Source organism: Longimicrobium sp. (assembly GCF_036399255.1).
Classification (GTDB): Bacteria; Gemmatimonadota; Gemmatimonadetes; order Longimicrobiales; family Longimicrobiaceae; genus Longimicrobium.
The window spans coordinates 1-57,671 of the sequence record NZ_DASWNM010000024.1 but is presented as its reverse complement, the minus strand read 5'-3'; the positions used below and the strand labels follow the sequence as shown (position 1 = coordinate 57,671).

At 68.0% G+C, this 57,671-nt stretch carries 45 protein-coding genes and 1 pseudogene; 38 read left to right on the top strand and 8 right to left on the bottom strand.

What is annotated here, in order from left to right; all coding sequences use genetic code 11:
• Window positions 1-7: 7 nt before the first annotated feature.
• A complete protein-coding gene (locus tag VGC13_RS03825; protein WP_331123881.1) occupies window positions 8-607 on the bottom strand; it encodes a TetR/AcrR family transcriptional regulator in 600 nt (199 codons plus the stop codon).
• A gap of 324 nt (window positions 608-931) precedes the next feature.
• On the opposite strand from VGC13_RS03825, the gene VGC13_RS03820 reads away from it, so the two are divergent.
• The 8 genes from VGC13_RS03820 (at window position 932) to VGC13_RS03785 (ending at window position 12,625) form a co-directional block, all read left to right on the top strand.
• Window positions 932-4,492 carry a response regulator gene (locus VGC13_RS03820; protein ID WP_331123880.1) on the top strand — a complete coding sequence of 1,187 codons (3,561 nt, stop codon included), beginning with the start codon at window positions 932-934 and terminating at the stop codon, window positions 4,490-4,492.
• Window positions 4,489-4,884 (top strand): response regulator, encoded by a 396-nt coding sequence (locus VGC13_RS03815; RefSeq protein ID WP_331123879.1) that lies wholly within the window; start codon window positions 4,489-4,491, stop codon window positions 4,882-4,884. Before VGC13_RS03820 ends, VGC13_RS03815 begins: the two co-directional genes overlap by 4 nt.
• Window positions 4,881-6,497 carry an ATP-binding protein gene (locus VGC13_RS03810; protein ID WP_331123878.1) on the top strand — a complete coding sequence of 539 codons (1,617 nt, stop codon included), beginning with the start codon at window positions 4,881-4,883 and terminating at the stop codon, window positions 6,495-6,497. The genes VGC13_RS03815 and VGC13_RS03810 overlap by 4 nt, the downstream gene beginning before the upstream one ends.
• A gap of 64 nt (window positions 6,498-6,561) precedes the next feature.
• Window positions 6,562-7,449: a universal stress protein gene (locus tag VGC13_RS03805; RefSeq protein ID WP_331123877.1), complete on the top strand. Its 888-nt coding sequence runs from the start codon at window positions 6,562-6,564 to the stop codon at window positions 7,447-7,449.
• A gap of 720 nt (window positions 7,450-8,169) precedes the next feature.
• Window positions 8,170-8,571: a response regulator gene (locus VGC13_RS03800; protein WP_331123876.1), complete on the top strand. Its 402-nt coding sequence runs from the start codon at window positions 8,170-8,172 to the stop codon at window positions 8,569-8,571.
• Window positions 8,571-10,004, top strand: a complete 1,434-nt coding sequence (locus VGC13_RS03795) for an ATPase domain-containing protein (RefSeq protein WP_331123875.1) — start codon at window positions 8,571-8,573, stop codon at window positions 10,002-10,004. Before VGC13_RS03800 ends, VGC13_RS03795 begins: the two co-directional genes overlap by 1 nt.
• Complete coding sequence (locus VGC13_RS03790) at window positions 10,001-11,233, top strand: GAF domain-containing sensor histidine kinase (protein ID WP_331123874.1); 1,233 nt, start codon at window positions 10,001-10,003, stop codon at window positions 11,231-11,233. The genes VGC13_RS03795 and VGC13_RS03790 overlap by 4 nt, the downstream gene beginning before the upstream one ends.
• Window positions 11,234-11,545: 312 nt before the next feature.
• Window positions 11,546-12,625, top strand: a complete 1,080-nt coding sequence (locus VGC13_RS03785) for a serine/threonine-protein kinase (RefSeq protein ID WP_331123873.1) — start codon at window positions 11,546-11,548, stop codon at window positions 12,623-12,625.
• A gap of 506 nt (window positions 12,626-13,131) precedes the next feature.
• On the opposite strand, the gene VGC13_RS03780 is transcribed toward VGC13_RS03785, so the two are convergent.
• Window positions 13,132-15,792 (bottom strand): DUF5916 domain-containing protein, encoded by a 2,661-nt coding sequence (locus VGC13_RS03780; RefSeq protein ID WP_331123872.1) that lies wholly within the window; start codon window positions 15,790-15,792, stop codon window positions 13,132-13,134.
• An 883-nt stretch (window positions 15,793-16,675) separates the two neighbouring features.
• A complete protein-coding gene (locus tag VGC13_RS03775) occupies window positions 16,676-17,386 on the bottom strand; it encodes a hypothetical protein (RefSeq protein WP_331123871.1) in 711 nt (236 codons plus the stop codon).
• A gap of 397 nt (window positions 17,387-17,783) precedes the next feature.
• Between VGC13_RS03775 and VGC13_RS03770 the strand changes: the two genes are divergently transcribed.
• The 6 genes from VGC13_RS03770 (at window position 17,784) to VGC13_RS03745 (ending at window position 25,354) form a co-directional block, all read left to right on the top strand.
• Window positions 17,784-19,031, top strand: a complete 1,248-nt coding sequence (locus tag VGC13_RS03770; protein ID WP_331123870.1) for a glycosyltransferase family 1 protein — start codon at window positions 17,784-17,786, stop codon at window positions 19,029-19,031.
• Window positions 19,032-20,180, top strand: a complete 1,149-nt coding sequence (gene glf, locus VGC13_RS03765) for a UDP-galactopyranose mutase (RefSeq protein ID WP_331123869.1) — start codon at window positions 19,032-19,034, stop codon at window positions 20,178-20,180.
• Complete coding sequence (locus tag VGC13_RS03760; RefSeq protein WP_349264179.1) at window positions 20,125-22,377, top strand: sugar nucleotide-binding protein; 2,253 nt, start codon at window positions 20,125-20,127, stop codon at window positions 22,375-22,377. The genes glf and VGC13_RS03760 overlap by 56 nt, the downstream gene beginning before the upstream one ends.
• Window positions 22,378-22,453: 76 nt before the next feature.
• A complete protein-coding gene (locus tag VGC13_RS03755; protein ID WP_331123867.1) occupies window positions 22,454-22,861 on the top strand; it encodes a hypothetical protein in 408 nt (135 codons plus the stop codon).
• A 638-nt stretch (window positions 22,862-23,499) separates the two neighbouring features.
• Window positions 23,500-24,159 carry a glycoside hydrolase domain-containing protein gene (locus VGC13_RS03750; RefSeq protein ID WP_331123866.1) on the top strand — a complete coding sequence of 220 codons (660 nt, stop codon included), beginning with the start codon at window positions 23,500-23,502 and terminating at the stop codon, window positions 24,157-24,159.
• 85 nt (window positions 24,160-24,244) lie between these two features.
• Window positions 24,245-25,354 carry a DUF3667 domain-containing protein gene (locus VGC13_RS03745; RefSeq protein ID WP_331123865.1) on the top strand — a complete coding sequence of 370 codons (1,110 nt, stop codon included), beginning with the start codon at window positions 24,245-24,247 and terminating at the stop codon, window positions 25,352-25,354.
• Between the two features lie 19 nt (window positions 25,355-25,373).
• Here the strand turns inward: VGC13_RS03745 and VGC13_RS03740 are convergent, their stop codons facing one another.
• Entirely contained in the window at window positions 25,374-26,120 is a 747-nt protein-coding gene (locus VGC13_RS03740) for a metallophosphoesterase (RefSeq protein WP_331123864.1), read from the bottom strand.
• Between the two features lie 549 nt (window positions 26,121-26,669).
• Here VGC13_RS03740 and VGC13_RS03735 point away from each other — a divergent pair.
• Both VGC13_RS03735 and VGC13_RS03730 read left to right on the top strand, forming a co-directional pair.
• The gene (locus VGC13_RS03735; protein WP_331123863.1) at window positions 26,670-27,911 is read left to right on the top strand and encodes a multidrug effflux MFS transporter; all 1,242 of its coding nucleotides are present in this window, start codon (window positions 26,670-26,672) and stop codon (window positions 27,909-27,911) included.
• Between the two features lie 324 nt (window positions 27,912-28,235).
• Complete coding sequence (locus tag VGC13_RS03730) at window positions 28,236-29,615, top strand: IS4 family transposase (protein WP_331123862.1); 1,380 nt, start codon at window positions 28,236-28,238, stop codon at window positions 29,613-29,615.
• A 165-nt stretch (window positions 29,616-29,780) separates the two neighbouring features.
• Here VGC13_RS03730 and VGC13_RS03725 read toward each other — a convergent pair whose 3' ends face one another.
• Complete coding sequence (locus VGC13_RS03725; RefSeq protein ID WP_331123861.1) at window positions 29,781-29,999, bottom strand: hypothetical protein; 219 nt, start codon at window positions 29,997-29,999, stop codon at window positions 29,781-29,783.
• 413 nt (window positions 30,000-30,412) lie between these two features.
• Between VGC13_RS03725 and VGC13_RS03720 the strand changes: the two genes are divergently transcribed.
• The 22 genes and pseudogenes from VGC13_RS03720 (at window position 30,413) to VGC13_RS03615 (ending at window position 56,230) form a co-directional block, all read left to right on the top strand.
• Window positions 30,413-33,286: an FAD-binding and (Fe-S)-binding domain-containing protein gene (locus tag VGC13_RS03720; protein ID WP_331123860.1), complete on the top strand. Its 2,874-nt coding sequence runs from the start codon at window positions 30,413-30,415 to the stop codon at window positions 33,284-33,286.
• Window positions 33,287-33,356: 70 nt separating this feature from the next.
• Complete coding sequence (locus VGC13_RS03715) at window positions 33,357-34,565, top strand: hypothetical protein (protein ID WP_331123859.1); 1,209 nt, start codon at window positions 33,357-33,359, stop codon at window positions 34,563-34,565.
• Between the two features lie 140 nt (window positions 34,566-34,705).
• Complete coding sequence (locus VGC13_RS03710) at window positions 34,706-34,999, top strand: hypothetical protein (RefSeq protein WP_331123858.1); 294 nt, start codon at window positions 34,706-34,708, stop codon at window positions 34,997-34,999.
• 21 nt (window positions 35,000-35,020) lie between these two features.
• Window positions 35,021-35,887, top strand: coding sequence for a hypothetical protein (locus VGC13_RS03705; protein WP_331123857.1), 867 nt, complete (start codon window positions 35,021-35,023; stop codon window positions 35,885-35,887).
• 139 nt (window positions 35,888-36,026) lie between these two features.
• Complete coding sequence (locus VGC13_RS03700) at window positions 36,027-36,368, top strand: hypothetical protein (RefSeq protein WP_331123856.1); 342 nt, start codon at window positions 36,027-36,029, stop codon at window positions 36,366-36,368.
• A 542-nt stretch (window positions 36,369-36,910) separates the two neighbouring features.
• Window positions 36,911-37,450 carry a hypothetical protein gene (locus VGC13_RS03695; RefSeq protein ID WP_331123855.1) on the top strand — a complete coding sequence of 180 codons (540 nt, stop codon included), beginning with the start codon at window positions 36,911-36,913 and terminating at the stop codon, window positions 37,448-37,450.
• A gap of 120 nt (window positions 37,451-37,570) precedes the next feature.
• Window positions 37,571-37,948, top strand: a complete 378-nt coding sequence (locus tag VGC13_RS03690) for a hypothetical protein (protein ID WP_331123854.1) — start codon at window positions 37,571-37,573, stop codon at window positions 37,946-37,948.
• Between the two features lie 85 nt (window positions 37,949-38,033).
• A complete protein-coding gene (locus VGC13_RS03685; RefSeq protein WP_331123853.1) occupies window positions 38,034-39,170 on the top strand; it encodes a hypothetical protein in 1,137 nt (378 codons plus the stop codon).
• A 216-nt stretch (window positions 39,171-39,386) separates the two neighbouring features.
• Window positions 39,387-39,911, top strand: coding sequence for a GNAT family N-acetyltransferase (locus tag VGC13_RS03680; RefSeq protein WP_331123852.1), 525 nt, complete (start codon window positions 39,387-39,389; stop codon window positions 39,909-39,911).
• Between the two features lie 361 nt (window positions 39,912-40,272).
• Window positions 40,273-40,773 (top strand): hypothetical protein, encoded by a 501-nt coding sequence (locus VGC13_RS03675; RefSeq protein ID WP_331123851.1) that lies wholly within the window; start codon window positions 40,273-40,275, stop codon window positions 40,771-40,773.
• Entirely contained in the window at window positions 40,770-41,783 is a 1,014-nt protein-coding gene (locus tag VGC13_RS03670; RefSeq protein WP_331123850.1) for a nucleotidyl transferase AbiEii/AbiGii toxin family protein, read from the top strand. The genes VGC13_RS03675 and VGC13_RS03670 overlap by 4 nt, the downstream gene beginning before the upstream one ends.
• 54 nt (window positions 41,784-41,837) lie before the next feature.
• A complete protein-coding gene (locus VGC13_RS03665; protein WP_331123849.1) occupies window positions 41,838-42,617 on the top strand; it encodes a M90 family metallopeptidase in 780 nt (259 codons plus the stop codon).
• Window positions 42,618-42,889: 272 nt separating this feature from the next.
• Window positions 42,890-43,399, top strand: coding sequence for an SUKH-4 family immunity protein (locus tag VGC13_RS03660; RefSeq protein WP_331123848.1), 510 nt, complete (start codon window positions 42,890-42,892; stop codon window positions 43,397-43,399).
• A 139-nt stretch (window positions 43,400-43,538) separates the two neighbouring features.
• Complete coding sequence (locus VGC13_RS03655; protein WP_331123847.1) at window positions 43,539-44,282, top strand: hypothetical protein; 744 nt, start codon at window positions 43,539-43,541, stop codon at window positions 44,280-44,282.
• Window positions 44,283-44,462: 180 nt separating this feature from the next.
• Entirely contained in the window at window positions 44,463-46,412 is a 1,950-nt protein-coding gene (locus tag VGC13_RS03650) for a hypothetical protein (protein ID WP_331123846.1), read from the top strand.
• Between the two features lie 644 nt (window positions 46,413-47,056).
• Window positions 47,057-49,855, top strand: a complete 2,799-nt coding sequence (locus tag VGC13_RS03645) for a M14 metallopeptidase family protein (RefSeq protein ID WP_331123845.1) — start codon at window positions 47,057-47,059, stop codon at window positions 49,853-49,855.
• A 344-nt stretch (window positions 49,856-50,199) separates the two neighbouring features.
• Window positions 50,200-50,384 (top strand): annotated as a pseudogene (locus VGC13_RS03640) (type II toxin-antitoxin system HicA family toxin).
• A 5-nt stretch (window positions 50,385-50,389) separates the two neighbouring features.
• Entirely contained in the window at window positions 50,390-50,620 is a 231-nt protein-coding gene (locus VGC13_RS03635) for a type II toxin-antitoxin system HicB family antitoxin (RefSeq protein WP_331123843.1), read from the top strand.
• Between the two features lie 314 nt (window positions 50,621-50,934).
• Entirely contained in the window at window positions 50,935-51,180 is a 246-nt protein-coding gene (locus VGC13_RS03630) for a hypothetical protein (protein WP_331123842.1), read from the top strand.
• A gap of 1 nt (window position 51,181) precedes the next feature.
• Window positions 51,182-51,568 carry a DUF2442 domain-containing protein gene (locus VGC13_RS03625; protein ID WP_331123841.1) on the top strand — a complete coding sequence of 129 codons (387 nt, stop codon included), beginning with the start codon at window positions 51,182-51,184 and terminating at the stop codon, window positions 51,566-51,568.
• 752 nt (window positions 51,569-52,320) lie between these two features.
• Window positions 52,321-54,144: a D-arabinono-1,4-lactone oxidase gene (locus tag VGC13_RS03620; protein ID WP_331123840.1), complete on the top strand. Its 1,824-nt coding sequence runs from the start codon at window positions 52,321-52,323 to the stop codon at window positions 54,142-54,144.
• A 334-nt stretch (window positions 54,145-54,478) separates the two neighbouring features.
• The gene (locus VGC13_RS03615) at window positions 54,479-56,230 is read left to right on the top strand and encodes a lamin tail domain-containing protein (RefSeq protein ID WP_331123839.1); all 1,752 of its coding nucleotides are present in this window, start codon (window positions 54,479-54,481) and stop codon (window positions 56,228-56,230) included.
• Between the two features lie 95 nt (window positions 56,231-56,325).
• Here the strand turns inward: VGC13_RS03615 and VGC13_RS03610 are convergent, their stop codons facing one another.
• The 3 genes from VGC13_RS03610 to VGC13_RS03600 all read right to left on the bottom strand — a co-directional run bounded on the left by VGC13_RS03610 (window position 56,326) and on the right by VGC13_RS03600 (window position 57,182).
• Window positions 56,326-56,562, bottom strand: a complete 237-nt coding sequence (locus VGC13_RS03610; RefSeq protein WP_331123838.1) for a hypothetical protein — start codon at window positions 56,560-56,562, stop codon at window positions 56,326-56,328.
• Window positions 56,563-56,630: 68 nt separating this feature from the next.
• Window positions 56,631-56,873 carry a hypothetical protein gene (locus tag VGC13_RS03605; RefSeq protein WP_331123837.1) on the bottom strand — a complete coding sequence of 81 codons (243 nt, stop codon included), beginning with the start codon at window positions 56,871-56,873 and terminating at the stop codon, window positions 56,631-56,633.
• A gap of 69 nt (window positions 56,874-56,942) precedes the next feature.
• On the bottom strand, window positions 56,943-57,182 hold the full coding sequence (locus VGC13_RS03600) for a hypothetical protein (protein WP_331123836.1): 240 nt from the start codon (window positions 57,180-57,182) through the stop codon (window positions 56,943-56,945).
• Between the last annotated feature and the right edge of the window lie 489 nt (window positions 57,183-57,671).

The following is a 57,671-nucleotide window of genomic DNA, read 5'->3' as shown; positions in this document are numbered from 1 at the left end:
CGCCCCCTTACGCAAAGCGTCCTACCAGGCCGCGCACGGCCGCAAGGTACTGCCCGGTGTCGAAGTCCGCCGGGTCGATCATGGCCTGCACCGCGGACCCCTGGATCCAGCTGACGGCCACGGCGGCCAGCGCCTCGGCCGTCACGCCGTCGAACGCCGCCGGCTCCGCCGCCACCAGCTCTTCCATGATGGCGCGGAAGGCGGCGCGGTAGCGCGCCATCTCGGCGCTCATGCGCACGCGGATCTCCTCGTGGCGCGCGCCCAGCGCCCAGAAGTCGAAGAACAGGCGCGTGTGCCGCGGCTGGTGTGAAAGGCGCGCCATCTCCTGCCGCAGCAGCGCGTGCAGCCGGTCCATGGCGCGCGGCAGGCGGGCGATCTGTTCCGAGACGTGCAGCACCGAGGTGGTGTCGATCAGCCAGTCGAGGAGCGCGTGCACCAGCCGCTCCTTGCGCTGAAAGTGGAACAGCACGAGCGCGTGGCTCACCTTCGCCTCCGCCGCGACCGCGCGGATGGTAAGGCTTCCGATCCCGTCGCGCGACGCCACCTCGAACGCCCCCCGCAGGATCTGCTCGCGCCGTTCCTCTTCCGAAGCCCGCTTCCCTGGCATCCGCCTCGCTCCTCGTTCTCCTGACCCGGTATCCGCCGGAGGGCCCGTCCCGTCCCGGTGCCCGCGTCGTCGCTATTGACCATGTGTTCAATATAGAATAGCTTGCATTGACCATTTGGTCAACAATCATGGGATGCGCCACCCTCGCCCGCCTCCGGCGACCGGGCCCGCTCCCTGCCCCCACGGAAGAACGGCGAGCCGCCGGCGGTCCGCGTGCGGGCGGACGGGGGAGGAAGAGGACGGGGAGGAAAGAGGACGAGGGCAGGCCGCGGGAACCCTTCCGCGTGCGGCTGCCCGCGTACACGCGAGGGGAAGGCCGGTCCGATGCTGAAGCGCAAGCCCAAGAAGGTCCAGGACGTCGAGACGTACGCGCAGGACATCGTCGAGACGGTGCGCGAGCCCCTGCTGATCCTGGACCCCGACCTGCGCGTGCGCAGCGCCAACCGCGCCTTCTACCAGACCTTCCGCGTCTCGGCCGACGAGACGGAGAACCGGCTGATCTACGAGCTGGGCAACGGGCAGTGGGACATCCCCGCCCTGCGGACGCTGCTGGAAGACATCATCCCCGCCAGCAGCGTGTTCAACGACTTCGAGCTGGAGCACACCTTTCCCAGCATCGGGCGCCGGGTGATGCTGCTGAACGCCCGCCGGCTGCGCGGCGGCAGCCACGCCGAGCTGCTGGTGCTGGCCATGGAGGACGTGACCGAGCGGCGCGCGGCCGAGGCGGAGCTCAAGGCGGTCGAGACGTACGCGCAGGACATCGTGGAAACGGTGCGCGAGCCGCTGCTGATCCTGGACCCCGACCTGCGCGTGCACGACGCCAACCGCGCCTTCTACCAGACCTTCCGCGTCTCCGCCGGCGAGACCGAAGACCGGCTGATCTACGAGCTGGGCAACGGGCAGTGGGACATTCCCGCCCTGCGCCGGCTGCTGGACGAGGTGATGCGCACCAGCAGCGTCTTCAACGACTTCGAGCTCGAGCACACCTTTCCCATCATCGGGCGCCGGGTGATGCTGCTGAACGCCCGCAAGCTGCGCGCGGGGAGCCACGCCGAGCTGCTCGTCCTCGCGATGGAGGACGTCACCGAGCGGCGGCTGGCCGAGGCGGAGCTCAAGGCCATCGAGACGTACGCCCAGGACGTGGTCGACACGGTGCGCGAGCCGCTGCTGATCCTGGACCCCGACCTGCGCGTGCGCAGCGCCAACCGCGCCTTCTACCAGACCTTCCGCGTCTCCGCCGGCGAAACCGAGAACCGGCTCATCTACCAGCTGGGGAACGGCCAGTGGGACATTCCCGCCCTGCGCACCCTGCTGGAGGACATCATCCCCGCCAGCTCGGCGTTCAGCGACTTCGAGCTGGAGCACGACTTTCCCGCCATCGGGCGGCGGGTGATGCTGCTGAACGCGCGCAAGCTGCTGGCCGGAAGCCACGCCGAGCTGCTGGTGCTGGCGATGGAGGACGTCACCGAGCGCCGCCGCGCCGAGGCCGAGGTCAAGGAGATCGAGACCTATGCGCAGGACGTGGTCGACACGGTGCGCGAGCCGCTGCTGATCCTGGACCCCGACCTGCGCGTGCGCAGCGCCAACGGCGCCTTCTACGCCACCTTCGGGGTGACGTGCGAGGAGACGGAGAACCGGCTGATCTACCAGCTGGGGAACGGGCAGTGGGACATTCCCGCCCTGCGCACCCTGCTGGACGAGGTGATGCGCACCAGCAGCGTGTTCAACGACTTCGAGCTGGAGCACGACTTTCCCGTCCTGGGGCAGCGCATCATGCTGCTGAACGCCCGCAAGCTGCAGGCGGGGCACCACGGCGAGCTGCTGGTGCTGGCCATGGAGGACGTGACCGAGCGCCGCCGCGCCGAGGCCGAGGTCAAGGCCATCGAGACCTACGCCCAGGACATCGTCGACACGGTGCGCAAGCCGCTGCTGATCCTGGACCCCGACCTGCGCGTGCGCAGCGGCAACCGCGCCTTCTACCAGACCTTCCAGGTCAGCGCCGAAGAAACGGAAAACCGGCTCATCTACCGGCTGGGCAACGGGCAGTGGGACATTCCCGCCCTGCGCACGCTTCTGGAAGACATCATCCCCGCCGAATCGGTCTTCAACGACTTCGCGCTGGAGCACGACTTTCCCTCCATCGGCCGGCGGGTGATGCTGCTGAACGCCCGCAAGCTGCAGGCGGGGCACCACGGCGAGCTGCTGGTGCTGGGGCTGGAAGACGTGACGGAGCGCCGGCGGGCCGAGGAGGAGGTGGCCAAGGCGCGCGAGGCGGCCGAGAACGCCAACCGCACCAAGAGCCTGTTCCTGGCCAACATGAGCCACGAGCTGCGCACGCCGCTCAACGCCATCCTGGGCTACAGCGAGATGCTGCACGAGGAGGCCGACGAGCGGGGGCTGGACGAGTTCGGCGCCGACCTGGACAAGATCGGCTCGGCGGGCAAGCACCTGCTGGCGCTCATCAACGACATCCTGGACCTGTCCAAGATCGAGGCCGGCAAGATGGAGCTGTTCCTGGAAAGCTTCGACCTGGCGGGAATGATCGACGAGGTGGCCTCCACCATCCAGCCGCTGGTGCAGACCAACGCCAACACGCTGCGGGTGGTGGTGGCGCCGGACCTGGGCACCATGCACGCCGACCAGACCAAGGTGCGCCAGGGATTGTTCAACCTGCTTTCGAACGCGGCCAAGTTCACCCACGACGGCACCGTCACGGTGGACGCGGGGCGCGAGCGGATGGACGGGCGCGAGTGGATCGTCTTTCGCGTGGCCGACACGGGGATCGGGCTGAGCGCCGAGCAGCTGGTGAAGCTGTTCCAGGACTTTACCCAGGCCGACGCCAGCACCACGCGCAAGTTCGGCGGCACGGGGCTGGGGCTGGCGCTTACCCGCCGCTTCTGCCAGATGATGGGCGGCGACGTGACGGTGCACAGCACGCCGGGCGAGGGAAGCGTGTTCACCATCAAGCTTCCCGCCCGCGTCCACGAGATCCGCCCCGAGAGCACGGGGATGGACGGCGCGGGGATCCTTCCCACGGTCGAGTGCGGGGACGGGACGGGGCCGGTGGCGCCCGGCACCAGCTACGTGCTGGTGATCGACGACGACCCGGTGCAGCGCGACCTGATGCAGCGCTTCCTGGGGCGCGAGGGGTTCTACGTGCTGGCCGCCGCGGGGGGCGAAGAGGGGCTGTGCCTGGCCCGGCAGGTGCAGCCGGCCGCCATCACCCTGGACGTGATGATGCCGGGAATGGACGGCTGGACGGTGCTGGCGGCGCTGAAGGCGGATCCCGCGCTGCGCGACATCCCCGTCATCATGGTGACCATGGTGGACGACCCGGCCCGCGGCATTACCCTGGGCGCGGCCGAGTACGCCACCAAGCCGGTGAACCGCGGGCGCCTGTCGCGGATGCTGAAGAAGTACACCTGCGGCAGCCCCCCCTGCCCGGTGCTGGTGGTGGACGACGACGACGCGGCCCGCGCCCGCTCGCGCATCATCCTTGAAAAGGAAGGGTGGAAGGTCGCCGAGGCCGCCAACGGGCAGGAGGCGCTGGAGTGCCTGGAGCGCGAGCGCCCGGTCCTGATCCTGCTGGACCTGGTGATGCCCGTGATGGACGGCTACGAGTTCGCCGACCAGGTGCGCCGCCACCCCGAGTGGCGCTCCATCCCCATCGTGGTGGTGACGTCGCAGGAGCTGACCGGCGCCGAGCGCCGGCGGCTGAACGGCTACGTGGAGACCATCCTGCAGAAGGCCGGCGACTCGCCCGAGGCGCTGCTGAACCAGGTGCGCGACCTGCTGGGCGACTACGGCGCCCCCCGCACCATGACCGTGAGAAGGGAGGAACGGCGCGCGGACTTTCGCTCCGCGGCCGTTCCGGTGACGTCATGACCAAGATCCTGCTGGTAGAAGACAACGAGATGAACCGCGACATGCTGTCGCGGCGGCTGGAGCGCAAGGGCTACCGGGTGGTGCTGGCCGTGGACGGGCAGCAGGGGGTGGAGATGACCCTGTCCGAGGCGCCCGACGTGGTGCTGATGGACATGAGCCTTCCCGTGCTGGACGGCTGGGAGGCCACGCGCCGGCTGAAGGCGGCGGACGCAACGCGCCACGTGCCCGTCATCGCCCTTACGGCGCACGCCATGTCCAGCGACCGGGCCAAGGCGCTGGAAGCCGGCTGCGACGACTACGACACCAAGCCCATCGACCTGCCGCGGCTGCTGGGGAAGATCGAGGCGCTGCTGGCCGGGGCCGGCGGCGCCGCGGCGGAGTCGCCCCCATGACCGGCACGACGTCCGGCGACGCGCCCCGGCTTCCCGTTCCCGCGGGGCTGCTGCACGACCTGCGCACGCCGCTGGGGCAGATCATCGGCTACACCGAGATGCTGGTGGAGCAGGCCCAGGCGGCCGAGGGCCACGCCCTCGTCCCCGACCTGCAGAAGGTGAGCGCCGCGGGGTACCGCATCCTGTCGCTGCTGGAGGAAAACTTCACCGGCGTCCACGCCCCGCGCGCGGGCGCCGCCGAAGCGTCGCCGGAAGACTCCGCCGCCCCGTCCGGCGCCCCGTCCGACACGCCCGCATCGCCGCCGGACGCTTCCGCATCCTCGCCGTCCGACGATTCCGCCGCGTCGTCCGCCGCGTCGTCCGACGCGTCGGCCGCTTCGTCGGACGCGCCCGATGCGAAGCCGTCGGACACGCCGTCCGGCGACGACACTCCGGCGCCCGGCGCGTCCCCGGCGCCGTCCGGCACGGTCAAGGCGGTGCGGCTGGCGGAGTTCATCGTGCGGAACCGCGAGCCCATCCTGGCGGAGTGGGAGGCGTTCGCGCGCACCTGCACGCCGGCCAGCGCGCCCATGGACATCACGGCGCTGCGCGACCACGCCAACGAGATGCTGACGGTGATCGCCGCGGACCTCCGGACGGCCCAGGGCGGAAGCGCACAGGCGGAAAAGTCCAAGGGCCTCGCGCCCGCGGCCGACGCCTCCGCCGAGCCCACGGCGGCCGAGGAGCACGGCGCGGGGCGGGCCGAGAGCGGCTTTACCATGGAGCAGATGGTCTCGGAGTACCGTGCCCTGCGCGCCAGCGTGATTCGCCTGTGGACGCGGGCGCAGGGCGCGCTGACCCCCGGCGACGTGGAGGACCTGACGCGGTTCAACGAGGCCATCGACCAGTCGCTGGCCGAGTCCGTGTCGCGCTATACCGAGGAGCTGGACAACTCCAAGGAGATGTTCCTGGCCATCCTGGGGCACGACCTGCGCACCCCGCTGGGGGTGGTGTTCACCTCCGCGCGCTTCATGCTCGATACGGGCGAGCTGGCGGAGCCGCACCTAACGCTTACGCAGCGCATCGCCGGCAGCGCCACGCGCATGGTGCACATGGTGGGCGACCTGCTGGACTTTACCCGCAGCCGCCTGGGCGGGGGCATCCCCATCGTCCGCCAGGACATGAGCATGGGCAAGGTGGTGCACGACATGGTGGACGAGCTGATGGCGCTGCACCCCGAGCGCACCATCCGCATCGACGCGCGCGGCGACGAGCGGGGCGAGTGGGACGCGGCCCGCATTGCCCAGGCGCTCACCAACCTGGTGAGCAACGCGCTGGAGCACGGCGACGAGGGGGCCGAGGTCACCGTCACCGTGGGCGGCGGCGACGAAGAGATCACCATCGCCGTGCACAACCGCGGCCCCGCCATCCCCGGCGAGCGCTTGAACGGGATCTTCAACCCCATGAAGCCGCGCGAGCCGGGAAGCCCCACGGCGACCGGCCCCACGGGAAACCTGGGATTGGGATTGTACATCGCCGACCGCATCGTGCACGCGCACCAGGGCAGCATCGCGGTGGATTCGTCGCAGGAGCGCGGCACCACCTTCACCGTGCGCCTGCCGCGCTGCGAGTAGGGCCGCCGATCATCCTGCGCGGGGTCCCAGCGGCCGCGCGCGTCCCGTAACGCCGGATTTGTGAATGACCGTACACATACAGAAGCTGGTGGCGGGGGTCGGCTCGCTACGCGAGATGGACCCGCTGATCCCCCTGGCCGCCGCGCTGGCCGGGCGGGTGGGGCTTCCGCTGGAGCTGGTGCACGCGTTCGACCTGTCCGACCCCTTCGTGGACAACTACCTGCACACCTCCGTCCTTCCCGGCGACCCGCTGCGTCACTACGGCGAGGGGCTGCAGGCGCGGCTCGAGGGGCAGGTGGGGAGCCTGGCCGGGCACGGCGAGGTGCACTGCCGGGCCGCCGGGGGCACCGCGCCCACGGTGCTGGGCACCGCCGCCGGCGATCCCGGCTGCCTGCTGGTGGTGGGGCCCACGCGCCGCGGGCGCGCGGGGGCGGCGCTGCTGGGGACCACGGCGCAGCGGGTGCTGCACGGCACCCGCATTCCCGTCCTGGTGCTGCGCAGCCAGCTTCCGCCCGCGCCGCGGGTGCTGTTCTGCGTGGACCTGGCCTCGGAGCACGCGGCCGACACGGTGCGGCGGGGGCTGGGGGTGCTGGAGGCGCTGGCGCCCGGCCAGGCCGTGGACGCGCGCGTGCTGGTGGTGGTGGCGCTGGAGCTGGAGCTGCCCATTCCCGGCGTGCACGAACGGCTGGCCGGCGCGGCGCGCGAGCGGCTGGACGCCTTCGTCGCGGCGCTCCCGCCCGGCGCGCGGGTGGAGCCGCGGGTGCGCACCGGCGTTCCCGCCCGCGAGGCGGTGGCCGAGGCGGCCGAGTGGCCGGCGGACCTGGTGGTGGTGGGAACGCACGGCCGCGGCGGCGCGGCGCGGGCGCTGCTGGGAAGCGTGGCCGAAGCGGTGGTGCGCGACGCCGCCTGCAGCGTGCTGGTGATTCCACCGGAGGTGCCCGGCCCGGCGTAGCGGAGCCGGCCCCCGGCTCCGCCGGCGAGGTCCGCGATTCCGCGACAGCGTCCGTCGTGCGGGCAGGCCGCGGAGCGGCGCCTCAGAGTGTGTTTTAAAATTCCGACGCTGCACCTCCAGGCAAATCTCTACGGGCGCTGTCATTCCGAGGCCCGGCCACGCCGTAGCCTGCTTTCACACCAGCGGTTGCAGGGCCGAGGAATCTACTCTCGGATTGCTGGAGGGCAGACGCGGTAGCCCGTGCTTGATTCGCGGCTACGACAGGGGCGGACAGGGCCAGTGCCGGAGCGGTGCGACGGGGCACCAGCAGCAGACAGTAGATTTCTCAGTCGGCGCGCCGGATTTCGTGCGAGCCGATGGTACGGTGTGGCGCCTCCTTCGAAATGACAGACGGGGGCGAGCGCAGGGGATTCTTAAACACACTCTCAGGGGAATTCGATCGCGGGGGAGAGGGTGGGGCGGCACCCGCGGATGCCGCCCCCGCGCCCGGAGCGCCGCCGTGGCGCTCCACCGGGAGTGGCGCGTGCCGCCCGGCGCGCGTCCTTCGCCGGACCTTCGCCGCGGCGGGGCCGCCGTGCGCGGGCGGCCGCGACCCTCGTCGCGTGCCGGGGAGGGTTCGCATGTTGCATCGCGGGGGTCCCTGTACACCCGCGTTTCCCGTTCTGCGCTCTTCCGCTCGTCCGAGCCGACCGCGCACCGTTCACGCCCGGAGGAGGTGGGATGCAGGGCACGCATCCTGAAAACCGCGTGGTCCTGATCGCCGAGCGCGACCAGAACGTCCGCGCACTGCAGCAGTTCTTTCTGGACCGGGCCGGCTTTGCCGTGGAGTTCGCGGACGACGGCCAGGCCGCGCTGGAGCGCGCCCTCGAAGCGCCGCCCGCGCTGGTCGTCACCGAGATCCTGATTCCCAGGCTGGACGGGCTGGCGCTGTGCCGCCGGCTGCGCGAGGAGCCCGCCACGCGCGAGGTCCCCGTCATCGTCTTCAGCATCCTGTCCGCCGCGGCGCGCGCCGCCGAGGCGGGCGCAAGCGCGTTCCTGCGCAAACCCCTGGTTGAAACGGTCTTCGTGGGCGCGGTGCAGGACCTGCTCGCGCCGCCCCCCGCCGCCCGATTGGAGGAGTAATGCCGCTTGCCATCATCGTTCCCGACCGCCGCACGGAGCCCCGGGACCCGGAACCCGACGGGGTGGAGCGCATGTGCGCCGGGAACCCCGAGGCCGACTACATCCTGGGCGGCGGGTTTCCGGCCAACAGCATCAACATCATCATGGGCCACCCCGGCTCGGGAAAAACCATCTTCGCCGAGCAGCTGATCTTTCACAACGCGGCCGAAGACCGTCCCATCCTGTACTTCACCACCCTGTCCGAGCCGCTGGCCAAGGTCGTCCGCTACCTGCAGGGCTTCACCTTCTTCGACGAGGAGAAGCTGGGAACGCAGGTGATCTACGAGGACGTGGGGCCGCAGCTGGCCCAGGAGGGCGCCTCGGCGCTCATCCCCCTGCTGCGCGAGGCCATCCGCACGCTTTCGCCCAGGGTCATCGTCATCGACTCGTTCAAGGCGGTGCACGACCTGGCGCCCACCACGGCCGAGCGGCGCAGGATGGTGTACGAGATGACGGCGCTGCTCACCGCGTACGGCACCACGGCCTTTCTGCTGGGCGAGTACACCGAGGACGACATCCTGCTGTACCCCGAGTTCGCCGTGGCCGACGGCATCGTGGAGCTTTCGCGGCGCCGGCTGGGCAACCGCGACGAGCGCTACTTTCGCGTCTACAAGCTGCGCGGCAGCCGCTACCTCGAGGGGGCGCACGCCTTTCGCATCACCGACTCGGGGCTCGACATCTACCCCCGGCTGGTGAGCCCGCAGATGCCCGAGGGGTACGAGCCGGCCAGCGAGCGCATCTCCACCGGCGTAGCGGGGCTGGACGAGATGCTGGACGGCGGCCTGTGGCGCGGGACCACGACGCTGCTCGCCGGGCCCGCGGGCGCGGGAAAGACGACGATCGGGCTGCAGTTCGCGCTGGAGGGGGCGCGGCAGGGGGAGCCCAGCCTGTACATGAACTTCCAGGAAAACCCCACGCAGCTCATGCGCACCATCCGCGGGCTGGGGGTAAACCTGGAAGAGGCGCAGGCGCAGGGGCTGGACCTGGTCTACGCCTCGCCGGTGGAGCTGCAGATCGACAGCATCATCGTCGACATGTTTCGCCGCATTCAGCAGCGGGGGGTGCGGCGGCTGGTGATCGACGCGGTGGGCGACCTGGCCAGCGCCGCCACCGACCCGCAGCGGCTGCACGACTACCTGTACGCGCTGGTGCAGCACTTTGCGGTCAGCACCATCACCAGCATGCTGAACTTCGAGACCACGGGCAACGTGCTGGCCGGGGGCGGCATGCAGAACGCCATGAGCTACCTGTCCGACAACGTGCTGCTGCTGACGGTGGACGGCGAAGACCGGACGCGCCGCAAGCTGCGCGTGCTCAAGACGCGCGGCAGCGCCCACGACACCCGGGTGCGCGAGGTCGAGATCACCTCGGCCGGGCTGGGCATCCTGGAATGACGGCCGCGGCCGACGGGACGCCGTTCGACACCGGCCACCCCGCGCTGGCGCAGCTGCGCCGGCTTACGGAGATCAGCCGCGCGCTCACCTACACCACGTCGCTGGAGCAGGTGACGCGGCTGACGGTGGAGCGCGGCGCCGAGCTGCTGGGCGCCGCCGCCGCGGTGCTGATGCTGGCCGACGGCGAGGGGCTGCTGCACGTGCGCGCCGCCCACGGGGTGGACGACGCGCTGGTGGCCCGCTTTCGCGCGCCGCTGAGCGACGAGGTGTTCGGGCGGCTGCAGGGGCTGCTGGGGGTGCCGGACGACTGCTTCGTGGCGGTGCCGCTGGTGGTGGGGGGCGCGGTGACGGGGCTGGTGGCCGTGGCCACGCGGCGGGCCTCCACCGGCGCGGACGAGACGCTGCTCTCGGCGCTGGCCGACCAGGCGGCGGTGGCGCTCGAGAACGCGCGGCTGGGGGGCGAGGTGCGGCTGGAGATGGAGGACCGGCTGCGCGCCAGCGAGGGGGCCACCAGCGCCAAGGACCGCGCCCTGGCCACCCTGGCGCACGACATCCGCACGCCGCTGGGCGCCATCCAGGGCTACTGCGAGCTGCTCGAGGAAGAGATCTACGGCCCGGTGAACGACCGGCAGCGCGAAACGCTGGGGCGGGTGCGGATGAGCGGGCGGCACCTGCTGTCGCTGCTGGACAACGTGATGGACATGGCGCGGCTGAACGCGGGCGTGGTGCAGGTGAGCGCCGAGCCGGTGAGCCTGGAGGAGGTGGCGCGCGAGGCGGTGCACATGCTGATCCCCGCCGCCGACGCCAAGCTGCAGACGCTGCAGCTGGGCCGCATGGCCGACGCCACGGTGACGGCCGACCACGCGCGGGTGCGGCAGATCCTGGTGAACCTGATCGGCAACGCGGTCAAGTTCACGTCGCAGGACGGATCCGTGAGCGTCACCACGGCCGTCACCGAGCGCGGCGGCCGGCGCTGGGGCGAGATCCGCGTGGCCGACAGCGGCCCCGGGATCGCCGCGGACGAGCGGGCGGCGATCTTTCAGCCGTACTACCGCAGCGAGGGGACGGCGCACGCGCCGGGGGTGGGGCTGGGGCTGGCGATCTCGCGCGCGCTGGTGCAGGAGATGGGCGGCGAGCTGGACCTGGAGAGCGAGCCCGGCGCCGGCGCCACGTTCATCATCCGCCTGCCGCTGCTGTACCCGGCCGGCCCCGCGCCTTCCAGCGGCTGAACACAAAAAGATGGAGTACAGGGGAACAGAGTAGACAGAGGGAAACATCATCGTGGCTCCTCTGTCTGACTCTGTTCCTCTGTACGTTCATTCTTTTTCAGGACCTGGCCTCACGCACAAACGCGGAGGCGCAAGGAGAACGACTCCCCTGTTCCTCTACGCGTCTCCGCGCCTCATGCGTGAGGCCAATCTTTTTGCGGACGGCGGGAAAAATCGTCCGGGGTACGGGCGTTGCGTAGGCGGAACCGGGAAATTCCCCCAGCAGGCCGGCGGGACGCGATCCTGTTCCGCAACTCGTTACAAGACCTTCCAATGGCACCAGCGGCAGTCGCGCGGGCACGCTACCAGGGGCTGGCTGCGGCGCGCAGGTGGACGCACGATCCCGCGCGCCCGCGCGAAAAGTTCTCGCTCAAGGTGGGCGACCGCCTGGGCGAGCTCACCATCATCGGCCACCTGGCGTGCGGGCGCATGTCGGAGCTGTACCAGGTGTGGAGCAACCGCCACTGGTGCGCGCTCACCGGCAAGGTGCTGCTCCCCGAGCACTACACCAACGGCGTGGTGCCCGTGGCGTTTCGCCGCGAGGCCGAGGTCCTCGAGAAGCTGCGCCACCCCAACATCGTGCGCCTGTTCGGCAGCAAGGAAGAAGAGGGGCGGCCGTACATCCTGATGGAGTACCTGGCCGGCCCCTCGCTGTTCGACGTGCTGGAGGGGCTGCCCAAGCGCCGTCTGCACACGCCCGACGCCATCCGCGCCATCATGCACGTGGGCGCGGCCATCCACTACCTGCACCGCTGCGGCTACCTGTACCGCGACCTCAAGCCCGGCAACATCCACCTGCGCGAAGGGGTGCCGGTGCTGCTGGACTTCGACGTGGTGCGCGAGATCGAGCCCATCCGCCGCCCCGCCGACCGCCTGGGGACGGCGCCGTACATGGCCCCCGAGCAGGTGCTCAAGGAGCCGCTGACGGCCGCTACGGACGTGTACGGGCTGGGCGCGCTGCTGTACGAGCTGGTGACGGGGCGCTGGCCCAACGAGGAGCCGGTCGAGGAGGACGAGGACGAGTGGAACGACTGGGATGACGAGGACGACGACCTGCCGGCGGCGCGCGTGGTGGAGCGCACGGCCGCGGCGGACCGCGACCTGACGCTGGCGGAGCTGGAGAAGCGCTATCCCCAGATCAAGCACCCGCCGTTCTCGCCCCGGTCGCACGTGTCGGGGCTGCCGAAGGATCTGGAGTCGGTGATCATGCGCGCGCTGCACCCCGACCCGGGCGAGCGGTACCAGACGGTGTCGGGGATGCTGGCCGCGCTGGCCCCCATGCTCAAGGGCCGCCACCGCATGTGGCCCGAGAACGCCCCCGTCGAGCGCCGGGCCGACACGGAGTCGCGGTAGGGGGGGCGGGGGCGGATCCGGCCCCGTCAGCACGCGGGTTGAAACAGCACGCGGGGCGCGGGAGATCGAACCCCGCAGCACGGTGGCGTCGTCTTCGGAGACGGTGGAGCGCGCCCGCCATAGCACGCGGGTTGAAACCCGCGGCTAGAAAGGCCAGAAGCCCCGTCTCGGCTCGCTACGCTCGCCGAACGGGGCTTCGCCTGCTCGCACGGGAAGGTCCGAGGCGCCAGGCCGGCGGAGGCGAGCACCGAACCCGGCGACGTGGACGATCCTTCCGCCGCGCCACACCTTCCAGTCCGCGAAGGCGGCCTTCGTGTGGTTGTTGCAGCGAATTCATTCGCCCTTGCAGCCCCTCGGCAGCCTCTGCAGCCCCTGCAAAAGCAAACGCAAACGCGCACCGCGGCCTCGGCCACGGTGCGCGTTTCAGTCCATCCCCCCGGTGTGGATCATCCGGAAGCGCGCCGGATCAACTCACGCACTCACGCACTCACGCACTCCCGCACTCTTCAGGGGTTCAGCCAGTAGCTCACCTTCAGCACCAGCACGTTGTCGGGCTGGGCGGCGAACAGGGCGCGGCGGTCGCGGCCCATCTGGAAGTCGCCCACGTACGGCGCAAAGTCGCTGCGCTCCTGCTGCCAGGCCAGGTACAGCGTGCTTCCCGGCCGCCACTCCCAGCGCAGCACGGCGTTGCCCCGCAGGCTGCGCAGGTTGAAGTCCAGGTTGGGGACGAAGAAGCGCGGCTGCCCCTCGCCCGAGCCCTGCGGATAGACGAAGTAGCCGCCGTCCGCATCTTCCAGGTCGCCCACGTCCTGGCCGTACACGCCGAAGTCGTACGTGCGCGGCCGCGCCAGCTCGGACGGGGTGCCGTAGTCGGCGCTGGCCAGGAAGGGCTGCGCGTACACCTGCAGCGACAGGTCGGTGGTGAACGTCACGTTCAGGCGCGTCTCCAGCGCCAGCGTGGCCTGGTCCAGCTCCGACAGCACGTAGCGCCGCCCGAAGGTGTTCACCGCCGCCGCGTCGGCGCGCGACGTGATGTACTGCGCGGCGACGTGCGTGCGCTGGTAGATGGGGGTGAGCGACAGGTTCCAGCGGGGCGAGGGCTTCAGCTGCAGCTGCGCCACCATCACGAGGTCCGATCCCCCCTCGTCGTCGTTGGTGTACTGGGTCTGGAAGAAGCCCATCACCGCCTTGCGGTCGTCCGAGCCCACCGCGCCCATCACGCGCCAGGAGCCCGGCCGGCGCGCCAGGGGGCCGCCCCGGGTCAGCTTGTCGTCCACCGTGCCGGGAAGCGTGGTGCCCGCCGTGAACTCGGCGAACCAGAAGTTCAGGAACTGCCCGTAGCCGTGCAGCTGGTAGTTGTTGTAGATGTGCTCGCCGTCGTAGTTCCACTCGTTGCGGGCGTAGCCGTCCAGCTGGTAGTTGCGGAACGTCCTGCCCGGCCGGTTCTCGACGTACGCCAGGGTGCCCTGCAGGTCCGCGCGGTTGGCGCGGTACTGAAAGCCCATGTCGTTCACGTCGTACCCGGGGGTGGTGGTGCCCACCAGCAGCGCCGGGCGCCAGTTGCGGCCGGGACGGTACGAAAGCTGGACCTCGGTCGACGCGCCGGTGAGCGAGGTGCGCGTGCTGTCGAAGCGCACCTCGTCCTGGTCGGGGCGCTGGAAGTAGTGGTACGACTGCAGCAGCTGCGTGCGGGCGATGGCCCGCCGGTCGCCCTGGATGTGGCTCCCCGAGACGAAGCCGCGCAGCTGCCACAGGCGGTTCTTCCACTGGTGGCGAAAGTCCATGCCGCCGTTGTACGCGGAGCTGTGCAGCCGGCTGCGCAGCAGGTCGTCGTCCAGGTTGCGGTTCACGGCGGTGAACATCCCGCCCACCACCGTCTGCCCCTGGCGCAGGTCGCGCCGCACGCGGCCCACGAAGTAGTTGCTCAGCGGCTCCACCGTCTGCCGCCCGCGCAGCGAGTCGCCCTCGGTGCCCACGTCCAGGAAGCGCGCCTCCTCACGCCCGGTCACGGCGTTCAGCAGCCCCACCGACCAGCCGCTCCGGGTGCGCCCCGACACCTTGGCGGCGCCCAGGATGCGCGTCTCCACCGGCACGTCGGCGACCGAGTAGTTGGCCGGCACCTGCGGCGCGCGCCCGATGCGGCGCGAGTAGAAGGCGCTGTTGCCGCCCCCCGTGCCGAAGTTGAAGATGTCGGCGCCCTCCACGAAGAAGGGGCGGCGCTCCTGGAACCGGGTCTCGATGGTGCTCAGGTTCACCTCGGCCGGGTCCACCTCCACCTGCCCGAAGTCGGGGTTGATGGTGGCGTCCAGCGTAAGGTCCGACGTGAGCCGGTACTTGAGGTCGGCGCCAAAGTCGGGGGTGTACTCGCGGTCGTCGCGGAAGGGGTTGTCGCCCCGCTCCACGTGCTCGGCCTTCATCAGCGTGTACGGCAGCACCTCGAGCCGCTTGCCCGTGCGCACGTCCGTGAGCCCCGTCAGGTGGCCAAAGCGGGGAATGCCGCCCGGCTGGCTGCGCGGGGTAAAGGCGAACACCGAGAACTCGCCCTTGCGGGCGATCTGGCGCTCCACCTGGATCCCCCACGTCTGCTGCGCGGCCGTGTTGAAGCGGATCTGGCTGAAGGGAATGCGCATCTCGGCCGTCCACCCGCCGCTGTCGACGCTGGTCTCGCCCGTCCACACCGGGTCCCACGAGTCGTCCTCGCCCGTTTCTTCGGAGCGGGTCTGGTCGCGCCGCACGCCCGAGGGGTTGAGCTCGAACCCGAAGGCGGTGCGGTGGTCGTGGTAGCTGTCCAGGATGACGGTGAGCCAGTCCGAGGCCTCCATGCTCATGTCGCGGCGGCCCAGGCGCGTGGTCACCGCGCCGGTGTCGTGCAGCCGCACGCCCACGTACAGCGCCTCGTCGTCGTACAGCACGCGCACCTCGGTGCGCTCGCTGACGGGCTGGCCCTCGGCGGGGTCCAGCTGGGTAAAGCTGGTGGCCGGGGTGGCGGCGCTCCACGCGGCGTCGTCCAGGCGGCCGTCCACGCGCACCGGGCCGGTGGCGCGCACGGCCCCCAGCACGGCGCCGCCGTGCGGGTCGGCGGCGGACGGGGGGGCCGCGGGCGTGCCCTGCGCCGCGAGCGCGGCGGGGACGGCGGCGAGCAGACAGGCAAAAGCTGCGTAACGCATGGGAAGACTGCGTTCCAGAGAGAAAAGGCGAAGGGGAGTGGCCGCCGCGCGGGCAGGGGACCGCGGCGGGGTGCTGCCGACGGACAAAAGGCACGGCACGCGTCTCCACGCACCGTGCGCATCGTATCTTGCGCCCAAATATCATCCAGAACGGCGCGTTGGACAAGGTGAAGAACGCGCCATTCCCGGAACGCAGACGGCTGCGACGGGAGGACGCCGCAGATGAAGGGCGGCGTGGACGCGCCCGAAGCCGTTCTCTTCGCGACGCGGTGCGTACAGAAAGGGGCCCCTCCCCCGGCCCCTCCCCGTTCGTTCCTCACGGAGAGGGGAGAATTCGATCGTGCTCCGGTTGGCTTGGGGGCGTCGGCGGGCGCCCCCTCCGGGCTCGCATGACTCGCCCACCTCCCCCAAAACTGCTGGGGGAGGTTGGGGGGTGGGGATGGGTCCCAGGCTCGACGACGGGATCACGCTGGCGCCCGACGGAGCCCCCTCTCCCCCGGCCCCTCCCCGTTCGTTCCTCACGGAGAGGGGAGAATTCGATCGCGCTCCGGTTGGCGTGGGGGCGGCGGCGGGGCGCCCCCTCCGGGCTCGCATGACTCGCCCACCTCCCCCAAAACTGCTGGGGGAGGTTGGGGGTGGGGATGGGTCCCAGGCTCGACGAACGGGATCGAGCTGACGTCCGACAGGCCCCCCTCTCCCCCGGCCCCTTTCCCACGCGGAGCGGGAGAAAGGGGAGAATTCGATCCCGCTTCGACGAGCCACCAGCGGGCGGCTTCCCCTCAACCCGCTACGTCGCAGGCACTCGCCCCCGCTCCACGGCCTCCAGTCCGCGAAGGCAGCCTTCGTGTGGTTGCTGCAGCGAATTCATTCGCCATTGCCCCGCTTACGGGTAGTGGCGGCGGAAGTCGTCGCTCACCTGGCGCAGCAGGCGCTCGACCGCGTCGGGCGAGGCGGGGAAGAAGAGGGTGTCGGAGAGCGAGTTCAGGGCGCCGCGCACGTCCTGGAAGCGGTCGGCGGCGCGGATGAACAGGTCGCCAAGGCCGTGGCGCAGGGCCAGGTCGCTGCCGGCGGCCATGCGGTACCCGGCGGCCCCCAGCTCGTCGTAGTACGAAAGCGGCGGCGCGCCGCGGCGCTGCACGCGGTGGGTGATGTGGTCGGGAAACACGCCGCCCAGCCAGAGGGCAAAGTTGCCCAGGTGCACGCGCAGCAAAAACTCGCGCTCGCCGCGGGCGCGCTCCAGCTCGGCCAGGATGTCGGCCATGTAGAAGAACGGCTCGCCCTGCCCCCCGTCCACCCGGTGCGCCCGGCCCGCCAGGGCAAAGTCCAGCAGCACGGCGGCGGTGTAGTCGGCCAGCTGCCGGTCGTGGATCTCGCGCTGCATGAGCGCGTGGCGCACCATCACGTAGAACACCAGCGGCGCCGGCGCCGTGCTGATGCCGGGGCCACGCACCAGCGCCCGCAGCACCGCCGGCTCGTCCAGCAGCGCGTCCAGCCCCTGCTCCCGCAGCCGCTCCTCGCCCCCCGGCCCCACCAGCGCCAGCAGCATCTCCGCCTCGCGCCGGCCGAACGACGCCCTCACGTTTGGCTTGATCATCTGCGCTTCTCCGCGAATCGGGTGTGGTTCCTCACATCGTACTACCAGCCCGCCCCGCCCATGGGTTCCACGCCGCCCGCCGGCCCGGTCCCGCAACCGGAATGCCGGAACTTCTGTAGTCGCGGCGGCGGCTCGCGCGGTGCTCCCCGGCGGATCCACGCGTCCGGCTTCCCGTGAAAACCTGGCCCGTGGACCGGGAATTCGTCACGTATCATTCCCAATACGCCAGCGGATGTGCTCTTCGTGCACTCTCACTGCGCAAGCCCTTGTGGCGCGTGCATTCTGATTTCTTCCGGGCACGTGCTTTGCGACAACAAGGCTTGCCACCAGGGCGCATTCCATGGGCCATTCCGTGTGAAATGCCGCCGCCGGTTCTCTTTCTCGAACACGCCGCATCATGCCTGATTCCTCCCTCCGCGCCGGCGGCTCCGGCCGCGCGCGGACGCCCGATCTGCTGTGTTTTTCGCACCTGCGCTGGAACTTCGTCTACCAGCGTCCGCAGCACCTGATGAGCCGCTTTGCCCGCGACCGCCGCGTCTTTTACTGGGAAGAGCCGGTGTTCGGCGCCGCCGAGCCGTCGCTGGAGATCAACCGCGGGGCGGAGGCGGTGACCGTCATCGTTCCCCACCTGCCGCACATGGACGGGGCCCAAGCCGAGGCGGTGCAGCGCCGGCTGCTGGACGGGTGGATGGAGGACGAGGGGATCGGCCGCTTCGTGGCGTGGTTCTACACGCCGATGGCGCTGGGATGGGCCGGGCACCTGGACCCGCTGGCCACCGTCTTCGACTGCATGGACGAGCTTTCCGCCTTTCGCTTCGCCCCCCCGCAGCTGCTGGCGCTCGAGGCGGAGCTCATGCGGCGCGCGGACCTGGTGTTCACCGGCGGCCAGAGCCTGTACGAGGCGCGGCGGGACCGGCACGCCAGCGTGCACCTGTTCCCCAGCAGCATCGACGTTCCGCACTTCGCCGCCGCCCGCGCGCCGCAGCCGGACCCGGCGGACCAGGCGGAGATCCCGCACCCGCGCATCGGGTTCTTCGGCGTGCTGGACGAGCGGTTCGACGCGGAGCTGGTGCGGGGGATCGCGGCGGCGCGGCCGGACTGGCACCTGGTGCTGGTGGGCCCCACGGCCAAGGTGGAGCTGGCCGACCTGCCCCACGGTCCCAATCTGCACTACCTGGGGCCAAAATCCTACGACGAGCTTCCGCGCTACCTGGCGGGGTGGGACGTGGCGGCGCTGTTCTTCGCCATGAACGAGTCCACGCGCTTCATCAGCCCCACCAAGACGCCGGAGTACCTGGCCGCCGGCAAGCGCACCGTCTCGTCGCCCGTGCGCGACGTGGTGCGCACCTGGGGAGAGGACGGGCTGGTGCGCATCGCCTCCACCGTGGAGGAGTGGGTGGGGGCGATCGAGGAGGCGCTGGCGGACGAAGGGCGCGACGCGTGGCTGCCGCGGGTGGACGCGCGGCTGGGGCGGGCGTCGTGGGAAAGCACCTGGGCGGCCATGGACGCGCTGATCGACGGCGCGGCGGATGGGCGGCTCGCGGAGCCGGCGCGGGAGATGGAGACGGAGCGCGCGGCGGAGCGCGGGATGGAGATGGAGCGCGCTACGGAGCGCGGTGGAATGGCCGCCTCGGCGGGGGACTGAATGTTCGACTACCTGATCGTGGGGGCCGGGTTCGCGGGGAGCGTGCTGGCGGAGCGGCTGGCGGCGGACGCGGGCAAGAAGGTGCTGGTGGTGGACAAGCGCCCGCACATCGCCGGCAACGCGTACGACGAGTACAACGACGACGGCATCCTGGTGCACCGGTACGGCCCGCACATCTTTCACACCAACTCGCGCGAGGTGTGGGACTACCTGGGCCGCTTTACCCCCTGGCGCCCGTACGAGCACCGGGTGCGCGCCAGCGTGGACGGCATGCTGCTGCCCATCCCCATCAACCTCGACACCATCAACCAGCTGTACGGGCTGTCGCTTACGTCCATGCAGGCGGAAGACTTCTTTCGCTCCGTGGCCGAGCCGCGCGACGAGATCCGCACCAGCGAGGACGTGGTGGTGAGCAAGGTGGGGCGCGAGCTGTACGAAAAGTTCTTTCGCAGCTACACGCAAAAGCAGTGGGGGATGGACCCCTCGCGGCTGGACGCGGCGGTGGCGGCGCGGGTGCCGGCGCGCACCAGCCGCGACGACCGGTACTTTACCGACACGTACCAGGCGATGCCGCTGCACGGCTACACGCGGATGTTCCAGAACCTGCTGTCGCACCCCAACATCAAGGTGATGCTGAACACCGACTACCGCGAGGTGGAGGGGCTGATTCCCTACCGCGAGGTGGTGTTCACGGGGCCGATCGACGAGTACTTCGGCTTTCGCTACGGAAAGCTGCCGTACCGCTCGCTGCGCTTCGAGCACCAGACGGTGGGGCGCGAGGTGTTTCAGCCCGCGCCGGTGGTCAACTATCCCAACGAGCACCCGTACACGCGCATCACCGAGTTCAAGTACCTCACGGGGCAGGAGCATCCCAAGACGAGCATCGTCTACGAGCACCCCTGCGACGAAGGCGATCCGTACTACCCCGTCCCCCGGCCGGAGAACGCGGAGATCTACCGGCAGTACAGGGAGCTGGCGGAGGAGACGGAGGGGGTGTGGTTCGTGGGGCGCCTGGCGACGTACCGCTACTACAACATGGACCAGGTGGTGGCGCAGGCGCTGACGACGTACAAAAAAATCATGGGCCGCAAGAATGCCAGATCCAACGGGCGCAGCCGGGTCCCGGACGCGGAGCTTGCGGCCACCTGAGCTGTGGGCCGGCGTGGAGTGCACCCGCAACCGCGTCGGCGACCGCTGGCTGGACCAGCTGGACCGCGGCGGCCACGCGGAGCGCATCGGCGACCTGGACCGCTTCGCCACGCTGGGGATCCGCACCCTCCGCTATCCCTTTCTCTGGGAGCGGATCGCCCCGGACGGGCCGGAGCGGGCGGACTGGCGCTGGGCCGACGCGCGGATGGAGCGGCTGGACGCGCTGGGGATGGCGCCGGTCGCGGGGCTGGTGCACCACGGCAGCGGGCCCGCGGGCGCGTCGCTGGAGAGCGGGCGCTTTGCCGAGGGGCTGGCGGCGTACGCGGGCGCCTTCGCGCGGCGCTATCCGCACGTGCGCGACTACACGCCGGTCAACGAGCCGCTGACCACCGCGCGCTTCACGGGCCTGTACGGCCTGTGGCATCCGCACGGCCGCGACGAGCCCACCTTCCTCCGCCTGCTGCTGGAGCAGCTGCGCGCCACCGTCCTGTCGATGCGCGCCATCCGCGAGGTCAATCCCGGCGCGCGGCTGGTGCAGACGGAGGACTTGGGAAAGACGCACGCCACGCGCAGCCTGGCCTACCAGGCGCGCTTCGAGAACGAGCGCCGCTGGCTGACCTGGGACCTGCTGTGCGGGCGGGTGGATGACCATCATCCGCTCTGGCCGGACCTGCTGCGCTGGGGGGCGGACGCGCGCGAGCTGGCGTTCTTTCGCGAGAACCCGATGCCGCCGGACGTCATCGGCATCAACCACTACCTGACCAGCGAGCGCTTTCTGGATACGCGGGTGCGCCGCTACCTGCCGCGCCAGCGGGGCGGCAACGCGTACCAGCGCTACGCCGACGTGGAGGCGGTGTACGTGCGCCGCGGCGGGCTGGCGGGGCCGCGCGCGCTGCTGGCGGAGGCGTGGCGCCGCTACGGCCTGCCGCTGGCGGTGACGGAGGTGCACCTGGACTCCACCCGCGAAGAGCAGCTGCGCTGGCTGGCGGAGGTGTGGGACGCGGCGCGGTCGCTGTCCGGGCGCGGCGTGGACGTGCGGGCGGTGACGGTGTGGGCGCTGCTGGGCACCTTCGACTGGAACTCGCTGCTCACCCGCGAGGCCGGGTACTACGAGCCCGGCCCCTTCGACCTTCGCGCGCCTGCGCCTCGTCCCACCGCGCTGGCGGCGATGGCGCGCCGGCTGGCGACGGGGGAGGGGGAGGCGCACCCGGTGCTGGACGGGCCCGGCTGGTGGCACCGGCCGGAGCGGCTGGCGTATCCGCCGTCCGGGCGCGCACGTCCCCCGGCGGGGGTGCGCGGCGAGCCGCGCGTGCTGGCCATCACCGGCGCCACGGGGACGCTGGGGCGCGCGTTCGCCCGCCTGTGCGCCGCCCGCGGCATCGCGCACCGCCTGCTTTCACGCGGGGAGATGGACATCGCCGACGCGGCGTCGGTGCGGGCGGCGCTGGACGGCATCCACCCGTGGGCGGTGGTGAACGCCGCCGGCTACGTGCGCGTGGACGAGGCCGAGGCAGAGCCGGACCGCTGCATGCGCGAGAACGCGGACGGCCCCGCCCTGCTGGCCGCCGAATGCGCCGCGCGAGGGCTGCCGCTGCTGACGTTTTCGTCGGACCTGGTGTTCGATGGAGCGAAGGGCGCGCCGTACGTGGAAAGCGACCCCGTGGCGCCGCGCAACGCGTACGGGCGCAGCAAGGCGGAGGCGGAGGCGCGGGTGCTCCATGCCCATCCCGGCGCGCTCGTCGTCCGCACCAGCGCGTTCTTCGGCCCGTGGGACGCGTACAACTTCGTGACGGTGGCGCTGCGCGAGCTGCGGGAGGGGCGCGCGTTCACCGCCGCGGACGACGCCGTGGTTTCGCCCACGTACGTGCCGGACCTGGTGCACGCCTGCCTTGACCTGCTGATCGACGGGGAGGGCGGCCTGTGGCACCTGGCCAGCCCGGGCGCGGTGACCTGGGCGGAGCTGGCCCGGCGGGCGGCGGCGCTGGCGGGGGTGGACGCGCGGCGGCTGCAGGCGCGGCCGACGCACGAGATGGGGCTGGTGGCGCCGCGCCCGCTGTACAACGTGCTGGGGAGCGAGCGCGGGTGGCCGCTGCCGCCGCTGGACGACGCGCTGGGCCGCTACGTGCGCGAGCACCCGTCGTTCGGCGAGCGGGCGAGGCCGCGGCGAACGCGCGGGATGATTGCGGCGGGCGGCTGAAACCCCGACCTTGACGGCGCGTACGGATGCCGACTTCCGCGATCCCGTCGTACCCCCCATGCCCGGAGTTCCGTCCATGAAGCGAACGCTTGCCGCCGCGCTGACCCTGCTTGCCGCCGCCTGCACCCCCGCCGCGCCGCCCGCGGACCCCATGCCGTCCGGGACCACCACGGCGCCTGCCGCATCCGCCGCGCTGAACCCCGTGGGCGTCTTCAACTTCCGGACGACCGTGAACGGCGGCGAGGTGACCGGCGCCGTGGAGGTCACGGGCACGGAGGGCGCGTACAGCGGCCGCATCCGCACCAGCATCACCCCCGACATCCCCATCACCGGCGTGCGGGTGATGGGGCAGGAGATGATCGTGACGGGCAACACGCCGGACGGGCCGCTGTCCATCAACATGACGTTCACCGCCAACAGCTTTACCGGCAGCTGGGCCCTGGCCGGCGACGGCGGCTCCCTCTCCGGCCAGCGCGCCCCCTGAGCCCGCGGCGGATGAGGGATAGATGACGAGCGGCCCCGATCCCTCACCGGACCGGGGCCGCTTGATGTATGTCGGCAGGGCCTGCAAGGGCGAATGAATTCGCTGCAACGACTACACGAAGGCCGCCTTCGCGGACTGGCGGATGTGGAGGTGGGGCGGGCCGCGGTGCGCGCCTCCGGTATCGCGGCGAGCCCCGCCACGTGCACGAGGCCCAAGGCTCACCCCGGGTCCTACAGCCCGCGAAGGCGGACTTTATGTGTTTGTTGCAGCGAGTTCACGAAGGCCGCCTTCGCGGACTGTCGGATGTGGAGGTGGGACGGGCGGTGGTGCGCGCCTCCGGTTTTGCGGCGAGCCCCGCCACGTGCACGAGGCCCGAGGCACACCCCGGACCCTACAGCCCGCGAAGGCGGACTTTATGTGTTTGTTGCAGCGAATTCATTCGCCCTTGCCGCGTATCATCCCCTCTCCAGGGGAATCCATTCCCCGCGGCGAGATCCGCATCATCCCCCTTCCATCGGCAATCCAGGGCCGCCCGGACGGCCTGCCCATCGTGCTTCTGGATTGCGGGGACCCCTCCCGGGGGCTACCCTGTGGGACCACTTCCGTCCCTCCCCCTCTCCTCACCAGGAGCCGTCCCCATGCTGTCAGGTAGCGCGCAGCCCGCACCCGCGGGCGTAAAGGGCTTCGATGCCAACACCGTAATCACCTCCGACCAGGCGCAGTCGTTCTGGGATGCCGGGTTCCGCTTCGCGCTGCGCTACGTGGGGCGCACGCAGATGGCCTCGCACGACCTGACGGCGGCGGAGGCGGAGATGCTGCTGTCGAAGGGGTTCGGGGTGATGCCCGTGCAGCACGTGTTGGGCGGGGAGTGGATGGCCACGGGCGACCTGGGCACCGAATACGGCGCCAACGCGGCAACGTTCTGCCAGCAGATCGGCTTTCCGCCGGGGGTGAACGTGTGGCTGGACCTGGAAAGCGTGAGCACGCAGGCGTCCGAGTCGGACGTGAGCGCGTACTGCCACAACTGGTATGCGCAGGTGGCCGGCGCCGGGTACGTGCCGGGTGTCTACATCGGCTGGCAGCCGGGGCTTACCGGGCAGCAGCTGTACGACCTGCCGTTCAGCCACTACTGGGCGGCGTACAACGTGGACGGCGTCTCCACGCCGCACCCGCGCGGCTACCAGCTGGTGCAGTCCAGCGGTTCCGGCCGCGTGGGCTCGCTGGATACGGACGTGTACGACGTGGATACCACGCACGTGGACGCCGAGGGCGGCCAGGTGCTCTGGCTGAAGCAGTAGCGGCGCCGGACGCGCGGGGGCTCATCCGGTGGATGAGCCTCCGCGTCTGCATCTCCATCCGCCGTCCCCGCCGCACCCGAACATCGTGACCGATCCCCATCCACCCACCGGCCCGCCGAATCCCGATCGATCCGCTTCTACCGGGTTGTGGGGCGCGCCGGTGCTGCCCGATTCGTCCGTGCCAGGCGCGCCGGTGCCGATCGCGCGGAAACGCTGGTGGCACCGCAGGCCGGACTCGCGCAAGACGCCGGACCGGCCGTGCCTGAACTGCGGCGATCCCACGGTGGGCCAGTTCTGCCCCACCTGCGGACAGCGAAAGGTGGACGTGCGCGTCTCGCTGCGCCGCATGCTGCGCGAGGTGATGGACGACCAGCTCTCGGTGAACTCTACCCTGCCCCGCACGCTGGGGGCGCTGCTGTTTCGCCCCGGGCGGCTGACGCGAGAGTACGTGCAGGGGCACGTGGTACGCTACATCCCGCCGTTCCGGCTGTACCTGGTGACCTCGCTGCTGTTCTTCGTGGCGCTGTCGTTCGTGGCGGACCCGGCGGACATGTCGGTGCTGGCGGTGGGCGAGGCGAACGAGGATTCCGTCCGCATCGTCCGCATCGCCGATTCGGTGCTGCTGGCGCACGCCCGGCAGAAGGGAGAGGACACGGTCAGGCTGGCGGCGGCGGCCCGGCGCTCCGGCTCCGCCGACCCCGGGAGCGGCATTCAGCTGGCCGGTGCGGATACCACGAAGGTGCCGGCGTTCGTAAAGCCGCTCATCCGCCGCATCGACGCCGCGGAGGAACGGCTGAACGCCATGCCCCGGCGCGAGGCGCTGCGGACGATGATCGCGGCGTTCGAGGACAATGCGCCGGTGGGCGTGTTCGTGATGATGCCGCTTTTCGCGCTGATCCTGAAGCTGCTGTACGTGCGCCGAAAGCGGTTCTACGTGGAGCACTTCGTGTTCGCGCTGCACGTGCACGCGTTCGCCTTTACCACCGCGGGGGTGATGATGATGGCGCGGCTGGGGGCGCTGAACCTGGTGCTGGCGGGGTGGTTCGTGCTCTACCTGTTCCTGGCGCTCAAGCGCGTCTACGGAGAGGGGGTCGTGCGCACCTTCGCGAAGTACGTCATCCTGGGCATTTCGTACACGTTCCTGCTGGTCTTTGGCGTCACCGCGACGGCGCTTCTGTCGGCTCTCTCGCTGTAGACGACTCGGCTGAGAACGCCTATCCCACCTCCACCACGCGGGCGGGATCGAACCCCGCGGCCGGCTCTTCGGGATAGCCGCGCTGGTTGCTGAGCACGCGCGTGCCGCCCATCTCGTAATCCACGCAGACGTGGGTGTGGCCGTGGATCCACAGAACGGCGCGGCCGTCCAGCAGCCACTCCAGGTCGCTGGCGTAGGCGGGCGTGACGGGGTGGTCCTGAAAGTGGGGATCCACGGAGCGCAGGCTGGGCGCGTGGTGCGTGACGATCACCGTGGGCCCGTCGAACGGCGTGTCGAGCCGCTCCACCAGCCAGCTCAGGCTCGCCGCGTGGGTCGCCCGCGCGTCCGCCGGGCGAAAGCGGTAGTACGCCGGGTCCACGCGGATCAGGCGAAAGTCGTTCATGGCGGCCTGCGCGGCGTGCATGGAGTTCTGCCGCTCGCCAAAGAGCTCGAAGTCCGTCCACAGCGTGCATCCCAGAAAGCGCACGCCGCCCACCACCGCCTCACCCTTCTCCAAGTAGCGGATGCCGGAGCCGCGCGCCGCCTCGGCCAGCTTGCGGTTCAGGCGCGGCGTGGACTCGCCGTAGTACTCGTGGTTTCCAGCCACGTACATCACCGGCCGGTCGGGAAACCACTCGCGCGCCATCTGGATGCCGCGCGTGCCGGTGCACGTGTCGCCCGCGAGCACCACCACGTCCGCGTCCGTCGCGGGTGGATGGAACGGCGCGAACTCGCAGTGCAGGTCGCTCAGGACGTGGATCTTCATCCAGGAAAGATAACAGACCCGGCAACGGCGTGTGGGCGGGGCTACGCGCGACCCGCGGGCGCCCCCTCCGGGCTCGCATTACTCGCCCACCTCCCAGGAGCGAATGAATTCGCCGCTGGAAAAGCGCGAAGTCCGCCTGCGCGGACTGTAAGGCTGGGATCGCGAATCGGCGAAGGAAATCGAGCCGGCGCGACGGGGCTCCCCTCTCCCGCGGCCCCTCTCCCCCGCGGAGTGGGAGAAAAGGGGAATTCGATGCCGCTTCGACAGGTGTTCGGGCGCGTCCGCCGGCGGCCCCCCTCTCCCAGCCTCTCCCCCATGAACTGCATGGGGGAGAGGAGAATTCGATCCCGCTCCCACGGGCTGTGGGTCGCGTCACCCTCCCCCGGGCAGTTTGCGGGGGAGGGCCGGGGAGGGGGGCGCCGGCGGACGCAGTTCGATCCCTGTCATGCGAGCCCGGAGGGGCGCCGCGGGTCGCGATGAAGCCGGGGGGGCACGATTCGGGCAGGCGCATCATCCGACCATCGATCCAATCCCGCTCCGCCGGTGCAGATGTCCGATTCCGCGGTTTCACGGGGGGTGCGCGCGCCCTCCGTTCTCATTCTGGCCGGGCTCACCGGCCTTTCGGCGCTCTCCATCGACATGAGCCTGCCGGCCATGCCGCAGCTGCAGCGCACCTTTGGCGCAAGCGTGGGCGCGGTGCAGCTGACGCTGAGCCTGTTCCTGGCGGGTTTCGCCATCGGCCAGCTGGCGTGCGGCGTGGTGGCGGACCGCATTGGCCGGCGGCCGGTGCTGCTGGCGGGGCTGGCGCTGTTCACCGTGGCCAGCCTGGCGTGCGCGTTCAGCCCGTCGCTTCCCGTGCTGCTGGCCGGGCGGCTGGTGCAGGGGCTGGGCGCCAGCGTGGGACCCATCCTGGCGCGCGCCATCGTCCGCGACTGCTTCAGCGGCGCGCAGGCGTCGGGGGTGCTCAGCCAGATCACGCAGGTGATGATCGCCGCGCCCCTGGTGGCGCCCACGCTGGGCGGGTTTCTGCTGGTGTGGCTGGGGTGGCCGGCGATCTTCATGACGCTGGCGGGGGCGGGGGTGCTGCTGTGGCTGATCTGCTGGCGCCGGCTGCCCGAGACGCTTCCCACCGCCGTGCGCCAGGCGGAGCGCCCCGCCCTGCTGCGCAGCTACGTCACCGTCGCCACGCACCCCGAGAGCCTGCGCCACGGGCTGACGATCTGCTTTTCGTACATGGGGATGTTCGCGTACATCAGCGGCTCGCCGTTCGTGCTGATCGACGGGTTCGGCGTGCCGCGCGGGCTGTTCGGCGTGCTGTTCGCGCTTCCCGCGCTGGCGCTGATGGCGGGTGCCACGCTCAACCGCCGCTGGGTGGTGCGCCTGGCGCCGGACCGGCTGCTGCGCCGCGGCGTGCGGCTGGTGTTTGGCGCCGGGGTGGCGCTGGGCGCGCTGGCGTGGCTGGGCATCGGCGGGGTGGCGGGGGTGATGGTGCCGATGATGGCGTACATGGTGGGGATGGGGCTGGTGCAGCCCAACGCGACCGCGGCCGCGCTGGCGCCGCACGGGCGCATCGCGGGCGTGACCTCGTCGCTCATCGGCAGCGTGCAGACGGCGGGCGGCGCCATCTCCGGCGCGCTGGTGGGCGCCTTCTACGACCACACCCCGCGCTCGCTGGCCACCACCGTGGCCATCGCCGGCGCGCTTACCCTGCTGGTGCACCGCGCCGCCCGCCCCCCGCGTGCGATGGCGGAGGAAGAGGCCGTGTCGCCGCCGCTGGCCGCGGAGGCGTGAGGGGGAACGCCCCCTCCGGGCTCGCATTACTCGCCCACCTCCCCCAAAACTGCTGGGGGAGGTTGGGTGTGAGGCTGGGAGTGGAGGATCGTCGAAGGAGATCGAGCCTACGCCCGACGGGGCCCCTCTCCCCGCGGCCGCGGAGGCATGAGGCGGGGCTACGTGCGACCCGCGGGCGCCCCCTCCGGGCTCGCATTACTCGCCCACCTCCCAGGAGCGAATGAATTCGCCGCTGAAAAGCGCGAAGTCCGCCTGCGCGCAATACCGTTCACTTTGTTTACCTGACGTGCTATATTGGGCTCACCACCAGCTTCTGGAGAGCCCATGGCGCGCACGAGCAAGCTTCGGCACGAAGGAGATCGGCTGACCGATCTCATCAACGTCGGGGTCCTGACGAAGCAGTTTCCCCTGGGTGAGATCAAAAGGGTTCTCGAGGAAACGGGGCGCAGCAGCAAGCGGCAGCGGGATCTGCCGGCGCACGTGATGATGTATTACGTGATCACGATGGCGCTGTATCGCCAGGAAGGGATGCGAGAGGTCCTGCGGGTCCTGCTGGAAGGCCTTGGCATCGTCCTGGGACTTGGGATCCGGCTGCAGGCCGCGGGCAAGTCGGGGATCTCGCAGGCACGCAGCCGGCTGGGGGAGGAGCCGTTGAAGCGGCTTTACGAGCAGGCGGTGAATCCGATCGCCACACCGAAGACGCAAGGGGCGTTCTACCGCGACTGGCAGACAGTGGCCATGGACGGCTCCACGCTTGAGGCGCCGGACACCCCGGCAAACGAGGAGGCATTCGGGCGGCCGCCGTCACCGTCTGGTGGGCAGAGCGCGTATCCTCTGATTCGTGTGGTTGGACTGGTGGAGGTGGGGACACACGTGCTGTTCGGAGCGGTCCTGGGTAGCTACGCCACGGGTGAGGTCACGCTGGCGCGCGAGGTGGTGCGGCACCTGCGGCCCGGGATGCTGTGCCTGGCGGACCGCTACTTTCCCGGGTACCCTCTCTGGAAGCAGGCGACCGAGACGGGCGCGGAGCTGGTGTGGCGTGTCCGGCAGGTGATCCACTTTCCGGTGGTGGAGCGGTTTCCGGACGGCTCTTTCCTGAGCTGGTTCCGTCCGCCGCGGGCAAAGAAGGGAGAGCCGAGGGGAGAGCCGATCCCGGTGCGGGTGATCGACTATCAGGTGGAGGGTCCGAAGCGGAAGGAAGAAACAATCCGCATCATTACCTCGATCCTGGACTGGCAGGCGGCACCCGCGGAGGAACTGGCGGAAGTGTACCACGAGCGGTGGGAGTTCGAGACGGCGCTGGACGAGTTGAAGACGCACATGCGCGGCGCGAGGACGGTGCTGCGCAGCCAGACGCCGGAACTGGTGCGGCAGGAGTGCTATGGCCTGCTGTTGGCGCACTTCGCGATTCGTGGGCTGATGCACGAGGCGGCGCTGAGCGCCGGACGAGACCCGGACCGAATCTCGTTTGTGCATACACTGCGAGTAGTCCGCCGAACCCTGCCGCGCTTCGCGGCCATTTCCCCCTCAGGACTGGGCGGAGCTGCACGCGATGGTGGTAGCCCAAATCCTCGAGGAGGACGTCGGGCCACGAAGGTCGCGTCAGGCAAAGCGCGTCGTGAAGCGCAAGCAGAGCAAGTACGCAGCAAAACGGCGAACGGACAGGAGCCAGAAAGTCCCTTGCGCCCACGTTGTAGTGCTTAGATGAACGGGATTGCGCCTGCGCGGACTGTAGGGCTGGGATCGCGGATCGGCGAAGGAGGTCGAGCTGGCGCCGACGGGGCCCCTCTCCCCCGCGGAGCGGGAGAAAGGGGAGAATTCGATCCCGTTTCGAAAGTCCGTTTCGGCGCGCTCAGCCGCCGAGCCTGCCTAGCACTGGGTTTTGTACGGATTGGTGCACGTCTCGGCGCAGCTTGCCGCCTCGCACGTGGCGCAGGGGAGGGTCCCGTACAGGCGTGTGGCGCAGGTGGTCGTGCCACACCCGGGCGTTGCGTGCGCCTCGACCGTTCCGCGCGTGACGTCGGGCTCCGGCTCGGTCGCGAAGGTCGTGACCTTCAGCGTCTCCACGTCGAGGCTGATCTTTTTCATCGGCTTCCTCCTGCAGGCGAAAAGAATCGGGAAAGGAAAATCCCGGATCAAGCTACGCCGCTGGCAACAGGCGACGCAATTGCGCCATCGCGCGCACTACACAAGAAGCCCTGCGGTTGGATCGTGGGGAACAATCCAACCTCCCCCAGCAGTTTTGGGGGAGGTGGCGAGCCTAGGCGAGCCGGAGGGGGCGCCCGCCGACGCGCTCGAAGCCCCGTAGCAGCGCGATCGAATTCTCCCCTCTCCGTGAGGAACGAACGGGGAGGGGCCGGGGGAGGGGCCCCCTGCCTTTCGCCGTGGCCCGCCGCGTGCCGGGCAACCCTCCGTCTCGCAAGTTCCGAAATTTCCCGGCGCACGGGCGCGGCACTGTCCGCAGGGTCCCGCGCGCCGCACGCAACCGGCAGCCACGGCACATGCTCGTCATTCAGCCCGACGCAAAGGGAGCCCGCCTGGAGCGCGCCCTCAAGGAAAAGATCCGGGGCGAGGTGCGCTTCGACGCCAAGAGTCGCCTGCTCTACAGCACCGACGCGTCGCTGTACCAGATCCTCCCCGTGGGCGTCGTCGTCCCCAGGGACGCGGACGACGTGGCGAGCGCGACGCGGCTGGCGGCCGAGCACGGCGTCCCCGTCCTTCCGCGCGGCGGCGGGACGGCGCTGGCGGGGCAGACGGTGGGGCCCGCGCTGGTGCTGGACTTTGGCAAGTACATGAACCGCGTGCTGTCCATCGACCCCGACCGACGGACGGCGCGGGTGCAGCCGGGGCTTCGTCTGGACCGGCTGAACCGCCACGCGGCGCCGCACGGGCTGCACTTTGGGCCCGATCCCGCCACCATCCGCCAGTGCTGCCTGGGCGGGATGATCGGCAACAACTCGTGCGGGGCGCGCTCGCTGGTCTACGGCAAGACCGGCGACCACGTGCACACGCTGGACTGCATTCTGGGCGACGGCGCGCATGCGCACTTCGGGGCGGTGGATCGGGATGGAATTCCGACGATGGCCGGAGTGGAGGGCGAGCTGGCGCGGCGGGTGATGGCGCTGCTGGAGCCGGAGCGCGCGCGCATCATCGATCGGTATCCCAAGGTGCCGCGGCGGGTGAGCGGCTACAATTTCGACGCCATGCTCGAGGCGCCGGAGCTGAACCTCGCGCACCTGATCGTGGGATCGGAAGGCACGCTGGCGACGGTGGTGGAGGCGACGCTGGGGCTGGTTCCCGTGCCGGCACACCGCGCGCTGGTGCTGCTGAGCTTCCGCGAGCGGTTCACCTCGATGGATGCCACGCCCTTCATCCTTCCCGAGCCCGGCCTTTCCGCGCTGGAGATCGTGGACAGCCGGGTGATGCAGGGCGCGCGCGAGCTTTTCGACTTTCGAGCGACGGCCGCGCTGGTGGCGGCGGACGCCATGGGCGTGCTGTTCTGCGAGTTCAGCGGCGAGACGGCGGACGAGGTGTCGGAGCGCGCGCACGACTTTGCCCGCCGCGCGCCGTCGCTGCCGGGGAATCCGGTCGCCGGCGTCTTTCTATCCGCCGTGGAGCAGAACGCGGCGTGGGCGCTGCGGCAGGCGGCGACGGGGCTGCTGTACCGAACGACCAGCCACCGCGACATCAAGCCGCAGGAGTTCGTGGAAGACACCGGCATCGCGCCGGAAAAGCTGGGCGCGTACACCCGCCGCTTCGAGGAGATCGTCGCGCGCAACGGGACGTCGCTGGGCTTTTTTGGGCACGCGGGGCAGGGATGCCTGCACATCCGCGTGGACCTGAACCTGAAGCGCGGCGAGGACGTGAGCCGGATGCAGCGCATCGCCCACGAGGTGGCGGAGCTGGTGGTGGAGTTCGGCGGGTCGCTGAGCGGCGAGCACGGCGACGGGCTGAGCCGCAGCGAATTCCTGCCGATCATGTTTGGCCCGGAGATCATGGACCTGCACCGCCGGGTAAAGCACGCGTTCGATCCGGAAGACCGCATGAACCCGGGCAAGATCGTGCCGCCCGTGCAGCGGATGAGCGAAAACCTGCGCTTTGGTGAGGACTATCGCGCCCATCCCCCGCAGACGTGGTTCGACTATTCGGAGGACGGCGGCGACTTTGCCGTGGCGGTGGAGAAGTGCAACGGGATGGGCGTCTGCCGCAAGCTGGACGCGGGGACCATGTGCCCCAGCTTCATGGTGACGCTGGAGGAGCAGCACAGCACCCGCGGCCGTGCCAACGCGCTGCGCGAGGCCATGAAGGGCAACCTGCCGGGAATGCGCAGCCACGAGGTGCTGGAGGCGCTGGACCTGTGCCTGGCGTGCAAGGCGTGCAAGACGGAGTGCCCCGTGGGCGTGGACATGGCGCGCTACAAGGCCGAGTTCCTGGCCCAGCACCACCGCGAGCACGGCACGGACCGCAAGGCGCAGTTCTTCGGGCGCATCCACGACGTGGCCAAGGCGGCCTCCGTCGCGCCCGGCTTCGCCAACTTCGGCAACCGCATGCTCTCCGGCGCCATCAAGGCGGCGGGCGGCATCGACCCGCGGCGCGAGATGCCGTCGTTCGCGCCCGAGCCCTTTCGCCGCTGGTTCCGCAAGCGCCGCGTGGTCCCTGGTTACGAGAAGCCGACGGTGATCCTGTTCGACGACACCTTCAACGGCTTCTTTGGCCCCGGCCCGCTGCAGGCCGCCGTCACCGTGCTGGAGCGCGCCGGCTTTACCGTAAAGCTGCCGCGCAAGCAGGTGTGCTGCGGCCGCGCGGCGGTGAGCAAGGGCCTGCTGGACCACGCGCGCGACCTGCAGACCACGCTGCTGGACACGCTGGCGCCCGAGGTAGAGGCGGGCGCGTGGATCGTGGGCATCGAGCCCAGCTGCATCCTCACCCTGCGCGACGAGCTGCCGGACCTGGTGCGCGACGGGCGGACGAAGGCGCTGGCCGCCGCGTCGGTGACGCTGGAGGAGTTCCTGGCCAGCCTGCCGGACTACCGCCCCGGCCGCCTGGAGCGCCGCGCCATCGTGCACGGCCACTGCCACCAGAAGGCGCTCGTCGGCATGGAGCCCACGCGCCAGGTGCTGAGCAAGGTGGAGGGACTGGAGTTCAGCATCCTGGACAGCGGATGCTGCGGGATGGCGGGCTCGTTCGGCTACGAGCAGGGCCACTACGAGGTGAGCCAGGCCTGCGGCGAGCGCGTGCTCTTCCCGGCCGTGCGCGGGACGGAAGCCGATGACCTGGTCGTCGCGCCCGGCTTCAGCTGCCGACACCAGATCGCCGACTTCTGCGACAACCGCCGCTCGGTGCACACGGCCGAGTTGCTGGCGATGGCTGGGTGAGCACAGCAGCCAACGTGTATCCCTTCTGGCGAATATGGATACTATCCAGACGTATTGGTTAGCCCGATGGATGGAGAAGCACGGTGTCACCACGATGAACCGGGCTCGGGAAGCACTTGCTACTCGCTCTATCCGCGACGACCTCGTCCTGCATGCTGCTTCGTATCAGCCCGGTAAGCCTGGTAACCAATCCGCACCCTCGATTATGGCAGGACGCGGATTGGATCTGTCTGGCACGCTCGATGTTTACGCGTGGGATATTCTGCAGCACCGTGTGGACGAGTTGTTCCACAAGGTGTGGCATTATTTCGATCACGTTCTGATCGTCGGTGCCGAAGCCCGAGATTACGCCACCGAGTGGGAAGACGCCGAGCACTTCAATGAACGGATCCTTATTTTCATACGGTTGATCCTTCATCTGCGGCATATCGGCGCTGAGCGACTGGTCTTCTTCGTCCAGAAGCCTGATGTTGGCACCGAAGAGTTTACGCCCGAAACGCCATTCGTCCGTCAAGCAATTAACAACGAGGCTTATCTAACATGGTTAATGGACCGTGGTACCCTTTCTGACGTTGTGCAACACGGAGATCACTTTCACTACAGGTTCGATCACCCCAATATGGAGCACACAACGTGGGGTGCTGTAGGCGGGGAGGCTTCTTCGTTTAGTTCTGCCGATCTGTTGCGAGTAGTCGCCAAGGCGGTGACCGCGCGCTTTGCGGCCCACCTGTCATCGGACATCCGGGCCGCCGCCGATACGAACAGTTCGTTGGGCATTGGGGTTAATTTTCATACTGCGATGGCAACCTCACCGCCTGCGCCTACCGCCGAACAGGTGTTTTTTCACCTCCGGTTACCGGTCGTGGATGGGCTATCGACAGCTACACTTTTGCGTTTGAGGGACGATGAGCGCATGCATTTTGAGGCATTCCGCACAGCGCTTCGTAAAGCTGCAACTGAGAAGTTAAAGGTGGACGCCTCGGCCGAGGTGATCGCAAAAGAGATCCAAACAGACATCCTTGAGCCAGCGATCCTAGATCTGTCTCGCCGTTTGCAGGCTGCAGAGCGCGCGCTTGCGCGGAAGGCAGGGCTACGTGTGGGAGTTGGGGCGCTTAGCACTGCCTGTGGGCTTCTAACAGGTAACCCGCTACTCCTGGCAACTGGCTTGGGCACAGCACTATCAGCCCTTGGCCCCGTCGACAGTCACGCGGATGCGAAGAAGGACGTGGAGTTGAATGACTTTTACTTTCTTCTAAAGGCTCAGCGTCTAGCTCAGTAGAAATCTAGGCGCCTACTCTTGTGTTGGATCCGGAGAGTCACAGTATAAATCGCGCCGCAGAGTGCGGCTGCGGACTGATGTCTCGGCCTGTGACGACGGCACCTGGAGCGCCGCGCCATCGTGCACGGCCACTGCCACCCGTGGCGCTCGTCGGCGTGGAGCCCACGCGGCAGGTGCTGAGCGAGGTAGAGGGGCTGGAGTTCACCGTCCTGGACAGCCGATGCTGCGGGATGGCGGGCAGCTTTGGCTACGAGCAGGGCCACTACGAGGTGAGCCAAGCCTGCGGCGAGCGCATGCTCTTCCCTGCGGTGCGCGGGACAGCGGCGGATGACCTGGTCGTCGCCCCCGGCTTCAGCTGCCGCCACCAGATCGCCGACTTCTGCGACAACCGCCGGAGCCTGCACACAGCCGAGTTGCTGGCGATGGCGGGGTAATCACATTCACGAGTTCCGACAATGCAAAAAGAATCAGCCGACCGCGATTTCCATGCGCTCGTCGACCTGTATAACGCCGCCATCCTCTATGGAGACGCCAACTCGATCGCAGAGAGTTTGGCAATCCCGGTTCCTGAGTCCGTTCTGAACAGTCCTCATCTACACGCCAAATTGCGCCGGTTCCGTGGGAATGCCTTCACTCGGATCGGCGAAAGCGATGCTGCTGACCGTGAGTACGAACGTGGATTCTACGAGACTCCACCGGAGGAAAAAGGCGATTATGTTCTGGATTGGGCGATGACCTCGTTCGCTCGCCTGTATGATCCTGCGGAGAGCGACAAGAGAAACGCGATCTGCGACAGAGCCATTGAAATTCTTGGACTGTCCGATCAGCTATCGGAGTCTTCCAACCACTCGGAATACACCTTTGCCTGTACGAGCTACGCCCGGGCGTTTCTGTTCGTCTATCTTAACGATACTTCAGCTGCACGCGTTGAACTCGCCCGCCCTGCCCTGAAGCCCCTGCCGCTACAGTACCGCACAGATGAGCGCCTCAAATCCTTCTTCACACATCTCCCGAAGGGAATGTTGGCTTCGCTGGAAGCAAAGGATGAGTTCCTGATTCGCCAAGTAGCCCTCGCGGGTCACACCGCATCCGAAACCCGTCAATCGTCAGGCGGAAAGATTTCTACAGGCGCACAGTTTGTACAAATGTTTCTGCGTCGACACGACGTACCGAAGTTCTATAGTAGTTGGTCAGCCACGGTTGATTTGATTCACCAGCTGTTTCCCAAGTTCCAAACCGCTCGCCAGTTCCGGCTGCTGCTTACCAGAACCGCCCATCCGCGCGAGCTTGCAGCCTTCGTTGACGGTCTGTATGCTGGCTAATCAATGCGGGGCAGGTGGACGCCGGGGCGACGAGTTGCCTTCGCGACGGGCGCACCAAGGCGCTCGCCGCCGCGTCAGTGACTCTGGAGGAGTTCCTGGCCAGCCGGCCGGCCTCCTCGGCCGCTTAGGGCGCCGCGCCATGGTGCACGGCCACTGCCACCAGAAGGCGCTCGTCGGCATGGAGCCCACGCGCCAGGTGCTGAGCAAAGTGGAGGGGCTGGAGTTCAGCATTCTGGACAGCGGATGCTGCGGGATGGCGGGCTCATTCGGTTACGAGCGGAGCCACTACGAGGTAAGCCAGGCCTGCGGCGAGCGAGTGCTCTTCCCCGCCGTCCGCGGCACGGCGTCCGATGACCTGGTCGTCGCCCCCGGCTTCAGCTGCCGCCACCAGATCGCCGACTTCTGCGACAACCGGCGGAGCCTGCACACGGCGGAGTTGCTGGCGATGGCGGGGTCAGATGGCGGAGGGTTCGATCATTGAACGGGAGCGGGATCCCCTCCACCGCAAGTCTTGCCTTTCGAGTAGGTAATCGTTTTATCTTTGACGAGTGCTGTTTCCTAGCCAGGGCATCGTGATGACTGACATTCCTGATCAGCAACAGCGGTATCGAGATTTATTAAGGAGAAAGCATCTGTCGGCTCCCGCAGAACCGATTGAACCGTCTCCCTCTCCTGTGCTCTCTATCCCGGGGGAACTAACAGCGTTAGTGCCAACAGGTATTCCACCTGCACCGGGTACGCCACCTGCCTCGGGTGCTCCACCTGCGGCATTTGCGGCACCCGCGGCACCTGCTGGCGTCGGAATAACCCACACATTGCCTAGTTCTATTTGCTCGGTACTTGCGAAAGGATCTGGGCTCTTGGCAGGGATTGGGCTCACCGGGTTTCTAGCCGCTCTGCCTACGATCTGGAATAAGCTGACCGGAATTCTGATGATAGCGATCTTAGGAAATATCTTCCTTCTCACACTGTGTGCATTGCTGTTCTATGTCCTCGCAGAGGTATTACGGCCAGGAGGAAAAAATGGCTGAGATGCGCGAACTAGCTGAAATCATTCAGCGTTCAGAGCATGAGCGAATGAGACAAATGTCACATAAGTATCGCGGACTACAGCGTGTAGGAATGATCATTCTCCTCCCACTCGCGGCGCTGAACGGCTCGCTCATCTTGGAAAGCGCGATTAGAGGACCTTCGCTGCTCAGCAGGCCCGCAGGCGTCGAGCAACTCACGATTCTTGGAGCCTTTCTGCTCTGGTTCGTTTCGTTATTTGCTGTCGTTGCTGCAGTCGCAGCAATGCGGTACGCCCGTAGAGAAGTCATTCGGTCGGAACGGAGAAAGACTCGAGATAAGTACCTTGCTTTGCTTACCGATGATGAACTGCTTGAAGTCGCACCCGAGGTATTTGGGAGGGAGGGCGATCATCTGTTTGGCACTTTTGAGAGTCAACTGGAAGCAATTCGGTCTGGGAAAACGTCCACAACCCGGCTAAGTAAGGGCGCAGCTAGTACTCCGGCGCTCGGCTCGGGAGATCCCTCGAATCCGGGAGCCGCACCGTCGACCTGATGGCTTTTCTTGAGAAGGACGAATCCGGTTGGACTAGAAGCTGGGCCGCCTGGAGCGTTGCGCCATCGTGCACGGCCACTGCCACTAGAAAGCGCTCGTCGGCTGGAGCCCATGCGGTAGGTGCTGAGCAAGGTGGAGGGGCTGGAGTTCAGCATATTGTACAGCCGATGCTGCGGGATGGCGGGCTCATTCGGCTACGAGCAGGGCCACTACGAGGTGAGCCAGGCCTGCGGCGAGCGCGTGCTCTTCCCGGCCGTGCGCGGGACCGCGGCCGATGACCTGGTCGTCGCCCCCGGCTTCATCTGCCGCCACCAGATCGCCGACTTCTGCGACAACCGCCGCAGCCTCCACACCGCCGAGTTGCTAGCGACGACGGGGGATCACTTTCAGTCCGCCGTTACGGCGCAGCAATACTTTGTCCGTGGCGGTTCGGGGGAGCGCCACAACAGGAGCGATGAACTAACAGGCTCTACAACCAAGGACTTGCTTTATCAGTAGAACGGTAGCTTCATAGTCGCACGTCTGGATACCCGCGCATGCGGGGCACATGGCTTTGTGCCGTTTCCCGTCCTTAGGAGGAAGCGTGAATCGCCTCATTTCTTGGCTTACAGCCTTCTTTCAAGCTGATGATAGTCAATCAAAATGGCGCCGCATTCTCGGTTTCGGCGTCATTGTAGGATCACTTGCGGTCCTTTATCAAGCAGACTTGGCCGATCGATCAGCGACAGCGGCGGCTTTTGTGCTCGCGGGGGCTTCGCTGTTTACGGGGGTACTGTTAGGCTTTCTTTTTGGAATCCCAAAAACCCTGCAGCGAAAGATCGAACCTGGTTCGAGTGCATCTCTCGTCGTAGGAGACTACCAGCCGAACACCAATCTGGAGGAAATTTCCGATTGGTTGACCAAAATGCTCGTGGGTGTTGGACTTGTGCAGCTTGGACGCGTTCCTGATGCTCTCGAATCCCTCGGTCGGTATTGGGAAGTAAGTTTGGGAGCAAAGGGGTCTCAGCCTTTCGCCGCAGGTCTCGTCGTGTATTTCGGTGTAATCGGATTTTTACTCGGGTATCTCTGGACTCGACTAGCGTTGGTGGGAGATTTTATTGAAAAAGATCCACGTCGTTTGATCGCCGCTGTCCTGCAGAACATCGCAGCCGCCGCGCAACGCGATCCAGGATTGACAGAACGCTCCCCCGATCGACAAGTGATTACCGATGAGCAACTAGAAGCAGCACAACGGCTTCAGTCGGTGAGCTCGAGCGCGGGCCTCACGCTTGATCACATGCGTCAGCAGGTCCGTGCCTTGGCAACTCAGTATGAAGCCGTACGTGCAGCTATGTCGAGTGGTCCGGAGCGAACTAGAAAACTTGAGGTGATCGCAAGCCAGATGCGCGCGTTCTCGTTGGCCGCGTACCCACTGTTGTCCGAATTTGTACAGAGCCAGTCCCCTGGTGATCAGCTTGCAGCGATTGTTTTCCTGCAGACCCGCCCGAACAAGGACTATTTCAGATGGCTAGGAGAAAGGATGCACAGGGATGAGCAGCCTTTCATTGCCTATCACGCAGGAGTTGCGTTATTGAACGCTGCACGAAATGCCACGCCCGCAGAGCGGGAGATTCTGTATGGCGTAATTTCGCGAGCGCTGGAGGAGACATCACACCTTAATGAATCGGCAGATCGACGGATGGTGCTGAAGTCTGCTATGAACGCACTCAGGCGCGAGTAAGATGCTGCAAAGGCGCTGGTCGTCGCGTCGGTGACGCTGGAGGAGTTCCCGCCGTACGCGGATCGGCAGCCGATGACTTGGTGGTCGCCCCCGGCCTCAGCTGCCGCCACCAGATCGCCGAATTCTGCGACAACCGCCCCTGCCCGCACACAGCCGAGTTGTTGGCGATGGCACGATCAGCTGACTAAGCCCCGACACCGTGCAATGAGCGCTCAGATGTCACTGCCGTCCGGCGTCGAAGTGTTTCTCGCCGAAGCTGCGCAGGAGCCGGTGGTGGCGAATTTGCTGGAGCTGTACGCGCACGACTTCAGCGAGTTCATCGACCTTCAGCTTCAGCCGGACGGCCGCTTCGGGTACCCGGGGCTGTCACGTTACTGGCGCGAGGAGGGCTGCGTTCCGTTGCTGGTGCGGGTGGACGGGCAGCTTGCCGGCTGTGTTCTCATCGCGAAGGGCTCGCGCATCAGCGCAGATCCGCGGGTCTGGGACATGGCGGAGTTCTTCATCGTGCGTGGATACCGCAGACGCGGACTTGGGGCGGCGGTCGCGCACGAGATCTGGCGGCGCTTTCCCGGAGCATGGGAAGTACCCGTGCTGGAGGGCAATCAGCCCGCACAGGCATTCTGGGAGGCCGCAATCGATGCCTTTACCGGCTCCACGGCCACCCAGCGGATCATCGCGCTGCACGACAAACGGTGGCAGGTGTTCTCGTTCGTTTCTCCGCCGTCAGCCGAAGCCTTGTAACCAGGTGCGCGGATGCTGCGGGATGATCTTGCTACGAGCAGAACCACCACGAGCTAAGCTCGCGGCGAGCGCGTGCTCTCTCCCGCCGTACGCGGGACGGCGCCCTATGAGGTGGTCGTCGCCCCCGGCTTCAGCTGCCACCATCACATCACACGAAGCGCGGAGAGGTTGCGCGGATCGTGGGCTGAGCTTGTCTGGCGCAACGCCACAAGGTATGTTTTCTTCGGAGAAATTCTTACCTTGGAGGCCGCGAATGAAGCCGCAACCTGAGAACGAACGGCGCCGAAACCGTTTTCAGCCAGAGCCCGGATGCGTGTACCGGACAGGCGATCTCAGGCAGTGGACGGGGAACCCCACACGAATGGCAAAGCGCCTCGTGGCCCAGGGCCAGCTCAAACCGCTGGCGCAGGGGCTGTATGCGGCTCCGCGCCAAACCCGGTTCGGCGAAGTACCTCCAAAAGCGGAAGCGGTTCTCGAGGCGTTTCTCGATCACACGCCCTTCGTGCTCACGGGGCCGGAGTACTGGAACGCACTGGGCCTGGGATCCACGGCACTGTTTCCGAAGCAGCTCGTGTACAACACGAAGCGCTCCGGGGAGTTCGACCTTGGCGGCCGCCGGTTTCTTCTGCGGCGGGTGGCGTTTCCCACGCGCGTAACCCGGGAGTGGTACGCGGTGGACCTCGTTGAGCATCGGGATACGGTCGGACTGGCCGCCGAGGTCCTCATCAAGCGCATGAGAAACGCCATCGGCCAGGGCGGCCTGGACAGGGACCGGCTCCGGGAGACAGCCCGGGAGTATGGCACCCGGAACACGCAAAAGCTGGTCGAGCAGGCACTTGAGCTTGTGTCGGAGGCCGCGTGAGCTTCGTCCATGGGGATCCGGAGTTCTCCGACATCATTGATGCCGTCGCGGCAGAGGGGCCAATTACCTCGGCCGCCATGATCGAGAAGGACTACTGGATCTGCCACTCGCTATGGGCGCTTTCCCAATCCGGGCTGCAGTTCTGGTTCAAAGGAGGCACGTCCCTCTCAAAGGCGTTCAATCTGATCGAGCGCTTTTCAGAAGACATCGATCTCGTCGTCCTGCCGGGAACAATCGCCAACCTTCCACCCGTCAGCAGCTGGAAGCGGGAGGCGCCTGGGCCCAACAAGGTGCGGCAGGAGTTCTGGGAGGCGTTGCTCCCCGCGCTGCAGGTACCCGGAGCAGAGATCGTTCTCGATCGACAGCATGACGAGACGTTCCGGAACCCGGCATACCGAGTCCGCTACCCCGGGCATTTCGTGGGTGCGTTGAGCGGCGAGGATTCGGTGCTCCGGCCCTACGTCTTTCTGGAAACATCGTACGGAAACAACGCGAGGTCGGCGGTGGCGCCATCGGTTTCGCGGCCGGTCACCTCCGCGGTGCACGAATGGCTGGCTGCCCGGGGCGAGCTCCAGGCGTTCACCGACAACCGGGCCAGGGCGGTTGAGTGCGTACACCCCTACGTAACGCTGGTCGAAAAGCTCGACGCCATCACACGCCGATACCATCGTGCGGCAGATCGCTTTGAGGCCGCGTCGTTCGCCCGGCACTACGAGGACGCCGCCCGGATCATCCGTGCCGAGTCCTCGCTCCCCGGGATCCAGTGCAGCGTCCCGGAACTCGCGCGCACGATGTACGCGGAGCACCAGATCCGCAAACTGGTTTTACCCGACGACGAAGCCTTTGTACTTCCCGACGATGCGCTCCGCCGACAGATCCAGGCTGGCTACGATGCGATCAGAGGGATGTTCTGGGGCACGAGGATGACCTTTGCGGAATCGTGTGAAACCATCATCGAATGGCTGCGGCGCAACCCCATGCCGGCTGGCCCGCTAGATTCGGACGGCTGAACGGTGCACCTCTGGAGTGCAGGTTTGCCTCCGTCTCCACCCGATGAACGAATCATGGTGTTTGGATTCCTGAAGAAGCGCCGGCGCGAGGAGATTCGCGCACAGCCATTTCCGGCGGAGTGGCTGGCGATCATCGAGCGCAACGTGCCGATGTACGCACGTCTCTCGGAGGCGGACCGGGACGAGTTGCTGCGGCGGGTGCTGGTGTTCGTCGACGAAAAGAACTTCGAGGGCGCGGGCGGGCTGGAGATGACGGACGAGGTGCGCGTCACCATCGCCGCGCAGGCGTGCATCCTTCTGCTGCGCCTGGACGATGACGACTACTATCCCGCGCTCAAATCCATCGTCGTGTATCCGGCCGCGTACACGGTGCCGCGAAAGGAGAGCGAGGGCGGCATCGTGCGCGAGGACGACGCGGTGCACCTGGGGGAGTCGTGGGGGCACGGCGCGGTGGTGCTGTCGTGGACCAGCGCCCGCCGCGGCGCCGCCGACCCGCGCGACGGCAAGAACGTGATCCTGCACGAGTTCGCGCACCAGCTGGACCAGGAAGACGGCGCCGCCGACGGCACGCCGGAGCTGGACCGCCTGGCCTTCTACGCGCCGTGGGCGCGGGTGCTGAGCGAGCACTACCTGGCGCTGCGCACGGCGGCGCGCACCGGCCGCAAGACGCTGCTGGACCAGTACGGCGCCACCAACGAGGCCGAGTTCTTTGCCGTCGCCAGCGAGTGCTTCTTCGAACGCCCCGTGCAGCTTCGCACGCGCCACCCCGAGCTGTACGACGAGCTCGCCCGCTACTACGGCCAGGACCCCGCGGAGGGATCGGCGTCGGCGTGAGCCGGCATCCAGCTTTCGCGGGCCGGCTGGCGACCCAGGCCTGCCGACGCGCCGGGGCACACGGGAATGCCTCCACGCGCACTGGCCCGTGAACAACCCCGGACCCTCCAGTCCGCGAAGGCGGACTTCGTGTGGTTGTTGCAGCGAATTCATTCGCCCTTGCTGCCGTCACCCGATCGCCGGATTTCCGCGGCAGTCGCCGCTCACCGCGACCGGCGAGCACCTGACCCGCGATTCGCTCGCGGCTACCCATTACGACTGGTGAGGAAACCATGACGCCCGAAGAATTCAAGAGTGCGTGGGAGAAAGTGAGCGATGAACCCCTTTCTGTCTTCCCCATCTCCGTTTTCGAAGGGACCGGCGTGTCCCCGCGGACGCAGCGATTCCTGAGCGTGGCGGGACTGCCCGAGGAGGGTGCAGCTCCGTATCTCTCGATCGGCACGAGCGGTACCGAGGTTCTGGAAACCGTCAGTGAAATGTGGGACCTTGCACCCGAATTCGACGTCTACAGGGTAATCGGAAACAATGGCTCGGGAGATCCGATCGTTCTTTGTCCCGACGATTCAATCGCCTACCTGAACCACGACAACGAGTTCGAGGAAGTCTACATCAACAAGGATGTCTCCGTTTTCGCGGAGGCGGCGCTATTCTATCCGGGGTTCGAGGCGGAGGAATCCGAGAAGGCGCGGTTCATCGAGTTCCTTGGAAAGTCGGATCCACGCGCGCTGGAAGAGGGCTCCTTCTGGAGTTATACGATTCTCGACTGGGACGAGGCGGACTGAGGTCCCCGGGCTGTACCACGAACTCGCGCGCTGTTATGGCCAGGACCCGGCAGTCCACGCAGCCGGCGTGACCCGGGGCGCGTCCAGGGGGTGTGGCAGGCAGGGCGTGGCTCCTTCGCCGACTGTGTTCAGAATCCCGGTGCACGATCTACTGAAGCTGTATTCGCGGGCGGCCGCCCGCCTTGCATCCTCCACCGATACGCCGGCATGGGAGGATGATGACGACGCGCCACGCTACCGCTCCATCTTCCGGCGTGGCAACCTGCCTTCGCCGCCGGCGGAGCTCTCCACGAACGGGATGTACATCCGTCGTGGTACGCACACGTATCCGTCGCTCGCGGTCGACAGCGTACACCTCTTCGCCACGCCCGGGGTCTATCGGTGCCTGGGGCTCTGGATCGTCGCCTGCCTGCTGGAGCCCGGCTGCAATGAGTTCTGGCTGCAGGTCACGCACGCCGGCTCGGAAGTGCGGCACATTTGCGTGGATACCCGCTACCGGAGCCTGGACGACGAGGGAGAGGGTCTGCACACGCAGCCGCATGCGGCGGTCTACTACCCGGGCGTGGTGGGTGCCTTTCCGCTCGCGGACCAGCCCCCCCCGCTGCCCAGCCTTCGCCTGACGGACCGGGCCCAACGCGTTGCCGGGTTCGGGGATGATGACGACCGCGACACCATCCAGGGCTTTGGCTCCGACATCGGGGCGTGGCGCTTTGCCGAGGTTCTGCTGAACCTCAGCCAGCCCTGGAGCAAGCGCGTGGAAGTGAACCTCGAAGGGCCGTCCGGATTTGGCGGAGCTGCGCCCGACAGCGCAGAGGTGCGGTTCTGGCTTCCAGGCAGCGACGGGTGGAATCCGGACGAGTGGGCCGAATCACCCGCTGGCTGACGGATCGAGAGAAGCTCGCAGCGTACGGCCATGGATCACGGATGCGCGGGGCTCACCGGGTTTGGCCGCATCGTATCGCCGGATTACACGAACATTGCCGGTCCCGCCGCGAAGGTACAATCATTCGCGCGTTGTTGATCCCTGCGGTTCACGTCCTTCCCTCTTTTCCTCTCCCATCCCATGGCCAGCGACATCTTCGAAGGAACCGTGCAGTCGGGCGCATCACACGCCGTCATGCGGCTGGCGGGGGTGCCCGTCGAGCTCTACCAGACCACGGAAGACTATCCCAGGTCTCTGGGCATAGGGATGACGGATGCGAACGGCAGGTTCAAGATCGGCTACGGCGGCGTCACGGGGGACGGCATCCTGTACGTGACGGCGTACGTGAACGACAGCGTGGTGCTGATGGCCATCGTGGGGACGGAGGTGCGCGGCGACGTCGTCGTCAACGAGCTCACCACCGTGGCGGCCGCGTTCAGCATGGCGCAGTTCGCCCGCGGCAGCACCATCCTGGGGAACCCGCGCGGGCTGCGGATTGCGGCGGGGATGAACGACAACCTGGTGGATGTGTTCACCGGCGCGCCGTCGCCGGTGCTGCTGGCGCCGCCCAACCGCGACCAGACCAACACCCTGCGCTCCACCCGCTCGCTTGCCAACCTGGCCGCGGCGGGGGTGCGCGGAGACCAGGGCATAAACGCGCGGTTCATGGAGCTCAGCACGCCGCCGGGCGGGGAGATGTCGGGCGATACCTTTCAGGCGCTGCTGAACATCGCGCGCAACCCGGCGCACAACGCGGGCGCGCTGTACAACCAGTCGCAGGGGGTGCAGACGCTGTACTCGCCGCCGCTGTTCAGCCCGCCGGACGCCTGGACGCTGGCCGTGAAGGTCAACGACTCGGGGGATGTGAACCGGGGGTTCGGCGGGCCGGCCAACGTGGCCTTCGACCGGCACGGATACGCCTGGATCCCCAACAACGTGGTGCAGGGCACGCCCAACTCCAGCCCGTTCATCATGGTGCTGCGACCGGACGGAAGGCCGGCGGATGGCACCGGCGGGATGCCAAAGTCGCCCGTCTCCGGCGGCGGGCTCAAGGGGCCCGGCTGGGGCGTCGCCGTGGCGCCCGACGAAACCGTGTGGGTGGGCAACTTTGGCTGGGGCGACCCCGACACCCAGTATCCCAAAAACGGCACCGTGTCGGAGTTCGCGCCGGATGGGAGGGCCATCTCGGGCTCCGACGGGTACGGCGGCGACTTCATGCAGCGCATCCAGGCCGTGGAATCCGACGCCTGGGGCAACATCTGGATGGCGGCCTTCGAGAGCGGCAACGTGGCGGTGTTCATCGGCGGAAACCCGGACAACGCACGCTGGCTGCCCAGCGGCAGCTACCCGTTCGGCGTCGCCATCGACGACGACCAGCACGTGTGGGTGTCGAACAGCGGCGGGCTGGGGTGGCCGGATAATCCCGACGGCAGCGTGACCCGCTACCGCCTGGAGGGCAGCAACCTCAGGCAAACGCTGCCGCAGGTAAAGGTGGGCAAGGCGTGCAAGGCCATCGCGGCCGATTCGCTGGGCAACGCGTGGCTGGCGTCGGGGGGCGACAGCTCGGTGTACCGGCTGCACAGCGACGGCAGGGTGGCCGGCCCGTACACCGGCGTCGGCGGCATCGACGCGCCGTGGGGGATTTGCGTGGATGGGGACGACAACGTGTGGGTGGGCAACTTTGGCCGCCTGGGGCTTACCAGCGACTACACGACCGGCGCGCTCACCAAACTGGCGGGTGCCAACCCCGACACCCGTCCCGCCGGCCTGAACCCCGGCGATCCCATCTCGCCCCCCACCGGCTACACGCTCCCCAGCGCAGGCGAGCCGGTGACGCTGCACAACGGCGACCCCGTGTACGAGGACGGAACGGAGTGCTACACGCCGCTGATGCGCTCCACCAGCTGCCAGATCGACCAGGCGGGGAACGTATGGGTGGTCAACAACTGGAAGCCGCGCTTCCGAACCGACTTTCCCACGGACGAGGGCAACCCCGGCGGAGACGGCATCGTGATCTTCGTGGGCCTGGCCCCGCCGCCGCGCCCCCGCTGGGTGGACGAGGCGGCTTTCGCGGCGGGTGCGGCCTCGTAAGCAGCGTCGCCGCCGAGTAACACCGAACCTGCGGACCCACCTGTCATCCTGAGCGAGCGCTCGCGCCGAGTTCGCAGGAAAGCCGCGAAGCCAGTAGCGCGACCGAAGGATCTCCCTCCCCTCGCGCGGAACCCCTTCCCGGGCATCGCCCGGGAACCCCGCGTGACGGACAGGTTTGTCGGGCCCGGTACCCTCCCCATCCCCAACCTGCGGACCCACCTGTCATTCTGAGAGAGCGCCCGCCCCACACTGACGGAAAAGCCGCGGAGCCAATGGCGCGACCGAAGAATCTCCCGCCCCTCGCGCGGGACCCTCTCCCGGGCATCGCCCGGGAACACACCGTGGCGGAAAGATCCTGCCGTTCCCGACAAAGATTCTTCGGTCGGCGCCATGCTCCCAGGTGGAAGAAAGCACCGCGCGGCGCCTCCCTCAGAATGACAGGTTGGGCGGGTTTGGTAAGGACAAGGCCTCACGCGAAGGCCACCTCTGCGTGAGGCTGCTGTTTTGAAGATTCGGCATTTGCCCCGCTAAAAACTTGACACACCCGAACGGCCGTTCGATTCTACCCGTTCCCACGACAGCAGTGTGAGGGGCCGCCGCGGGCGGCGCCCTCAACGGAACCCGGCGGAAGGAGCGGTTCGCCCTTGATCCCGTCCCCCCGACTTCGCGCGCTGGCGCTTGCCCTGGGCCTGGTGGCCCACGCGGGCACGGCCGGCGCGCAGCAGCGGCTCACGACCCCCGAGCAGCAGTTCGGCCACCCCATCGGCGCCGACTACGTGCTCCCCAACTACCAGGAGCTGGTCGCGTACTGGCAAAAGCTGGATGCCGAAAGCGACCGCATGTCGCTGGTCGACATCGGCCGCACCGCCGAGGGGCGCACGCAGGTGATGGCCATCGTCACCAGCCCGCAGAACCACCAGCGGCTGCAGCGCTACCGCGACATCAGCCGCACCCTGGCGATGGGCCAGGTGGACAGCGCCACCGCCGCCGGCCTGGCCGCCGAGGGCAAGGCGGTGGTGTGGATCGACGGCGGTCTGCACGCCACCGAGGTGCTGGGCGCGCAGCAATTGATGGAGACGCTGTGGCAGATGGTGAGCCGCGACGACCCAGAGACGCGCCGCATCCTGGACGACGTGGTCATCCTGTTCGTCCACGCCAACCCCGACGGCATGGACCTGGTCAGCGACTGGTACACGCGCAACCCCAACCGCGAGTCGCGCACGATCGCCTGGGTGCCGCGGCTGTACCAGAAGTACATCGGCCACGACAACAACCGGGACTTCTACGCCTCGACCCAGGCCGAGACGGAGAACATGAACCGGGTGATGTACCGTCAGTGGTATCCGCAGATCGTCTACAACCACCACCAGACGGGCCCCACGGGGACGGTGATGTTCGCGCCGCCGTTCCGCGACCCGTTCAACTACGTGTACGACCCGCTGGTCATCACCGGCATCGACATGGTGGGATCGGCGATGCACAACCGCTTCATCGCCGAAGAGAAGCCGGGCGTGACCACGCGGCGCGGGGCCAACTACTCCACCTGGTGGAACGGCGGCCTGCGCACCACGACGTACTTTCACAACATGATCGGGCTGCTGACGGAGACCATCGGCAATCCCACGCCCATGGACATCCCCTTCGTCCCCAACCGGCAGCTGCCCAGCGCCGACCTGGTGTCGCCGATCGCGCCGCAGAAGTGGCACTTCCGGTCGTCGATCGACTACTCGGTGACGGCCAACTACGCGGTGCTCGACTACGCCAGCCGCTACCGGCCCACGCTGCTGATGAACTTCTGGCGGATGGGGCGCAACTCGGTGGAGCGCGGCCGGCGGGACACCTGGACCACCTATCCCCGCCGGGTCGATTCGGTGCGCGCGGTGATCGCGGCCGAGCGGCAGGGGCAGCGCGCCGAGAGCAACGCAGTAATGTCGGCGGGCGGCCTGTTCGGCGGCGCGCCCAACGCGGAAGAGTCGGCGCGGTACCTGGCGCTGCTGCGGCGGCCGGAGTGGCGCGACCCGCGGGCGTACGTCATCCCGGCGGACCAGCCGGACTTCCCCACGGCGACCAAGTTCGTCAACGCGCTGCTGGAGAACGGCGTCACCGTGCATCGCGCGACGGCGCCGCTGCGCGCGGGCGGCAGGACGTATCCGGCGGGGTCGCTGGTGGTGCGGACGGACCAGGCGTTCCGCCCGCACGTCATCGACATGTTCGAGCCGCAGGACCATCCCAACGACTTCCTGTACGAGGGCGGCCCGCCCATCCCCCCGTACGACAACGCGGGGTGGACGCTGGCGTACCAGATGGGCGTGCACTTCGACCGCGTGCTGGAGGCGGTGGACGGGCCGCTGCAGGTGGTGGACGCGTGGAACCTGCCGGCGCCTGCGGGGCGCATCGACGCGCCGCGGGGAACGCCGGAAGGCTACGTGCTTTCGCCGCGGCAGAACGACGCATTCACGGCGGTCAACCGGCTGCTGGCGGCGGGGATCCCGGTGTACCGCGTAACCCGCGACGCGGGGACGGAGCAGGCGGGCGACTTCTGGGTGCAGGGGCGCGACGCGTTCCAGCTTCTGAATCGCATGGCGGACTCGCTGGGCGTGCGGGTGCAAGCGTCGCGGCGCATGCCCGCGGGCGCCGCGCAGCTTCGCCCGCTGCGCATCGGGCTGGTGGACCGCTACGGCGGCATCATGCCCAGCGGCTGGACGCGCTGGATCTTCGAGCAGTTCGGCTTTCCCCACACGGTGGTCTTTCCGCCGGAGCTGGACGCGGGGAACCTGAACGCCAAGTACGACGTGCTGGTCTTCGTGGACGGCACCATCCCGGAGCGCGACCCGCGCGGCGGCGGCATGGCGTTCCTCCCCAGCCCCGACGCGGTCCCCGCGGAGTTCCGCGGGCAGCTGGGGAACGTGACCATCGAGCGCACGGTGCCGAAGCTGCGCGAGTTCCTTGAGAACGGCGGCACGGTGCTCACCATCGGCGGGTCGACGGCGCTGGCCCGGCACCTGGGGCTGCCCATCGAGGACCACCTGGTCGAGGCGGGCCCCGACGGCCAGCCACGCCACCTGCCGCGCGAAAAGTACTACATCCCCGGCTCGCTGCTGCGGGTGCGCGTGGACAACGACGCGCCGGTGGCGTGGGGGATGCCCGAGCAGGCGGACGTGATGTTCGACGACTCGCCGGTGTTCCGCCTGGGTGCCGGCGCCGAGGCGGCGGGGATCCGCCGCATCGCGTGGTTCGACACGCCGGCGCCGCTGCGCAGCGGCTGGGCGTGGGGCCAGCAGCACCTGAACGGCGGCGCGGCCATCGTCTCGGCGCCGGTGGGACGCGGAACGCTGTACCTGTTTGGCCCGGAGATCGCCTTCCGCGCCCAGCCGCACGGCACCTTCCGCTTCCTGTTCAACGGCCTGTACGAGTCGGTGCGGAACGACGCCCCGGCACGCTGAACCGGGCGGAGGTGGATGACGAGCGGGGCACGCGGCATACGTCGCGTGCCCCGCTCCGTTTCTATCCTGGGCCGGAAACCGCCAGGGCTCACATGTGGCGCCTGGGTACCGTTCGGGTTGCTCTGCAACCGTATCGTGGCGGCTCGCGAGCGTGATTCGCCACGGGTAAGGGTGGATTAAGGACGGTAAGTTCCACCCATAGTGCATGTTAGCCGAGGTGAGCATTGGGCGGATAATGGGTCCGCGCTGTGGCGTGTGGCGTTTGTACGCTTTGAATGCGGCTGCGTTAGGTTGATCGCTCGATCGATCCGGAGTCCGTTCAGACACCCGACAGGCTGGCGCTGATGAAAGTCAAGGAGGTAATTTCCATCATTGTTGCCGATGGCTGGTACCTTTCTCGCACACGCGGCAGCCACCGTCACTACAAGCACACGACCAAGCCGGGCACAGTTACTGTAGCAGGAAAACCAAGTCTTGATCTCGCCCAGGAACAGTCCTGAGTATCCTGAAACAAGCTGGTCTGAGGTAGTAGCCATGGAATACGCAGTCATCATCGAGCCAACGTCGACCGGTTTCTCTGCATACCTCCCCGACGTCCCCGGCTGCGTCGCGGCCGCGGATACGGAAACGGAGGTCAAGCAGCTCATCCTCGAGGCACTCCAGCTTCACCTGGAGGAACTGCGGCTGGATGGGGAGCCAATTCCGCAGCCTACCTCCCGCATTGCGTACGTAGAGGTGACTGAACCCATCCGGCAGGTGGCGTAACGCAGGCGACGGAGAACGGGTGAGCGGGGCACGCGGCATGGCCGCGTGCCCCGCTCCGCTTTTTGTGTGTGGCCGATCAAAGGCCGTTTTCCCACCTGTGTCCCGTGAGTACCGCTTCAGGCCCGTGGGATCACCATTCACGGGTGGTCAGGCGAAAATCCCTCCACGGGCCGAACACATAAATCCTTCACGACAAAGCAGTTGGGGTGAATTCGATCCTGTCGGGAAGTGGGTCCGCGCGCTGTCGGGTTCCAGTTGCAAGGTTTTCCGGCTACGGCCCTATACTGGGAGCGAACCCCAGCCCGGAGCGACCGATGCAGATGATCACCGTCGAGGTTGATGAAGCGGCAGAGCACATGGACACGTTGATCGACACCGTCCTGGTAGGCGGAGAAGTCGTGATGACGCAACGCGGAGAGCCGGTGGTGAGCATCTATCTGCGCGGAAGGTCTCCGGATGCATCGGAGGACAGGCTCAGAGCCACCGCCGTTGAGCTTTTCGAGGAAACCCTGAGCTACCTTCGCGGCAGGCTTGATCCTCCTGAGTGGCTCCTGAACTGACGTGCCGCTTTCATCCGTTCTGCTTGCATGGGGTGAGCAGCATCGCGAGGAACTGCTGGGCGAATTGGAGCAGAGCGCGGCAGCACCTTCCGCTCACGCCCATTCCACCGCTTGCGTAAAGGAGCGAGTGATGATGTTTCTGCATGTGGATCAGGTGCACGCGCTCGAGGGGTACACGCTCCGGCTGGCGTTCAACGACGGCACGATCAAGGACGTGGACCTCGCCGGCGAGTTGGATGGTGAGGTTTTCGCGCCGTTGAAGGACACCGGCTTCTTTCGGCGTGTGGCCGTGAACCCCGAGACCGGGACGATCGAGTGGCCCAACGGTGCCGACTTCGCACCCGAGTTTCTGCACGAGATCGGGCGGGCGGTGCATCAGGCAGCGTAACACGGACCCGCTCGCTCCTTACCACACGCAGAGCGCCGTCTGGATGCGACAACGCGGCAGTGGCGGTAGATCGGGACGCTCGTTCTTCCGGAAACGTGCTGCTCACATGCTTGTGGAGGACGGATGGTTCGCAAGATCGCGCATCAGGTGGTTGTGACGGCCTGCTCTGGTGCGCTTCGGAAATCATCGGTGATCCGCATCCTCCTCAAAAAAACGCGGATGGCTCCCTGCCGCATTCCACCTTTCTCACGTTCCCGATGGCCCACGCCGGCTCGTGCCTCGTCGACGGGCGCGCCATGCCTCCGCTCACCAGGGATCAGCGTTTCGGACCGTGGTACCGAATCCCGCAGTCCATTGTGCACCCAGACAGAGGAACCAGGATGATATCCTGGCTCGCTTTCTCTGTCTGACTCTGTTCCTCTGTACGATTATTCTTTTTCAGGATCTGGTCTGAGGATGAGACGGCCTGTGGGAAATGCACAATCGGGCCGAGAATCTGGTATGAGAGCCGAGGAAACGGCACGAGAAAACTCCGTTGACTCCGTGTGAGGCCCATTCTTTTTTTCTTTTTCCCCACGCCTCGCGATCCGGCGGCATCTCATATCACAAATCGTCTTGCAACGAACGGGGCGCAAAGGTATCGTGCGTTTCCGGCCCGCATGCGCGATCCGCTCCCGCATACCCGCCGGGAGCCGCCGCGGCTTCTCCGCCGGCATCCTTCCCGTCCCGTCCCCTTCCCGGAGCACCACACAATGGCGCAGGACATCATCCCCATCGGCCCGGACAGATTCTACCATCCCGCCAGCGAAGAGGAGCTGGCGGCGCTGGTGGCGCACGCGTACCGCAACGGCCTGCAGGTGCGGGCCCGCGGCGCGGCGCACAGCGTGGCGTACGCCATCTACACCGACCCCGAGCAGCCCGGCGGCAACCACGTCGAGCAGCAGAGCCCGCCGCCGGGACCCAACCTCAACATCATGCTGGACCGGTACATCGGCCTGGCGGTCTACGACCGCGAGAACCGGCGGGTTATCGCCGATGCGGGGATCCACCTGGGCCGCGACCCGTCGGACCCCACGGGCACCTCGACCCTGGAGAACAGCCTGCTCTGGCGGCTGAACAACGAGTACGGCTGGACCCTGTCCGACACCGGCGGCATCATCCACCAGACGGTGAGCGGCTTTACGGCCACCGGCTCGTCCGGCGGGTCGGTGCAGTTCTCGGTGAACGCCAACCTCTACGGCTTCCGGGTGATCGACGGCACCGGCGCCGTCACCGAGGTCACGCGCGAAGACCGGGATCCCGAGAAGCTGGCGCTCTTCCACTCGATGTCGCCGTCCATGGGGCTGATGGGGATCGTCTCGCGGGTGATCCTGGAGTGCGTGCCCTCGTTCAACATCACCGGGCAGGAGGCCATCTCCACCATCGAGGGCGCGGCCATCGACCTGCTGGGCGAGGGAACGCCGCGGCGGCCGTCGCTGGAGGCGTTCCTCCGCGACGCCGAGTACGCGCGGCTCACCTGGTGGCCGCAGCGCGGGGCAGAGCGGGTGCAGGTGTGGCAGGCCCAGCAGATCCGCCCGCAGATCGGCTTCATCCCGCGGCGCTACGAGGAGTTCACCAGCCGCCCGGAGCTGGGCGAGTCGTTCATCTACGTCTTCTACACCTTCCTGGGCAACCTCGAGGACCTGGGCCGGGTGCGGAAGCAGATGCACGAGGGGTGGGACGACCTTACCAAGGTGCTGCGGATGGTGATGCAGGCCGAGGGGCTGCCCGCGCCGGTTGCCATGGGGATCGAGGGGCTGCTGAACCTGGCGTTCGACCTGGCGTTCCCCCTGCTGCGCGTGCTGGGGCCGCAGATCCAGAAGCACGTGCCGCAGATCTTTCAGGCGGTCATCGGCCAGTTCGTCGCCCTGGACTCCACGAAGGAGGGGATGGAGAAGGGCGAGCCGCAGGCGTTCCACGACTGGTCGTGGCAGGGGCTGCCGATGGACAACCAGGCGGCCGACAACAAGGTACCCACCGAGTTCACGGAGATCTGGGTGCCGCTGGGCCGCACGCGTCAGGTGATGAACCTGCTGAACGACTACTTCACCGCGCCCGCCACCGACGACAAGGCGTACGTCCGCACGGGGACGTACGGGTGGGAGCTGTACACGGCCCAGGCCACGCCCTTCTGGATGAGCGCGTCGCACACCGACGGGGCCGACGAGTGGAAGGACGGCGCCTTTCGCGTGGACATCTACTGGTGGGCCGAGAACCCGGGCAACCCGGCCGAGACGTTCTATCCCCAGTACTGGCGGCTGCTGCGCGCGGCCGGCGTTCCCTTCCGCCTGCACTGGGCCAAGTTCCAGCCCATCATCCCCGAGGGCGACCCCGAGGGGTGGACGGAGTTCTTCCGCGCGCAGTATCCCAGGTGGGATGCGTTCCTGGAGCTGCGCCGGCGCCGCGACCCCAACAACGTGTTCCTGACGGACTACTGGCGCGAGCGCTTTGGGCTGCGCGCGGAGCCCCGCCCGCAGCCGCGCCCGGCCGGCATCGCGTTCACCGGCGTGGGCGAGGGCACACCGTCCCACGGCTGACCCGAAAGCCCGTGGTTTCCTGACGCATCGGGAAAACAGATCTGGGGTACAGAGGAACGGAGAAACGCCAGAGGAACAGAGGACGACGATATGGCCTCTGCTCCTCTGGTTTTTTCTCCGTTCCTCTGTACCCTTCCATCTTTTTTCAGGATTCGGCCTTACGCTTCCTCCGCGTGACCATTCCGTTGCCGGTGCGGGAGGGATGACGACTGGCGAAAGTGGCGCATTCTACTTACCTTAACCGCCACTACATACGACGACCGGCTCCATCCCGCGGCACGGGACACTCCGCCCCGTGCCGCCCCTGCACGTTTGCGCCTGACGAGGTGCCCGGATGATCCGTATCCACCGCCATCGCGCCGCCCTGCTGCTGGGCGCGCTGCTTTCCGCGTCGCTGGCCGCCTGCGACGCGCACTCCGTGGCCGCGCGCGGCGGCATTACCGCGCCCGGCGCGCCCGCGATGGTCGTGATCCCCGCCAAGGGGACGGCGGCCACGCTGGACGTGGCCAGCTGGAACATCGAGTGGTTCGGCAGCACCGGCAACGGGCCGACCAACGAGCCGCTGCAGATGAGCAACGCCAAGGACGTCATCGCCGGGACGGACTTCGACATCTGGGGCGTGGCCGAGATCGTGGACCAGGCGGCGTGGAACAGCCTTGAAAGCCAGCTCACCGGCTACACGGGCTTCATCGCGAGCGAATCCACCGTCACCAGCGGCTCCACGTACTACGGATCCACCGAGCAGAAGGTGGGCGTCCTGTACAAGAGCTCCGTGGCGACGCTGCTGGGCGCGCGCATCATCCTGACCGCCTACGACACCGACTTCGCCGGGCGTCCGCCGCTGGAGGTAACGCTGCGGGTGACGCTGAACGGCGTGACGGAGGACGTCGTCGTCATCGTGCTGCACATGAAGGCGTTCGACGACGTGCCCAGCTGGCAGCGGCGCCAGAACGCGTCGGTGGCGCTCAAGTCGTACCTCGACACCACCTATCCCACGCAGAAGGTGATCGTGGTGGGCGACTGGAACGACGACGTGGACACCAGCATCACCGCGGGGCAGCCCACGCCGTTCCAGAACTTCGTGAGCGACGCGGCGCGCTACGCGTTCCCCACCCGCGCGCTGTCGCTGGCCGGCGTGTCGTCCACCACCGGCTACCCCGACATCATCGACCACCACCTGAACACCAACGAGCTGAACGCCACCCTGGTGTCGGGCAGCACCGAGGTGTACCGGGTGGACTCGTTCATCGGCAGCTACGACGCGTCGACCAGCGACCACTTTCCCGTGCTGACCCGCTACACCTGGGGCTCGGGCGGCGGCGGCGGCACGCCGGCGGTGACGGTGACCTCGCCCAACGGCGGCGAGAGCTGGGCGGGCGGCGGCGCGCGCAGCATCACCTGGACCTCGTCCGCGGTGAGCAACGTAAAGCTGGAGTACACGCTGAACGGCTCCACCTGGAGCGTGATCACCGCCAGCACCCCCGCCGCGGCCGGCAGCTACGCCTGGACGGTGCCCAACAGCGCGACGACCGCGGCAAAGGTGCGCGTGACCGACGCCGCCAACGCCGCGGTGACGGACGCGAGCGACGGGGCGTTCACCATCACCGTCAGCAGCGCGCCGGCGCAGGTGATCCTGAACGAGATCATGGCCAACGAGCCCGGCAGCAACACGGCGGCCGAGTTCGTGGAGCTGGTGAACGTGGGCGGCACCTCCATCGGCATCGGCGGATGGACGCTCAGCGACGGCGCGGGGGTCAAGCACACCTTTGCGGCGGGCACCACGCTGGCGCCCGGCAAGGCCATCGTGGTCTACGGCGGATCGGGGAGCATCCCGGCCGGCCTCACCAACGCGGTGGCGGCATCCACGGGCACCCTGGCGCTGGGCAACAGCGGCGACTCGGTGATCCTGAAGAACGGCACCACCACGGTCACCAGCTACACCTACTCGTCCGCCCTCAGCGGCACGGACGGCGTGTCGATGAACCGCAGCCCCGACACCTCGGCCACCGGCAGCTGGGTGCTGCACAACACCATCAGCTCGCTCACCTCGTCCGGCGGCAAGCGCGCCAACGGCACCGCGTTCTGACGGGCTGACGAAGGCGGTCGATCGATGGATGCGGACCGGCCCCGGCGCTTTCGAAGCGCCGGGGCCGATTCACTGCACGAAAGCCGCGGCTGGGCTCAGAAGTAGCCGCAGTGGCAGCGGCCGTCCATCCCGCAGTAACCGACGCCCTCGGCGCACCCCAGGCTGCAGGTGGATGAGTAGTACGGGCCGGCCTCGTCGATGGGGCAGTACGGTCCTCCGGGTCCGCCAGCCGCCTGGGGACTGGCCAGGGCCTGCGTGGCCCCGAAGCCCAGCGCTGCGGCGAAGGCGATGCCGAGGAAGCCCCGGCGGATGAAGGAGAGTGAGCGGATCATGACGTCCTCCTGATGTAGTGACGGTCGGCGCGCCGATCGGCGTTCTGCGTGCTGCGCCGGAGTCGCCGTCAGAAGTACCCGCACACGCAGCGGCCTTCCATCGAGCAGTAGCCAATTTCCTCCGCGCACCCCCGGCCGCAGTACTCGGAGTAGTAGGGGCCGTTGACGAAATCGATGGGGCAGTAGTCCGGTCCGTCGGGGCCGGCGGCCGTCCGCGGGCTGGCCAGGGCCTGCGTGGCCCCGAAGCCCAGCGCTCCGGCGAAGGCGATGCCGAGGAAACCCCGGCGGATGAAGGAGAATGAGCGGATCATGACGTCCTCCTGGAGAAGTGACTGGTTCGCGTGCCGATCGGCGCGTTCAGCATGTGCACGGGAACCGGGTCAGAGGTACCCGCACACGCAGCGCCCTTCCATCGAGCAGTAGCCGATTCCCTCGGCGCATCCCTGGCCGCAGTACTCGGAGTAGTACGGGCCGTTGATGTCATCGATGGGGCAGTAGTGCGGGCCGTCGGGTCCACGGCTCTGCGGGCTGGCCAGCGCCTGTGTGGCGCCGAAGCCCAGCGCCCCGGCGAAGGCGATGCCGAGGAAACCCCGGCGGATGAAGGAGAATGAGCGGATCACGATGTCCTCCTGGAAAGTGACCGGCGCACGCCGCGGATGGGCCGCGGCGGCATGGCACATGTTACACGACGCAAAAATCGGTATCAAGGGATGCGAGGCTGCCTCCGAAGGAAGGCTTTGTCATGCTCCCGGAGTCGCCGCGGGTGCCGGGCGGGGCTGCCGCGACGACGTTCAAGGTGGCCGAAAGTAGATCCCTCGGCCCTGCGACCCGCGGCGCGAGGGGATGGTCCGGGCGCGGCCGGGCCTCGGGATGACAGATCTCCGGGGCGCGGGTGGAGAAGATGAGGACGCCGATAAGTGTCTCATCCGCGTCCTCTCTCTCTTTTCCTCCGCGTGACCGCCGTGGTCCCACGGCGCATGGCCAGCATGCCGGATGAAAACCAGGCTGTCATTCCGAGGCCCGGCCACGCCACCACCAGACGAATGCGCCACGGGTTGCAGGGCCGAGGAATCTACTCTCGGCCTCCTGGAGGCCGGACGCGGCAGCCC

Coding starts and splice junctions, on each gene's coding strand:
- VGC13_RS03755 (WP_331123867.1), top strand. CDS start 22,454: ATGAAGCGAACGCTTGCCGCCGCGCTGACCCTGCTTGCCGCCGCCTGC.
- VGC13_RS03635 (WP_331123843.1), top strand. CDS start 50,390: ATGGAATACGCAGTCATCATCGAGCCAACGTCGACCGGTTTCTCTGCA.
- VGC13_RS03720 (WP_331123860.1), top strand. CDS start 30,413: ATGCTCGTCATTCAGCCCGACGCAAAGGGAGCCCGCCTGGAGCGCGCC.
- VGC13_RS03795 (WP_331123875.1), top strand. CDS start 8,571: ATGCCGCTTGCCATCATCGTTCCCGACCGCCGCACGGAGCCCCGGGAC.
- VGC13_RS03810 (WP_331123878.1), top strand. CDS start 4,881: ATGACCGGCACGACGTCCGGCGACGCGCCCCGGCTTCCCGTTCCCGCG.
- VGC13_RS03675 (WP_331123851.1), top strand. CDS start 40,273: ATGGCAAAGCGCCTCGTGGCCCAGGGCCAGCTCAAACCGCTGGCGCAG.
- VGC13_RS03615 (WP_331123839.1), top strand. CDS start 54,479: ATGATCCGTATCCACCGCCATCGCGCCGCCCTGCTGCTGGGCGCGCTG.
- VGC13_RS03760 (WP_349264179.1), top strand. CDS start 20,125: ATGCCAGATCCAACGGGCGCAGCCGGGTCCCGGACGCGGAGCTTGCGG.
- VGC13_RS03725 (WP_331123861.1), bottom strand. CDS start 29,999: ATGAAAAAGATCAGCCTCGACGTGGAGACGCTGAAGGTCACGACCTTC.
- VGC13_RS03705 (WP_331123857.1), top strand. CDS start 35,021: ATGCAAAAAGAATCAGCCGACCGCGATTTCCATGCGCTCGTCGACCTG.
- VGC13_RS03700 (WP_331123856.1), top strand. CDS start 36,027: ATGGTGCACGGCCACTGCCACCAGAAGGCGCTCGTCGGCATGGAGCCC.
- VGC13_RS03665 (WP_331123849.1), top strand. CDS start 41,838: ATGGTGTTTGGATTCCTGAAGAAGCGCCGGCGCGAGGAGATTCGCGCA.
- VGC13_RS03785 (WP_331123873.1), top strand. CDS start 11,546: ATGGCACCAGCGGCAGTCGCGCGGGCACGCTACCAGGGGCTGGCTGCG.
- VGC13_RS03620 (WP_331123840.1), top strand. CDS start 52,321: ATGGCGCAGGACATCATCCCCATCGGCCCGGACAGATTCTACCATCCC.
- VGC13_RS03695 (WP_331123855.1), top strand. CDS start 36,911: ATGGCTGAGATGCGCGAACTAGCTGAAATCATTCAGCGTTCAGAGCAT.
- VGC13_RS03770 (WP_331123870.1), top strand. CDS start 17,784: ATGCCTGATTCCTCCCTCCGCGCCGGCGGCTCCGGCCGCGCGCGGACG.
- VGC13_RS03790 (WP_331123874.1), top strand. CDS start 10,001: ATGACGGCCGCGGCCGACGGGACGCCGTTCGACACCGGCCACCCCGCG.
- VGC13_RS03715 (WP_331123859.1), top strand. CDS start 33,357: ATGGAGAAGCACGGTGTCACCACGATGAACCGGGCTCGGGAAGCACTT.
- VGC13_RS03775 (WP_331123871.1), bottom strand. CDS start 17,386: ATGATCAAGCCAAACGTGAGGGCGTCGTTCGGCCGGCGCGAGGCGGAG.
- VGC13_RS03800 (WP_331123876.1), top strand. CDS start 8,170: ATGCAGGGCACGCATCCTGAAAACCGCGTGGTCCTGATCGCCGAGCGC.
- VGC13_RS03610 (WP_331123838.1), bottom strand. CDS start 56,562: ATGATCCGCTCACTCTCCTTCATCCGCCGGGGCTTCCTCGGCATCGCC.
- VGC13_RS03660 (WP_331123848.1), top strand. CDS start 42,890: ATGACGCCCGAAGAATTCAAGAGTGCGTGGGAGAAAGTGAGCGATGAA.
- VGC13_RS03815 (WP_331123879.1), top strand. CDS start 4,489: ATGACCAAGATCCTGCTGGTAGAAGACAACGAGATGAACCGCGACATG.
- VGC13_RS03630 (WP_331123842.1), top strand. CDS start 50,935: ATGCAGATGATCACCGTCGAGGTTGATGAAGCGGCAGAGCACATGGAC.
- VGC13_RS03820 (WP_331123880.1), top strand. CDS start 932: ATGCTGAAGCGCAAGCCCAAGAAGGTCCAGGACGTCGAGACGTACGCG.
- VGC13_RS03735 (WP_331123863.1), top strand. CDS start 26,670: ATGTCCGATTCCGCGGTTTCACGGGGGGTGCGCGCGCCCTCCGTTCTC.
- VGC13_RS03805 (WP_331123877.1), top strand. CDS start 6,562: ATGACCGTACACATACAGAAGCTGGTGGCGGGGGTCGGCTCGCTACGC.
- VGC13_RS03605 (WP_331123837.1), bottom strand. CDS start 56,873: ATGATCCGCTCATTCTCCTTCATCCGCCGGGGTTTCCTCGGCATCGCC.
- VGC13_RS03750 (WP_331123866.1), top strand. CDS start 23,500: ATGCTGTCAGGTAGCGCGCAGCCCGCACCCGCGGGCGTAAAGGGCTTC.
- VGC13_RS03740 (WP_331123864.1), bottom strand. CDS start 26,120: ATGAAGATCCACGTCCTGAGCGACCTGCACTGCGAGTTCGCGCCGTTC.
- VGC13_RS03650 (WP_331123846.1), top strand. CDS start 44,463: ATGGCCAGCGACATCTTCGAAGGAACCGTGCAGTCGGGCGCATCACAC.
- VGC13_RS03780 (WP_331123872.1), bottom strand. CDS start 15,792: ATGCGTTACGCAGCTTTTGCCTGTCTGCTCGCCGCCGTCCCCGCCGCG.
- VGC13_RS03730 (WP_331123862.1), top strand. CDS start 28,236: ATGGCGCGCACGAGCAAGCTTCGGCACGAAGGAGATCGGCTGACCGAT.
- VGC13_RS03825 (WP_331123881.1), bottom strand. CDS start 607: ATGCCAGGGAAGCGGGCTTCGGAAGAGGAACGGCGCGAGCAGATCCTG.
- glf (WP_331123869.1), top strand. CDS start 19,032: ATGTTCGACTACCTGATCGTGGGGGCCGGGTTCGCGGGGAGCGTGCTG.
- VGC13_RS03680 (WP_331123852.1), top strand. CDS start 39,387: ATGTCACTGCCGTCCGGCGTCGAAGTGTTTCTCGCCGAAGCTGCGCAG.